Below are 55,350 nucleotides of genomic sequence, written 5' to 3' on the forward strand. Positions count from 1 at the left end.
AGGGAAATTGTGCCAAGGGAGATAGTTCAGACCGGCCACAGCCGGTAAGACCCGTCGTCCTCAGACGAAGCGCCAGACCGTCGTCTTCTTGACCTCTGCATCCTCCAAGGCGCGCGTGACCGGCACCTGGTAGACGGCAAGCTTCTCGAGCCTTTCGCCGGGCAGATAGGAGCGGCCGGGATCTCCGACCAGCACCGTGGCGCCGCGCCGGCCAAGCGCCTCGAACCAGGGCACGAGACGACCAGCGAAAGCCTGGTCGTAAAAGACATCGCCGGCGAGCACGACGTCCCAGCCGAAGTCGCGGCCGACGAGATCCTCCGCAGTGAAGGCGACGGCGACACCGTTGGCTGCCGCGTTCAGGCGAACAGCCTCAGCGCAAAACGGGTCGATGTCGGCGCAGAGCACGCCGGCTGCGCCGGCCATTGCCGCGGCTATGCCGACGAGGCCCGACCCGGTGGCGAAATCGAGCACGTCGCGGCCGCGCACCATCCCGGCATTGTCGACAACGTAGCGCGCCAGCCCTTGTCCGCCGGCCCAGGCGAAGGCCCAGAAAGGCGGCGGCAGGCCGATCTCGGCAAGCTCCTCCTCGGTCTTCAACCAGAGCTCATGCGCCTCGTCGGCGAGATGCAGCCGTGTCTCCGGGACGTGCGGCGGCGCCGAGAGCGCCGTGTTCTCGAGGATGAAGCGTCCGAAATGGTCGGGCTGGAGCGACATTCACGGCACGGGTTCGACGCCGCCCATGCGGCAGACTTCCTTCCATTCTTCCGGCGTCACCGGCTGCACCGAGAGACGGCCGAGCCTCACCAGAGCCATGTCGGCGAGCTTGGGATTGGCCTTGACCTGCTCCAGCGTGGGCGGATTGGGCACGTCGCGCACCGCGCGGATGTCGACGCATTCCCAGCGCGGGTCGTCGGTGGTGGAATCTGGATGGGCCAGCGCGCAGACCTCGGCGATGCCGACGATGTTGAGGCCCTCATTCGAGTGGTAGAAGAAGCCGAGATCGCCGATCTGCATGGCCCGCATATTGTTGCGCGCCGCGTAGTTCCGTACCCCGTCCCATTCGGCGCCGGCCTTGCCCTTCGCCTTCAGCGCCTCGAAGGAGAAAACGGACGGCTCGGATTTGAACAGCCAATAGTTCATGTCGGATCACCCTCGCTGGTTGCGCGCCAGAAGACCACTATGCCGATGCGGGATTGTTGAAAACCCAGTTCCAGGCGCGGATCTCGACGCTCTCGAACAGGCCGGCCCTGGCATAGGGATCGGCTTCCGCGAGTGCCTTCGCGCCGGCCATGTCGGCCGCCTCGACCACCACCAGGCTGCCGTCCGGCTTGCCGTCGCCGTCGAGGAATGGCCCTGCGAATTTGAGCGTGCCCTTCTCGTTGAGGCCATTGAGATAGGCGACATGGTCCGGCCGCGTATCGAGCCGAAGCTGGAGTTTGCCGGGCTCGTCCTTGCAGATCAGAGCGAAAAGCATGTCTGGCTCCCTTGGTTCCGTCTATTCGTCCTCGGCCCGCAGAGGCCTCGTCATCAGGTTCGAAACGGCCTGACGTATGGTGATGGTGCCGCGAAGAAGCTCGTCGACCGCGGCGATGATCGGTGCCGCGATCCCTTTCTCCCTGGCCAGTTGCGCTGTTATTGCCGCGGTCGGCACGCCTTCGGCCAGCGGCAGCCCCTCGATCTTCTCGCCGCGGCCGAGCGCCAGGCCGTAGGCGAAATTGCGCGATTGGGCCGATCCGCAGGTCAGCACGAGGTCGCCGAGGCCCGACAGACCCATGATCGTCTCCGGCCGGGCGCCGAAGCTGGCGGCGATGCGGCGCAGTTCGACGAAGCCGCGCGTCACCATGGCGGCCTGGGCGCTGGCGCCCAGCTCCGCGCCCGCAACCATGCCCGCGGCGATGGCGAGAACGTTCTTGAGCGCGCCGCCGATCTCGACCCCGACGAGGTCGTCGGTGGAGTAGCAGCGGAAGTTGGGCGTCGACATCAAGGCCGCGAGTGTTGCGGCGCGCTCGGCATCCGGCGAGGCGACCACGACCGCGGTCGGCAGGCCCCGCGCAACGTCGGTAGCGAAACTCGGGCCGGAAAGCGCGGCGATCGGATTGTGCGGCAGCACCTCGGCGACCACGTTCGACAGCAGCGCGCCGGTGTCGCGCTCGATCCCCTTGGCGCAGAGCACGACGGTGGCTGCCGGCGGTACGGACGCGGCAATCGCACCAAGCACGCCGCGCAGCGTCTGCGCCGGCACCACGGCGAGCACATGGTCGGCCCCGGCGAGCGCCTCCGCAGCGTCGACCGTCGCCTCGATCGTTCGGTCGAGCCGAATACCCGGCAGGTAGCGCGGGTTCTCGCCGCGGTCGCGCAAGGCTTCGACAGTCGCGGCATCGCGCGCCCACAGCCTTACGGCGTGGCCGGCGCTTTGCGCGATCATGGCCAGCGCCGTCCCCCAGGCGCCACCGCCAACTATGGTCAGGCGGGCGCTCATGCCTTTGCTCCCCGCCGGCCGGAGCCGATCAGCGGCGCGGAAAGCGTGTCCAGAGGCCAACGCGAGCGAGGCGCCAGGGTCAACGGGTCGCCGCTGTCGATGCTGGCCCGCAGACGTTCGATGCCGGCCCAGGCGATCATCGCGCCATTGTCGGTGCAAAGAATATGGGGCGGAGCGACGAAACGAAAGCCGCGGCTCGCGCATGTGGCCTCGAGCGCGCCCCGTATCGTCCTGTTGGCGGCGACACCGCCGGCGACCACCAGAACCGGCCGGGCCATGCCGGGGAAGTCGCGTTTGAAGCGGTCGAGGCTGCGTGACACCCGGTCCTCCAGCGTCTCGGCGATCGCCGCCTGGAAGGAGGCGCAGATGTCGGCGACGTCCTCTTCGGCGAGCGGAGCGATCGCCGTCGCAGCCTGTCGCACGGCAGTCTTGAGGCCGGAGAAGGAGAAGTCCAGCCTGGCTTCTCCCTTGAGCGGCCGCGGGAAGGCGAAACGCGCGGGATTGCCCTCTGCGGCGGCCTTCTCGACATTGGGGCCTCCAGGGTAGGGCAGACCGATCAGCTTGGCGGTCTTGTCGAAGGCCTCGCCGAGCGCATCGTCGATCGTGGTTCCCCAGCGCTCATAGTCGCCGACGCCGCGCACGAGCACGATCTGGGTGTGACCGCCCGAGACCAGCAGCAGCAGATAGGGAAAGCTGAGCCCGTCGGTCAGCCGCCCCGTCAGCGCGTGGCCTTCCAGATGGTTGACCGGGATCAGAGGCTTGCCCGCGGCAGAGGCGACGGCCTTCGCCGTCATGAGACCGACGATCAGCCCGCCGATCAGGCCGGGGCCGGCGGTTGCGGCCACCGCATCGACCTTGTCCAGCGTCATGCCGGCATCGGCCAGCGCTGCCTCGATCACGCCGTCGAGCGCCTCCACATGAGCGCGGGCGGCGATCTCCGGCACGACGCCGCCGAAGGCCGCATGCTCGCCGATCTGGCTCAGCACGACGTTGGACAGGATCTCGCCGGTACCGTCCGGGCCGCAGGAAACCACCGCCGCGGCGGTTTCGTCGCAACTCGTTTCGATGCCGAGGACGCGTATTGTCGCTGCCTTCCGATCCATGATTGCCGGGTCGCTCTTTCCCCGTTAGGAGTTCCGGGCAGAAGCCCGCCGGGGCGCGGGTTAACACGGACCGAGCGATGCAAACAACTCTCTTGAGGATTGGCACCAGGGGCAGCGCGCTTGCCTTGGCGCAAGCCGAGGAGACGCGCGCCCGGCTGATGGAGGCCCACGGCCTGCCGGCAGATGCCTTTTTGATCGTGCCGATCGCGACGACAGGCGACAGAATCCAGGATCGGCCGCTGTCGGAAGCCGGCGGCAAGGGTCTGTTCACCAAGGAACTCGAGGAGGCGCTGCTCGATGGTCGCATCGACATCGCCGTCCATTCCTCCAAGGACATGCCGACGGTTCTGCCCGAAGGCCTGCATCTGTCGGCCTTCCTGCCGCGCGAGGACGTGCGGGACGGATTCATCGGACGCGGCGGCGTGAAGCTCCTAGACCTGCCCGAGGCGGCGACGATCGGCTCGTCGTCCTTGCGGCGCCAGGCACTGATCCGGCGTCTGAGGCCCGACCTCAAGGTCACGACCTTTCGCGGCAACGTGCAGACGCGGCTTCGCAAGCTGGAGGAGGGCATCGTCGACGGGACGCTGCTTGCCAATGCCGGCTTGCGCCGGCTGCACCTCGATAGCGCCATCACCGAGCTCCTGCCGCTCGATCGTTTCCCGCCGGCGCCAGGCCAGGGCGCGATCTGCATCGAAAGCCGTATCGGCGCGACCGACGTCGATGCGATGCTGGCGCCGATCAACCACCAGGCGACGTTCGAGGCCCTTGCCTGCGAGCGGGCCTTCCTCGCCGCGCTCGACGGCTCCTGCCGGACGCCGATCGCCGGGCATGCGACGATCGTTGGCGGCCGGCTGTCCTTCAGAGGCCTGATCCTCCGACCCGACGGGCAGGAGGCGCATGAGGTCGTCGACGAGGGCCCTGCTGCCGAGGCCGCCCGGATCGGCCGTCGCGCGGGCGAAACCGTGCGGAGCCAAGCGGGAGCGGCGTTCTTTGAGGGATGGTCGTGAATGAGCAGCCGCGTTCTGGTGACGCGGCCGCAACCCGGCGCCGGCGCGACCGCGCGCCGGCTCGATGAGCTGGGTTTCGAGGCGGTTGTCCTGCCGCTCACCGAGATCCGTGAGCTGGCCGTCGATCCCCTGCCGGCCGCCTCGCCGATCGATGCCGTCGTCGTGACCAGCGCCAACGCGGTGCGGCACGCTCCCCGCGAGCTTCTTTCGCTCTTTCTGGACCGGCCTTGCTTCGCGGTCGGGGCCGAGACGGCGGCTGCAGCGGGCAAGTCAGGCTTTTCCAGGGTTGCCGCGGGTACCGGCGACGCCGCCGGCCTGGCGCGTCTCGTCACCGACACCTTGCCTCCCGGTGCGCGGATTCTCTACCTGTGCGGCCGCGTGCGGCTCGTCGGCGTTGAAGATCGGCTTCGCCGGAAAGGAATGCATGTCGCCATCGCCGAGACCTACGATGCGCCCGAGGTCGTCTATCCGATCGATGAATTGACCGACCGGCTCGGTTCCGCGCCGCTCGACGCTGCGCTCCTACATTCGGCAAGGGCAGCAAGCGGGCTCGCCGGGCTGGTCTCGCTGCCTGGAATCGAGCCTCTGTTCGCAAAAACCCTTTTCCTTTGCCTCTCCGATCGGGTCGCCGCCGCGCTTCGCGACGTCGGTGAGGGGCGTGTCTTCGCCGCGCCAACACCCGATGAAGCCGCACTTCTCGCGCTGCTTCGGCAGCGCTGCGGCAATGGTGCCTGAACCGGCCTCTTTTCAGCCGGGGTTGATGTGGTAGTGATCGGATGAGGCCCGGTGGGGTCCTGGAACGACAGCGGCAGAAAGCGGAGCCCTCCATGGTGAAGACCCCGAAAACACGCCATTCCAAGCAGCGCCGAGACCCGGTGACGATCGATCTCGGGCCGGGCGACGTGTCGAGGGTGACGGAAGCGAATCCCGCAGGAGAAAGCGAATCGGCTCGGCCGGAGGCAGTTTCCGAAAACCTGTTCGACGCCGCGCCGGCTGCCGAAGACCCCGCAGCAAAGCCTGCCGATGCCGAGGAGACTTCGGCGGAAGCGGCGGTCGGCGACGACCGCAACGTGCTCGATGAGGATGTGCGGGCAAGGACCCATGCAGAGCCGCGCTATGCCGCCGGGTTTGGCCGTTCGCCCCTGGAAAACGATGAGATCAAGGATCCTGAGGAGCCCCAGCCTGGCCCCCAACGCGCCGCGGGACGGGGAGCCGCCATCGCTGCAGGCTTGGCCGGCGGCGTGATCGCCCTCGCGGGGGCGGGTCTGCTGCAGTTCGCAGGGCTGCTCCCTTCGCCCGGCAGCAGCGGCAGTCCCAATGCCGCGGCGGTGCAGATCGAGATCGACGCGTTGAGGCAGGAGCTCGACAGGCTGAAGAATGCGCCGGCCCCGGGCGAGAGGCTCGACGCCCTGACGGCGACGGTCGACCAGTTGAAATCCGACCTCACCGGTCTGCACGGGGCAGTCGCAACGGGCGGCGCCGGCGATGGAGCGGCGGTTCAGGCGCTCGACACGAAACTCAAGGAGGTCGAGGCGACCGTCGCGGCGCTTGGCGCCGCGGACGGCGGCGCGTCGGCGGCTGAACTCGATCACCTGAACCAGAAAATCGCCTCTCTGGAAGACGCGATCGAAGCAGCCTCCAAGGCCGGTACCGCCGTAGACGGGCGCCTCGCTGCGCTCGAACAGACTGTCGCCGGGCTTTCCCAGAAGGTCGAGGCGCAGGCCGACCAGCCGCGCATCGCGCTGGCGATCGCCGCGTCGGGCCTCAAGGCAGCGGTCGAGCGCGGCGGCGCTTTCGCGGCCGAGCTCGAAACGCTGGCGGCGGTCGCACCGAATGCGCCGGAGCTGGCCGAGTTGCGGACGCTGGCCGAAAAGGGCGTGCCTTCCAGGACGGACCTCGTCGCCGCCGCGCCCGCCGCGGCGACGGCGATGATCGACGCTTCGACCGTCGTCGACGAAAACGCCGGCTTCCTCGACCGGTTGATGACGAGCGCGGAGTCCCTCGTAAAGGTGCGGCCGGTCGGCGTCGTGGAAGGGGAAGGCGTTCCTGAAAAGACCGCCCGCATGGAGGCAGCATTGAAGGATGGCGATCTGGCCAGGGCGCTTGCCGAATACGACACGCTGCCGGAGCCGTCCAAGGACGCCGGCGCTGCCTTTGCCGACGCCGTGCGCAGCCGCCTCAAGGCCGAGCAACTGGTCGACAAGGCGCTGGCCGGCGCCTTGAATGCCGGGTGAGGGGAAGCCGATGGTCCGCGTCCTGTTCTTCCTGCTTGTCGTTTTCGGCCTCGGCCTGGGCTTCGCCTGGCTCGCCGACCGCCCGGGCGAGATGGTCGTCACCTTCCAGGGCTATCAGTACCAGGTGTCGCTGATGGTGGCGGCGGTCGCCGTCACGGCCATCGTGGCGGCGGTCATGATCCTGTGGTGGCTCGTCCGGTCGATCTGGAACAGCCCCTATATGATCTCTCGCTATTTCAGGGTGCGGCGCCGCGACCGGGGCTATCAGGCCCTGTCTACGGGGATGATCGCGGCCGGGGCCGGTGACGCGGCGCTGGCGCGCAAGAAGAACAGGGAGGCGGCGAAGCTGATCAGTTCGGATCAGGAGCCGCTGATCCAGTTGCTGGACGCGCATGCCTCGCTGCTCGAAGGAGACCATGACGGTGCGCGCAAGAGGTTCGAGGCCATGCTCGACGATCCCGAGCTGCGGCTGCTCGGGCTGCGTGGGCTCTATCTCGAGGCGGAACGTCTCGGCGAACGCGAGGCGGCCCGGCACTACGCGGGCCGTGCGGCAGCGATCGCCCCGCAGCTCGGCTGGGCATCCGACGTCACGCTCGGAGAGAAGACCGAACAGGGCGACTGGGACGACGCGCTGCGGCTGGTCGAGATGCAGAAGGCCGGGCATCAGATCGACCGCGAAACCGTCAACCGCAGGCGTGCGGTGCTCTTGACCGCAAAGTCGATGGCCGCCCTCGACGTCGATCCGCTCGCCGCCAAGAATGCGGGGACGGAAGCCAACCGGCTGGCGCCCGCCCTGGTGCCCGCCGCGCTCGCCGCCGCACGCGCGCTGTTCCGGCAGAACGATCTGCGCAGGGGCACGAAGGTCCTCGAGGCGATCTGGAAGGTCGAGCCGCATCCCGAGGTCGCCGATCTCTACGTCCATGCGCGTCCGGGCGATGCGACCCATGACAGGCTGGCGCGCGCCCGGCGGCTCCAGTCGCTCAAGCAGAACCATCCGCAATCCTCGCTCGCCGTGGCGCGCGCCGCCCTCGACGCCGGCGAATATCGCGCCGCGCGGGAGGAGGCCGAGGCGGCCATCCGCATGCAGCCGGGCGAGGCCGCCTATCTGCTGCTGGCCGATATCGAAGAGGCCGAAACGGGCGACCAGGGCCGCATCCGCCAATACCTGTCGAGAGCGTTGCGCGCGCCGCGCGATCCCGCCTGGGTGGCCGACGGCTATGTTTCCGACCGCTGGGCTCCGTGCTCGCCGGTAACGGGCAAGCTCGACGCCTTCGAATGGCGTGTGCCCGTCGAACGGCTCGGCCAGATGATCGAGCAGGAGGACGAGATCCCGCTTCCGGCCCTGCCGGCCAAGACCGAGCCTGCGGTCGGAGCTGCGCCGGCCGTCGAGCCCGAAACGGCGCCGGCCGCGCTCTCGGCCGTCAACCAGAACACGGTCGAGCATGACGCCGAACCGGCAGCGCGGGTGGCGCCGGCAGGCGACGGACGGCTGCCCGAGAACGGGGAGCCGATGCGCCGTCCCGACGATCCCGGCGTCGATCCCGAGGAAACCGACGAGGCGTCGAAACGTTTTCGTCTGTTCTGATTGTCTTTGTTTCGATTGTCATGGGCATGGCGTCCGGATAACGGTCTCCTGCCTCTCTTCCCGGATGTCCCCGCCATGATCGAACGTCTTCTGTCCTTCCTCAAAGAACTGCCCGGCGCGCAATCCGGCGCGCTCGCCGGCAAGGACGACCCCAAGGTTGCGGCCGCCGCTCTGATGATCCACGTGATGGACGCCGACGGCGTGCGCCAGGCCTCGGAAGTGACCCGGCTCAAGCAGATGCTCTCCGAGCACTACGGCGTGAAGGGCGAGACGCTGGAGGCGCTGTTCCGCGCCGGCGAGCGGGCCGACCAGGAGGCCATCGACCTCTATGCCTTCACCAGCGTCCTGAAACGCCACCTCGACGAAGAGGCCAAGGCGGAATTCATCGGCATCATGTGGGAGGTCGTCTTTGCCGACGGCGAACTGCATGAGCTCGAGGACAATACGGTGTGGCGCGTGGCCGAACTGATCGGCGTCGACCGGCACGAGCGCATCGCCGCGCGCCAGCGCGCCCAGCGCCAGGCCCCCGACAAGGCAAATTGACGCTGATGCCGGTCGGGTCTCATGCCCGACCAATCAGAGCGTCACGACGATCTTCCCGAACTGATCGTTCGATTCCAGGAAGCGGTGCGCCTCGACGATCTCATCGAAGGCGAAAGTCCTGGCGATCACAGGCTTCAGGGCCCCGGAACCCAGACCATCAAGGATGAAGGCCTTGGCGGCTTCCAGCCGGGAGCGGTCGCGGACCACCTCATGTACGAGATAGCCGCGTAGCGTCAGGCTCTTGCTCAGGACCGCGAGGAGCGGGAAGGGTGTCTGCTCGCGGCTGAGCGCGCCATAGGCGATGAGAATGCCGCCCGGCGACATGGCCGCCGCCAGCGCCTCGATCGCCGGGCCGCCGACCGGGTCGAACACGACGCGCACGCCCTCGGCGCCCCCGATATCCCGCAATCTCGCCGCCAGATCCTCCTCGGCCGAGGCGACGACATGCGTGGCGCCGACGTCGAACAGAGCCTGCTTCTTGGCCGAGGTCCGCGTGACGGCGACCACTGTGGCGCCGATCGTCCTGGCCAGTTGGATCGCGGCGATGCCGACGCTGCTCGATGCCGCAGTGACGACGACGACGTCATCCTGCCGCAGGCCCGCTATGTCGACCAGCGCGCCGTAGGCGGTGAGATACTGCATCCAGGCCGCCGCGGCCTCTTCCCATCCGAGCGATGACGGGTGCCTGACCATGAGTTCGGCGGGAAATGTGGCGATCTCGCCATAAGCGGGCCAGCGGACCATCGACAAAGGCGGCACGACGCTGACGGCATCGCCGGGTACGACGCCGACCACTCCGTCGCCGACCGCCTCGACGATGCCCGATGCTTCGAGGCCGAGGCCGGAGGGCAGCTTCGCCTCTTCGATATAGGAACCCGAGCGCAGAAGCGCCTCGGCCCTGTTGAGACCCAGCGCCTTGACGCGAATGCGCACTTCGCCCCGGCCCGGCGCGGGGACGGTGACATCTTCGATGCGCAGAACCTCGGGACCGCCAAGCTCGTGGAAACGAACGACACGCGTCATCGGTCATAACTCCAAATCAATCGAACTGAATGAGCTATGACAGGATGCCAAAGGCCGATAAATGAGCGAATAGGCAGAGCAATGGAAACCACAGGTTCGAAATGGATCGCCTCTTGAGCATGGCGGTATTCGTCAAGGCCGTCGATCTGGGTTCATTCTCGGCGGCGGCTGCGGCCCTCGACATGTCGGGACCCATGGTCGGCAAGCATGTCCGGTTCCTGGAACAGCGCCTCGGCGTGCGTCTCATCAACCGGACCACGCGCCGCCAGGTTCTGACCGAGTTCGGACGGGCCTACTACGACCGGTGCCGGGTCGTGCTCGCGGAGGCGGATGCGGCGGATGCGCTCGCGGCCGACCAGTTGGGCGTGCCGCGTGGAAAGCTGCGTGTCGCCATGTCGGTGCATTTCGGTCGGCGCTGCGTTGCTCCCATCCTGCTCGACCTGGCGCGGCAACATCCCGGCCTGGAACTCGACCTGTCGTTCGGCGACGCGATCGTCGACCTCGCGGAAGACGGATACGACATCGCAATACGGACCGGCGATCCGCAAGACAAGGCAGGGCTCATCGCACGCCGCGTCGCGCGTCAGCGCATGGTGGTCTGCGCCGCTCCTTCCTATCTCGGTGCGCATGGCCGGCCACGGCGGATCGAGGAACTCGGCGAATATCAGGCCGTCATCTACCGCCGTTCGGGACGAATCCGCCCTTGGCTCTTCCCCGGCAAGGATCAGCCGATCATGGAGTTCATGCCGTCAGGGCGCCTGCGGCTCGACGATCTCGAGGCGATCGCCGATGCCGCGGAAGCGGGTATGGGGCTTGCCTGGCTGCCCTACTGGCTGGTGCGCGAGCGAATTTTGGCAGGCGGGCTTGTCCGGCTCCTGCCGGACCAGCCGGAATTTCTCTACGATTGCTATGCGTTGTGGCTGCAGACCCCGCATCTGTCATTGAAGGTGCGGCTCGCCGTCGATGCCCTCGCGGCGCGGCTGCCCGGACTGATGTCGTGAAATGCCGTCGGACCATTCGATTCCGGCATTTCCAACCACCGCGATGCCGGTCCAGGCAGGCTTGCGTGGCTTCGCCCGCGCTTCATCTGCCTGGCCACTTCTTTTGCCGCAGGTCTTTTGTCGGAAAACCGTGGGACACTTTTGCGAAACCTGCTTAGACTGAGCCGGCGTCGAGATCGGGGCGAATCGTGCCGTGGTGTTCGACTGCACCTAAGAAGCATGCAAACCGATCCGATTCTGACAGCCGCCATGCCGTCCACGCGACGTCCGCAAATCCTCGTCATTCTGCATCAGGAAGCTTCCAGCCCGGGCAGGGTGGGGCATCTCCTCATCGAAAACGGCTTCGACCTCGACATTCGCCGCCCGCCCCTCGGTGACCCGCTGCCTGAAACGCTTGCCGGCCATGCCGGCGCCGTCGTCTTCGGCGGGCCGATGAGCGCCAACGACAAGGAGGAGTTCGTCCGGCGCGAGACCGAGTGGCTCGCCGTGCCGCTGCGGGAGAACCGGCCGTTTCTCGGGATCTGCCTCGGCGCGCAGATGCTGGTGAATCATCTCGGCGGTCGCGTCGCCGGCCATCATGAGGGGCTGGTCGAGATCGGGTGGTATCCGCTGAAGCCGACCGAAGAAGGCAAGGCGATGATGCACTGGCCGGAAATGGTCTACCAGTTCCATCGCGAAGGGTTCTCGCTGCCATCAGGCGCGAAGCTGCTCGCCACGGCCGATTCCTATCCCAACCAGGCGTTCCGCTACGGTGATAATGCCTGGGGCATCCAGTTCCATGCCGAACTGACGCGGGTGATGATGCAGCGCTGGGTCGTGCGCGGAGCGCATCGGTTCGAGCTTCCGGGTGCGCAGCCGGGCCGCGACCACCTGGGCGGTCGCATGATCTGGGACATGCATCTGAAGCGCTGGCTGGACGAATTTCTGCAGCTCATCTTTGGCGGCAAGTCCAAGCGCTGAAGCAACTTCAGTAAGAGTGCGCGCGGTTTTGCATTCGGAACTGCGCAAAATGATCCGGGTCAGGTCCGCCCGTCGAGGCGGCGCACCTTTCTCAGTTCCGGGAAGATGACTGCCCAGAGGCCGGCGACGGCGACGGCGCCGATGCCGCCGAACACCACGGCGGGTACTGTGCCGATCAGCGCGGCCATGGTGCCAGCCCGGAACTCGCCGAGTTCGTTCGAGGCGCCGACAAACACCATGTTGACCGCGTTGACGCGGCCGCGCACCCGATCCGGCGTCCATAGCTGGATGAGGGTCTCGCGTATGTAGACGCTGACCATGTCGGTGGCGCCGAGCATCACGAGACAGCCGATCGACAGCCAGGGCATGGCGGAGATACCGAACACGGCGGTGAAGGCGCCGAAGAAGGCGACAAAGGCCAGCATTACGATGCCGGCATGATCGCGGATCGGGTGGCCGGCAAGCCAGACGGCGACGCCAAGCGCGCCTATGCCGGGTGCGGCGCGCAGCAATCCCAACCCCCAGGGCCCCAGATCGAGAATGTCGCGGGCATAGACGGGCAGCAGCGCCACCGCGCCTGATAGAAGCACGGCGAAGAGGTCGAGCGAGACGGCTCCGAGCACGATCTTCTCGCTCCAGATGTAGCGGAAACCGGCGAAGAGCGTCTCGAGCGTCGGTTTGTCGGTTTCGCTGCGCTGTCGGGGTCTGGGTATCGAATGGACGAGGCCGGCTGCGGCCAGCATCAGCATCGCAGCGACGGCATAGGCCGCTTCGGCGGACAGGCCGTAGAGCAGCCCGCCCGCGACCGGGCCGACGATGTTCGCGGTCTGCCAGGCCGACGAATTCCAGGCGACCGCATTGGCAAAGTCCTCCGGCGGCACCAGATTGGCGACCAGCGAGGCCGAGGCCGGGGCGAAGAAAGCGCGCGCGATACCGAAGGCGCCGAGCACGGCAAAGACGGGGCTGGGCCCGGCGAGGCCATGCCAGCTGAGCAGGAGCAAAGCCAGCGCGCAAACCGCCTCCAGCGCTGCCGCCAGGGCCATGATCAGCCGTCGTCCGAACCGGTCGGCGACGACCCCGGTGACCAGGACCAGCAGCAGCGAGGGTGCGAACTGGATGACGCCGACCAGTCCGAGATCGAACGGATCGCGCGTCAGGTCATAGATCTGCCACCCGACCGCGACGGAGACGACCTGCGTGGAGAAAGTGGCGAGGAATCGCGCCAACCAGTAGCGGAGGAAGGGGCCATGGCGGAACGCCGTGAAGCGTTCCGCGGCGGTACTGTCGGCTGTCATGTCGACCCATGCGGCGATGTCGTTGCAGCGCGTGTAGCGCAAATCGCCATGGAGGGCGCGGATTTTTTCGAGCGCTCAGCCCCAGGCTGTGCTGGCGACCTGCCGGGTGGCGGCATTGAGGCGGTTCCACACATTGATCACCGATATCGACACGAGAAGAGCGGCCAGCGCCTGCTCGTCATAGTGACGGGCGGCATCCGCCCAGATATCGTCCGGCACCGGGTCGGAACGGTCGCTGAGGCGCGTGACCGCTTCGGCGAGCGCCAAAGCGGCGCGTTCGGCGTCGGTGAAGTAAGGCGTGTCCCGCCATGCCGCCACGGCAAACAGTCGCTGATCCGTCTCGCCGTCCTTCCTGGCCATCCGTGGGTGCATATCCACGCAGACGCCGCAGCCATTGATCTGGCTGACCCTCAGATGCAGCAGATGGATGGTGCGTGCCGGGACAATACCGTTCTCCGTCACGGCATTCAGCGCCTGCAGGGCGTGCATGGCTCCGGGGAGGATCATCGCCGGGTGTTTCATTCTTGCTTGCATGAGTGGTCTCCTTGAGAGGTATCTGGCAGGGGTATCCGGGTTCCTTGCTGACGGTTCCGCCACCCGGCCGGTCGTTCCAACCGTTCTGTCACATCCGCCGGGTCTCGCACGTCATGGGCTTGACGGAAGCCGACGGAGAAATGTGACCGATGGACGAGAAAAAAGTTCTGGCGGATCGATTCGAGGCCAATCGCGGCCATTTGCTGGGAGTCGCCTATCGCATGCTGGGCTCGCGGAGCGAGGCGGAGGACGCAGTCCAGGAAGCCTGGGTGCGTCTCAACCGCACCGACACGGGAGACGTGGACAATCTCGGCGGATGGCTGACGACGGTCACGGCGCGTGTGTGCCTGGACATGCTGCGCTCGCGCAAGTCGCGGCGCGAGGAGCCGCTGGAAGCGCGAACGCCGGAGCCTGCAGCCGATGCCGGCCGGAGCTACGAACCGGAGCAGGAAACGCTGCTCGCCGACTCCGTAGGTCTCGCCCTGCTCGTGGTGTTGCAGACGCTGGCGCCGGCGGAGCGTGTCGCCTTCGTGCTGCACGATATCTTCGACTTGCCGTTCGAGGAGATTGCGCCCGTGGTCGGACGCTCGGCCACGGCGGCGCGCCAGCTCGCCAGCCGCGCCCGGCGCAGGGTGCGTGGCACGCAGGCGGCGCCCGATCCGGACCGGAGCCGGCAGCGGGAAGTGGTCGAGGCTTTCCTCGCCGCTTCGCGCGGCGGTGATTTCGACGCCCTGTTGGCCGTGCTTGATCCCGACGTCGTGTTTCGGGCCGACAGGACGGCCGCGCAACTGGGGGCGGCGGCGGAGATCCGCGGCGCGGCCGCAGTGGCCGCTACCTTCAGGGGGCGCGCGCAAGGAGCGCTGGTCGCCCTCGTCGATGGGGCTGTCGGCCTGCTGGTAGCCCCCGGCGGGCAACTGCGCGTCGTCGTGCGTCTCACGATCGCTGACGGCAAGATCGTCGCGATCGATGCGGTGGCGGACCCCGAAAGCCTCGGCCGCCTGGACCTGGCCGTGCTCGACTGGAAGACCGGAGCGTAGAAATCATGCCGGGACCCGGATCGGCTTGCCGCTTCGCCCCAAGTTGCCCTTGACAGGTGTTGTGGGTGACGCTATTCATTAGTTCGTCAACTTGCCGAACTAAATGGCAAGCCGACCCAAGCAGAGAGGCAAGCACGCTTGAACGCCGCACGGTCACCTCTGATCAGGCAATATTCCCGACGCCTTGTCGCGGAGATCCTCCTGAAGGGCGAGCCCATCTCGCGCGCCGATCTCGCCAGGACGACCGGCCTTTCCAAGCAGACGATGTCCGAAGTGATCGGCGAGCTCGAAGCGGGCGGCTGGGTGAGGCCGGTGGGCACCACGAGCGGCGGTCTCGGGCGTTCGGCCGTCACCTTCGAGATCGCTGCGGACGCCGCCTACTCGCTCGGCGTCGATCTCGGCGGAACGAAGATCTCGGCGGCGCTGGCCGATCTCGTCGGCGGGATCGTGGCGGAGGCCACCGAGCCCACCGACCCGCGCGGCGGCCGGCATGTGCTGATGCAGATCCGCCAGCTTGCGCTCCGGCTCGCCGCTGGCAAGGGCATCGACGCCGGGCGGATCGGAAGCGTCGTGGTGGGCACGCCAGGCGTGCTCGACCAGGAGAGCGGCGCCATCACGCTCCTGCCCAACATAGCCGGCCTCTCCGAGATCGACGTGCCCGCCATCCTTGCCGAGTTGTTCGGCCGGGCCGTGGCCATCGAGAACGACGTCAATCTCGCCATGCTGGGCGAAGCCTGGCAGGGCTGCGCCCAGGGCTGTGAGAACGCTGCCTTCCTGTCGCTCGGCACCGGAACCGGCCTCGGCCTGATCGTCAACGGCAAGCTCGCGCGCGGCGCCAATGGCGCCGCCGGCGAGATCTCCTATCTGCCGATCGGCGCCGACCTCTATTCGCCCGAGGCGCTTGCCGTCGGCGCCTTCGAGCTTGAAGTCGGCTCGCATGCGATCGTGCGGCGCTATCTCTCCGCGCGGGGAAGCGGGGCCGAGAGCGTCCGCGATGTCTTTGCCAGACTGGAAGCTGGCGACCTCGTTGCGGCATCCGTTCTCGACGACGTCGCGCGCAGCCTGGCCCTGGCGGTCGCCGCGCTTTGCTCGATCCTCGATCCCGAGATCATCGTGATGGGCGGAAGCATCGGAATGCGCCCCGAATTGCTCGAACGGGTCCAGGCGGCCTTGCCCGCAGCGTTCGCCCGGCCCGTCGTCGTGGTGCAGAGCCTGCTCGGCAACCGGGCCGGCCTGGTCGGGGCGCTGTCATCGGCCGTCAACAGCCTACACAACGCGTTGTTCGGCATAGCGGGGCTGCCAGGCGACCTCGCATTGCCTGCCATAGCGAGGGCCGCGGAATGAAGCTCGACGCCGCACTGATCTCCCGCCTGCGCGCGGCGCTCGACACTGATGCCGCCGTCGATCTGTTGCGCCGCGCGGTCGGCACGCCGAGCGTCACAGGGACGGAAGCGGCCTTCGCACGGCTGCTCGCCGGTGAGCTCAAAGCGCTCGGTGCCGATGAGATCGTCCTCGACGACTTCGCACCGGGTCGGCCGAATGTGCGCGGCCTGCTGCGCGGGGCGGGCGAGGGGCCATGCCTGCTCCTCGCCGGTCATACCGACACGGTCCATGTGCGTGGTTGGGCCGAACGCTGGGCCGGCACGGAGCGCGAAGACCCGTTCGGCGGGGCGATCGTCGACGGCGCCATCTGGGGACGCGGCACGGGAGACCTGAAGGCAGGCATCTGCACCACCCTTGCCGCAGTCCGCCTGCTCTCAGCGGCCGGCATCGTGCCTGCCGGCGATCTCCAGTTCGCCTTCATCGGCGACGAAGAGAGCGGCGAACCGGACACTGGCGTCAGCGCCGGCATCAAGGCCTTCGTCGCCGAGATCGAGGCAGGTGTCGTGCCGAGGCCCGATTTCGCGATCTATGTCGAGCCTACCCGGCTCAACATCTATCCGGCCCAGATGGGCTTCCTGATCTGCGACATCACCATCACCGGCCGTTCGGCCTATTTCGGCGTGCCCGAGCTCGGTATCGACGCGCTTAAGGCCGCGCATCAAGTCCTCTCGGCGATCTGGGCGCATTCGGCCGAGCTCGAGGCGCGCGCGCCGCACGATCTCGTCGGCCGGCCATTCGTATTGGTCACAGGGCTCGAAGGCGGCGGCTACATCGCCGTCCCCGGCGAATGCCGCATCAGCCTGATCCTGAAGCTGCTGCCGGGCGAAGGCCTCGACAACGCGGTCGCCGGTCTCGAAAGGGCGGTGCGCGGCGCGGAGCTGGCGGAAGGCATCACGGTCTCCTTCGCCTATCCGGCCGGCCGCGACCACCGCTATGGCGGTATGCCGTCCGAAGTCTCGCCGCAACTGCCTGCGGTTGCCCTTCTCACACAGGCGGTCGAAGCCGTGCGCCCGGATCGCGGCCTGATCGAAGGCGCGCCCTATTGGTCGGAAGCGCCCTTCCTGATCAACCGGCTGGGCGTTCCGGCGGTCTATTGCGCGCCCGGCGACATCCGCAACTGCCACACGCTGGAAGAGCATGTGGTCGTGCAGGAATATCTCGACGGCATCGTGGCCTTCGCCGCCTTCCTCGCGGCCTTCGATCGGTCCGTCATCGAGTAACCGCCCGCAAGGGGCAAGATGGGAGAGCAGAGATGGCATCTAAACAGAGACTGATGGCGGCCGCGCTGGGCGGCCTGATCGCCCTCGGAGCGGCGGGTTATGCCGCCGCCCAGACTGTCGGCCCGAACGGCGAGGCCGCGACGCCGTCGAGCGCGCTGACGCTGAGCGAGGCCGAAGTGGCGAAGCTCAAGGAGGGCAAGCACACGGCAGCCCTTCTTTGGCACACCTCCTCCGACTTCGTCACCGCGGTGACGGCGGGCGCCACCGACGAATTCAAGCGGCTGGGCATCGAAGTGGTGGCCACAACCGATGCCGGCTTCGATTCCGCCAGGCAGCTTTCCGACGTCGAGACCGTCATGGCCAAGTCGCCAAGCGCGATCCTGGCGCTGCCGCTCGACCCTGTCGGCTCGGCCAAGGCCTTCCAGGGGGCCAGGGACAAGGGCGTCAAGCTGGTGTTCCTGTCCAATGTGCCTGATGGCTACAAGCAGGGCTCGGACTATGTGGCGATCGTCACAGACGACCTGTTCCAGATGGGCAAGCAGGCAGCCGACGTTCTGGCCAAGTCGCTGGACAGCAAGGGCAAGGTCGCCTGGATATTCCATGACGCGCAGTACTACGTGACCAACCAGCGCGACAACGCCTTCAAGACGACGATCGAGAAGGATTACAAGGACATGTCCATCGTCGACAGCCAGGGCATCGCCGACCCGGCGCGCGCCGAGGAGATCGCGCAGGCGCTGCTCACCAAGACGCCCGATCTCGACGGCATCTATGTGACCTGGGCGGAGCCGGCGGAAGGGGTGCTGGCCGCCCTGCGTTCGGCCGGAAACAGCAAGACCAAGGTCACGACGCTCGACCTTTCGGAGCCGGTCGCGCTCGACATGACCCGCGGCGGCAATGTCGTCGGCATCGTCGCCGACAAGGCCTACGAACTCGGCCGCGCCATGGCCACCGCCGCTGGCTACGGCCTGCTCGGCAAGGAAGCGCCCGCCTTCGTCGTGGCACCGGCCATCACCGTGACGAAGGAGAATGTCGCCGAGGGCTACAAGGAATCGCTCAACCGCGACGCCCCGCAGTCCGTGCTCGACGCAGCGAAGTGATCAATCGGCGGGGCCGCCGGTGGCCGCCCCGCCGTCACGGAGGAGTATCATGGCTCATCTCATGAAGAACTCGATCGCCGCCTTGCTTCTGCTGGCGACGCCCGCCATCGCGGCCGCGACGACCAAGGGGCCGCATGGTGAGGCGGCGACGCCGGCCGCGAGCGTCACGCTGACGCCGGATCAGGAAGCGAAGGTCAAGGACGGCAAGTTCACGGCAGCCCTGTCCTGGCACACGACATCCGACTGGTCGGCGGCGGTAGGCAACGGCGCCAAGGATGAATTCGCGCGGCTCGGCATCGAGGTCGTCGCCGAAACCGACGCCGGCTTCGACGCAGCCAGGCAGAAAAGCGACATCGAGACCATCCTCGCCAAGAAACCCAGCGTGATCGTTTCGCTGCCGGTCGATCCCGAGACCGCTCCAGAGGCCTACCGGCCCGCGCTTGCGGCCGGCGCCAAGCTGATGTTCGTGGACAATGCGCCGAAGGGCTTCGTCCACGGTAAGGACTACATCGCCATCTCCTCCGCTGACCTGGTCCAGATGGGGACCAAGGCGGGCGAGGCCCTGGCCGGGAAGCTCTCCGGGAAGGGCAAGGTCGGCTACATCTTCCACGATGCCGACTTCTACGTCACCAACCAGCGCGACCGTGCCTTCAAGGCCACGATCGAGAGCTTCCCCGACATGAAGATCGTCGCCGAGCAGGGGCTCGCCGACCCGGCGCGCGCCGAGGATATCGGCAATGCCTTCGTGGCGCAGAACCCCGATCTCGACGCGATCTACGTGACCTGGGCGGAGCCGGCGGAACTGGTTCTCGCGGCCTTGCGCAACGCCGGCAACAAGCACACCAGCATCGTGACGCTCGACCTCTCGGAACCGCTGGCGCTCGACATGGTGCGCGGCGGCAACGTAGCCGCGATCGTCGCCGACGAGGCCTATGCGATCGGCACGACGGCGGCGCGCGCCGCTGCTCTCGGTCTCATCGGCGAGACTGTGCCTCCCTTCCTCGCGGTCGATGCCATCGCCGTCACCGGCGACAGCGTGAAGGAAGGCTGGAACAAATCGTTGCATCGCGATCCGCCTGCTTCGCTCGGAGGCAATTGATGTCGGTCCAGTCGTCCCTCCGCCGTGTTCCGCTGCTCGGTCGGCTCGATCCCAGTGCCTATGTCGTCTATGTCGGCTTCCTGCTGATCTTCGCCGTCTTCGCGGTGGTGCTGAGGGACGACGGCTTCCTGACCACGTCCAACCTGCTCAACATCGTCCAGCAGACGGCGCCGGTCACCATCATGGCGATCGGCATGGTCTATGTGCTGACGGCAGGCGAGATCGACCTCTCCGTCGGCTCCGTTGTGGCGATCTCGGCCCTCACGGCTGCGGTGGTGATGCGCGAGCACCATTGGGTGCTCGGCGTCGTCGCCGGGCTGGGGGCGGGCGCCGTCATCGGGCTCGTGAACGGCACGCTCGTCGCCTATGTCAGGCTGCCGTCCTTCCTGGTCACGCTCGCCACCATGGGACTTCTGGCCGGCGTCGCCCGCTGGATGACCAATCTGCAATCCGTGCCGGTGACCGACGCCACTTTCACCGGCCTGTTCGGCTCCGGCTCGCTGTTCGGCATCCCGTCGCTGGTCATCTGGACGGCGGTGGCGGTCGCGATCGGCCACTATGTCTATCGCGAGACCCGCTTCGGGGCACATGTGCTGGCGACCGGCGACAATCCGCGCGCGGCGCGGGCCGCGGGCATCAAGGTCGACCGGCTGCGGCTCAAGGTGCTGGTGCTGGGCTCGATGTGCGCTGCCCTTGCCGGTCTGCTCTATCTCGGCCGCATCCAGGGCGCGCGCTATACGCTGGGTGAAACCGATCTGCTGACCGTGATCGCTGCCGTCATCGTCGGCGGCACCCGTCTCACCGGCGGAACCGGAACCGTGGTCGGTGCGCTGGTGGGCTCGCTGCTGATGGGCATGCTCAACAACGGGCTCATCCTGATGGGCCTTGCCGTCTCCGAACAGATGATCGTACGGGGCCTGATCATCCTGGCCGCCGTCGCGCTGACGCTGCGGGAACCGCAGCGCTGACCTCTGGAGGATCAATATGTTTCTGGACGTTCTCCGCCGCCGCAATTCCGGCCTGATCGAGGCGGCGATCCACCTCCACCAGGAGAAGAAGCTGCCGGCCAACAGCTACGTGATCGACACCGACACGGTCGAGCGCAACGCCCGCACCCTCCGCGAGACCGCCGACCGGCACGGGTTGAAGATCTTCGCCATGACCAAGCAGATGGGCCGCAACGGCGATTTCTGCGCGGCCGTCAGGCGCGGCGGGATCACCGAATCCGTCGCCGTCGACATGGAATGCGCGCGCGCCACCCACCGGGCCGGCCTCACGCTCGGCCATCTCGGCCATCTCGTGCAGGTGCCGCGCGCCGAGGCGGCAGCCGCCGCGCGGATGAAGCCGCGCTACTGGACCGTGTTCAACGACGAGAAGGCCGGGGAGGCTGTCGAGGCTCTACGGGCAGCGGACCATGACGGGCAGCTTCTCGCCCGCATCCAGGCCGAAGGCGACACCTTCTACCGGGGGCACGAAGGCGGCTTCCCGGCGGCCGACATCGTCGCGGTGGCAGAGCGTATCGAACGGCTCGGCAAGGGACGTTTCGCCGGCATCACGACGTTTCCGGCACAGCTTTTCGATGCCGCGACGCGGGCGATCAAGCCGACGCACAATACCGAGACCCTTCGTCGCGCGGCCGACGCGCTGGCCGCCGCCGGCCGCAAGGACATCGAGATCAACGCGCCCGGCACCACCTCGTCGGTAATGATCCCGGCGCTCGCCGATGTCGGCGCGACGCAATGCGAACCCGGCCACGGGCTGACCGGCACGACGCCGCTGCATGCGCTGGAGGACCTGCCGGAGGCGCCCGCCGTGGTCTATCTGAGCGAGGTGTCGCATCTCCATGGCGGCCGCGCCTATTGCTTCGGCGGCGGGCTCTATATCGACCCGGTCTTCCCGGACTACGACGTGAAGGCGGTCGTCTCCCGCGAGCCGACAACGGCGCAAACGGCGCAACGCAGCGTCGAGATCCCGCCGCCTGCGGCGATCGACTATTACGGGATGATCGACGCTTCGGGCCCGGCCGCGCCACGTGTCGGCGACAGCGTCGTCTTCGGCTTCCGGGCGCAGGCATTCGTCACCCGGGCCTATGTCGTCGGCATCTCCGGCCTCGCTTCGGGTTCTCCGGAAGTGCAGACGATCCACGACGCCTATGGCCGGCCGATCGACTGGCCGGAATGGTGAGTGCCATGACCCCGGCTCTCAGCCTGCGCAACGTCCACAAATCCTTCGACGGCATCGTCGCCATCGAGGACTTCAGCCTCGAGATCGAGCGCGGCGAGGTGGTCGCGCTGGTCGGCGACAACGGCGCCGGCAAGTCGACGCTCGTGAAGATCATTTCAGGCATGTATCAGCCGACATCGGGCGAGATCCGCCTCGGCGGCGAGCCGGTGCATTTTACCGATGCCAGCCAGTCACAGGCCAAGGGCGTGCAGGTCGTCTATCAGGACTTGGCGCTTGCCGACAGCCAGACGGTCTACATGAACCTCTTTCTCGGCCGCGAGAAGACGAAGGGGCCGTTCGGCAAGCTCGATCGCGCCGCGATGATCGCTGAGACGGAGACGCTCGTGCGAGAACTCGACGTGCGCATCCCCTCGGCGAAGTCGATCATCCGCGACCTGTCGGGCGGCCAGCGCCAGGGCGTGGCCATCGCGCGCGCCACGCATTGGGCGACCAATCTGGTGCTGATGGACGAGCCGACGGCCGCGCTCGGCGTTGCCGAGACCGCCAAGGTCGAGGACATCATCCGCGGCCTCAAGGCACGCAACCTGCCGATCCTGATCATCAGCCACAGCCTCGACCAGGTGTTCCGGCTTTCGGACCGCATCTGCGTGCTGCGGCGCGGCCGCCAGATCGGCGTGCGCAAAACCGCCGAGACCGACAAGAACGAGATCGTCTCGATGATCACCGGCCTCAAGGCCGCCGGCGGGGCCTGAGCGGCTTCCAGGAATGCGAAAACAAAGTCACGCGTGTCGGGAACGGCCGGCATGCGCGAGATCGTGCTTGCCTCGATCGTAGTGTTCGTGCTGATGGCGATCATTCGCGGCGATGGCGGGCCGCGCCTGCCGGATCCTCGGAGGAAGACATGATCCTGTTGTCGAGATCGATCGTGCATCCCTGGCTGTGCGACATGATGGGGCACCTGACGACGCGCCACTACATGGCGATGTTCGACGATGCGAGCTACGTGCTCCTGTCGGAGGCGACGGGCTGGAGCCCGAACGACCCGGAATGGGCCGGCCTCGGCTGGGCCGACGTGCACCAGGAGATCGACTACAAGGACGAGCTGTCCGCGGGCACGATCGTCGAAATATCGGGCGGGGTGAAGCGCATCGGTTCGAGCTCGATCGAGATCCGCCTCGAGATGCGCAGGATGAACGGAAAGTCGCTCTGTGCCGTCATGGCCGCCAAGACCGTGTTCTTCGACCTCTCCCTGAGGAAGGCAAGGCCCTTCACCGAAAGCATGCGGGCCCGCGCCGAAACGCTGCTCGTCGAGGCGGGCAAGGCCTGATACCGGCCGGGCCTGGCCTTTCCAGGCAGCCGGCCGCTCAACCGAGCAGCGTATCCATGACGAGCGCCTTCACCCTGGCCGCATCGATCGCCACGCAGACCTCCTGGTCGGGCGCGCCGTCCCATGCGTTCGGCGGGTAGGGCAGGCTGTTGTCGCGCTGGATGGTCTGGCCCGCCGCGATGCCGTCCGTGACCACTCGAACAGGGCCGGCGCGCATGCCGAAAAGCGACCGGTCGATGGCGAGCGCCGCCGCGGACGCGTCGTGCAGATAGAAGCCGCCGGCGCCGAAGCGGTCGTAGAAGCGCATGTAGCCCTCCGATATGTCGGCGAGCAGGCGCCCCGTCTCGCCGCCCTCGCGCGCGAGCAGTTCCAGATCCTGCGTCGTAACGAGCACTTGGCGGGTGACATCGAGCCCCACCGCCACGACCGGCCAGCGGGCGTTGAACACGATGTCCGCGGCATGCGGGTCGCCGATGATGTTGGCCTCGGCGACAGGGGTGACGTTGCCGTTGTGGCCCGACACGGCGAAGGCGCCGCCCATGATGACCACTTCGCGGACGAGATCGACGATATCTGGCGCTTCCGCGAGCGCCAGCGCCAGATTGGTCATCCGGCCGACCGCGACGATGGTGATCTCGCCGGGATTCTGCCGTAACATGTCGATGATGAACTGCCAGGCCGGCCGCGGGTCGGTCGCGATCGCTTCCATGTCCGGCACGGAGACGTCGCCGAGCCCGTTCTCGCCATGCACCATCACGGGCGCGGGTCCAGGCTGGCGCACGAGTGGCGCCGCAGCACCCCTGGCCACGGGCGCCGTCACGCCGAAACGCTCCTTCAGATAGAGGGCGTTGCGCGTGACGCGGTCGATATCGCTGTTGCCGAACACGGTGGTGATACCCACCAGTTCGATGTCGGGATGCTTCTGCAGGAACAGCAAGGCTGCGGCGTCATCAACGCCCGGGTCGGTGTCGAAGAGGATCTTCTTTCGCATGGACGTCTTGCTATCGCTGGGCCGACCGCGCGGCAAGGGCTGGAAGATGACGATGGGGAAGGCATTTTTCAGCGCATTTCCGCTTCTTGCTCGCGCAACAAAGTCGAAGTGCCTCGCAGGCAGCTTGCCGAAGCCTTTATGAATCGGACGTCGCAAGTTCCCCGCGTAGCGCAATTCCGGAATGGCCCGATGGCGGTGCGCTGACCAAAGATGCAAGGAGAGAGTTTGCATGCTTCTCGAAAGGATTGCCGCCTTTCTGACCGGCGAGCAGGTCGAAGCGGAGAAGGAACAACTCGTCGTCCCGGTTCGGTCGGTCGTCTTGAAAGAGGAGCGGCAGGCCCTGTATGTCTGACGGATCGACCCGCTGCGCTGCAGCCTCGGGCGGCCGGAACACAGCAAGCAAGAAAACCATGCCCCAAGAGCTACCCTACCTCAACGCCATCGAAGCCCGCATTCTCGGTTGCCTTATCGAGAAGCAGTTGCTGACGCCGGATGTCTACCCGCTGACGCTCAACGCGCTTCAGGCGGCAGCCAACCAGAAAACGTCGCGCGAACCAGTCATGGCGCTGGAACCGGCGGACATACACCGCACGCTCAAATCGCTCGAGGAAAAGGGGCTGGCGCGGCGCCAGATGGCTTCTCGCGTTGAACGCTACGAACAACTCGCCAGCCGGCATTTCAGCCTGACCAAGCCGCAATCGGCGCTGGTGGGGATGCTTCTCTTGCGCGGGCCGCAGACGCTGAACGAGCTTCAGACGCGCACCGACCGTATGGCGAATTTTGGTTCCGCCGACGCCGTGCGTGAAGAACTCGATATGCTCATCGGCAAGCATCCGCCGCTGGTCAAGGAAATCGGCCGCACACCGGGCCAACGCGAGGATCGCTTCGCGCACCTGCTCTGCGGCGATGTCGACGTCTCATCGCTGCCGGTGCCGGCACCACGGGCGGCCGCGCCGGCCATCTCGGCTGTCGCCGAACTGGAAGAGCGCATGCGTATCCTGGAAGAGGAAGTCGCCGCGCTCAAAGCACGGCTCGATGCGGTGGGAGCGTAACGTTGCCGGCTTGACGGCCGCGGTCGCCTATACCACTTCAGCCGCCGACGCGATAAAAGAGCTGCGGCTTCTCGCCAGGGATTTTGGAGACCGCGTAGACCTCGTAGCGCGCTGCCGGGTCGCCACCCATGCCGAGCGAACCTTGCGGCATGCCCGGGACGGCGATGCCGGCGATGTCGGGGCGTTCGCTCATCAGTTTGGCGATTGCCTTGAGCGGAACATGACCCTCGACGAAGTAGTCGCCGATCCTGGCCGTATGGCAGGCTTCGAGATCGGCGGGCACGCCTGCCGTCTTCTTGATATCAGACAGATCTTCCATGTCGTGCCGCTCGACCGTGTAGCCGGCTCCCTGCAGCGCTTCCGACCAGCTCTCGCAGCAGCCGCAAAACGGGCTCTTGTAGACGGTCACCAGTTCACCGGCGATCGCGCCGCCCGCCACGGCGAGCTGAAAAGCGATCATCAGGCCCAGTCTGCGCATGGTCGTCTCTCCTATGCTTGCCGGACCGGCGGGAGTGCCGGCCCGGCCGGTACTTTCCTGCTACTTGATTTCGGTGACGGTGAGGCGGCCGTTCACGCGGTCGGCGACGAATTCGATCGCCTGGCCTTCCTTGACCTTGCCGATCATCTCCGGGTCGCCGGCGACGAACACCATGGTCATGGCCGACATGCCGAGGTCCTTCAGTTCCTCATGCTTGATGGTGAGCTTGTTCTGCTTCGTATCGATCTTGGTCACCACGCCTTTCGTGTATTCGGCCGCGAAGGCGGCGGTGGTGGCGAGCGCGATCAAGGCCGCGGCTGAGAGCCTGAAGATGGATTTCATGTCGATCTCCTGTGGTTGAGTTGAAGGTTGTCTGCGCGGGAGCCTGCCCCCCACTGTCCTGCCTGAGATCTCTCCCCGCGGGCGGGGAGAGTGAGCCTTGTCGGTTCGGCTTTCGCCAATCTCGTCGACGACAGGCGGCACTCGTACCGAGTCGTCGACTCCGATCACGGGGCGACGGTGATGCCGCCCTTCATCCCGGCCTCGAAATGGCCGGGGATCAGGCAGGCGAAGGTGAAGTCGCCGGTGTTGGCGAAGGTCCAGATGATCTCGCCGGACTTACCCGGCGCCAGCCGCAGCGAGTTGGCGTCGGCATGCTCCATCTCCGGGAACTTCTCCATCTGGACCTTGTGCTCCATCACCGCCTCGTTGGTGTCCATGACGAACTCGTGGTCGGTCTCACCCTTGTTGGTGAACTTCAGGCGGACCGTCTCGCCGGCCTTGACCTTCAGCACTGCCGGTTCGAACACCATGCTGCCGTCGTCCTTCTCGGCCATGGTGATCTTCACAGTGCGCTTGGCCTCGCCCTTTTCGCCGGGCTTGCCGATGGCCATCATCTCGCCATGGCCGCCGCTGTGGTTGCCAGTGGCGAAGGCCGCAGCGGGGAAAAGTATGGCCAGCGCGGCCAGGGCAATCGTCGTCTTCATTCCATTTCTCCTCGGTTGATATCTGAAAGTGCTTCTGACGTTATTTTCAGCCGTGGCCACCATGTTTGGGGGCCACCGTCTTCGCGTCGCCTGACTTCACGGGAGCGGGTACGTCGCCCGTCCATTCCCAGGCGACAGTTCCTTCCGGATGCTTGTACCATCCGGGGTCGGCATAGTCGGAGGAGGACAGGCCCTCGCGGACCTTCACCACCGAGAACATCGAGCCCATCTCGATCGCGCCGAACTGGCCCCAGCCGTCCATCATCTTGATGGTGTTGTCGGGCAGCGGCATCTCCATCTCGCCCATGTCGGCCATGCCGCGATTGCCCATCGGCATGTAGTCGGGCTGGACCTTGCGGATCATCTCGGCCACCTTGGTCTTGTCGGCGCCGATGAAGGTCGGCACGTCGTGGCCCATGGCGTTCATGGTGTGGTGCGACTTGTGGCAATGGATCGCCCAGTCGCCCTCGTATTTCGCGTCGAACTCATAGGCGCGCATGGCGCCGACCGGGATGTCGATCGTGACCTCCGGCCAGCGCGCCTCGGGTCGCACCCAGCCGCCGTCGGTGCAGGTCACCTCGAAGTCGTAGCCGTGCATGTGGATCGGATGGTTGGTCATGGTGAGGTTGCCGACGCGCACGCGCACGCGATCGTTCTTCGACACCACCAGGGGGCTGATGCCCGGAAAGACCCGGCTGTTCCAGGCCCAGAGGTTGAAGTCGGTCATCTCCATGACTCTCGGGACGTAGGAGCCGGGCTCGATATCGTAGGCGTTGAGCAGGAAGACGAAGTCGCGGTCGACCCGCATGAATTTCGGGTCCTTGGGATGGATGACGAAGAAGCCCATCATCCCCATCGCCATCTGCACCATCTCGTCGGCATGCGGGTGGTACATGAAGGTGCCGCTCTTCACGAGGTCGAACTCGTAGACGAAGGTCTTGCCGGGCGGGATCTGCGGCTGGGTCAGCCCGCCGACGCCGTCCATGCCGTTGGGCAGGATCATGCCGTGCCAATGGATGGTGGTGTGCTCCGGCAGCCTGTTGGTGACGAAGATGCGCACCCGGTCGCCTTCGACCGCCTCGATGGTCGGGCCCGGCGACTGGCCGTTGTAACCCCAGAGATAGGCGGTCGTGCCGGGAGCCAGCTCGCGCTCTACCGGCTCGGCGACGAGGTGGAACTCCTTGACCCCGCTGTTGACCCGATGCGGCAGTGTCCAGCCGTTGAGCGTGACGACCGGCTGGTAGTCCGGGCCGCTGGTCGGGAAGATCGGCGGCTGCATGTCCGGCGACTCCATCGTCAGAGCATCCGGCAAGCCCATCGCCGATGTCTTCGTCCAGGCGACCGTTCCGGCGAGGAGCGCGCCGCCGCCGAGAATCTGACGTCTTGTGATCATCTTGTTTCTCCTTGGTTCAGTGCTCTCTGGGGTTCAGTGCTCGCCGGCGCCTTCGTCGGCTGCGGCCGCGACCGGTTCGCCGCCGCCCGACGAAGCGCCACCGCCGCCATGGATGGCTGTGGCGAGATTGACGTCGGCCAGCCAGAATTCACGCTTGGCGTCGAGGGAAAGCATGATCGAATCGATCTTCGCGCGCGTGTCGGCAAGAAGCTCGAAGGTGTTGGTGATCATGCCGTTGTAGGTGAGGAGCGATTCCTCCTCGATCTTGGTGCGCAAGGGAACGACATTGTTCCGATAGTGCCGGGCGATGTCGTAGGTCGAACGGTAGCCATCATAGGCCGAGCGCGCCTCGGAGCGGATGTTCACGGCCTTTTCCGCGAGCAGATTGGCCGCCTGCATATAGGCAAGCTCGGCCTTGCGCATGCGCGCCTTGCCGGTGTCGAAGATCGGGATGACGAACTCCAGATCGACATTGCCGGCGGCGGAGGTTCTCGTCGTCCCGTCGTCCTCCTTCTCCTGCTCGACTTCGACGCCCGAAAGCAGCTCGAGATCCGTCACGTAGCGCGTCGCTTCCGTCAGCCCGTAGGACCTGGCGAGCGCTTCGAGCTCGAGCTTCGCGACGTCGAGATCGACGCGGTTCTTCAACGCTTCGGCCTCGATCGCCCGTTTCGCCTTCGCTCCCTTCGGCAAGTTCGGCAATGCGTTCGGCACCTGGTAGTCGATGTCGGAACCCCACAGGCCCATGAGGCGCGTCAGCTCTTCCTTCGCCATCCGCGCCGCCATCCTGGCCTTCGCCGTCTGTCCCGAGAGCTCGGCATAGAAGACGTGCTCGCGCGCCTGTCCCGCCTTGGTGAAGGCGCCGGTCTCGCCGAGTTTCTTGGCGAGCTCGGACGCCGCATCGGCGGCGGCCTGGGCCCGGTTCAGGTAGGAAACGGTCTCCCAGGCAGCCACCGCCTTGATCCAGGCGCGCCGTGTGTCGGCGGCGAGCCGCAGCGTTTCCTCTGCTGCACGAAGCTGCGCTTGCCGGAAGCGTGCGTCGGCGATCGCCACGCGGCGCTCCCGGGTGGCCAGCGCCAATATGTTGCTCACGATGGCTGTCTCGACCGTGCGGGTGAAGCCGCCGATGCCGGTCGCGCCGATCGACATGCGCGGATTGACCAGCAGCGTTTCCTGCCAGACATCGGCGGACGACAGGCCGACCTCGGCATAGGCTGCTTGCAGCCCCTTGTTGTTGAGCAGAGCGACCTGGACCGCGATGTCGGGGCCAATCGTCTTTTTCCGGACGAGGCTCTTGACCTGTTCGGTCACGGCTCGGGCCTCCTCGCTCGATTGAATCCAGACGGGCCTGCTGCCGGTAACGGCTTCGCTGCGCATGGACACGGTCGTAAAGCCGGCCATGGGATCGGAAATCCCGTTGAGGGCGTCGGTGGTAGTGCATCCGACCGCGGTCAGCGAAATCGCGGCGATGGCAGCGATGGTCGGCAACCGGCGGCTCATGAGTCAGCTCCCGGATTGGCGGGGGAGAGTTGTTCGTTCTGTCTTCGCCAGTCCTGCGGATCGACAGGCTCGCGCCTGACATAATCGACGACAGGGTGATAATGCGTGTCCCGTATACCCATGGCGGGGTCCGCCGGATTGTATGCCGGCAGCACATCCGGAGGGGTGGTTGCCGCGCAGCCGGCAACCGTCAGCGATGCGAAAAGCATCGCAAGGCTTGCGATTTTCATGTCCTACCTGAATCTTGATCTGTGCATTCGGCCATGCCGGTGGCATTCCGGACGTCGCGCGCGATCCGCCCTTGCGGGCTTCGGTCAGATCAGCCTTCGAGGGGGCTGGATGAACTCGGCATACTCGCCGAGCGGAAGGGGCGACGCCATTGCGGGCGCGAAGCAGCGCGCGGACGGTTCGCCCAGCACGGGGCAATCGACAGGAACGGCGAGCACCGGCGCGCAGTGGGTCTCGCAGCTCTTGTTCTTGGCGCCTTCGGAATGGTGATGCTTCTGCGCCTGCTGGTCATGATCTGCCGCGACAGTCCCGTGCTCCGCGTGGTCGACGTCACCGGCATGGGTGTGCGGCTGTTCTACCGACATCCTGATGCCGCCGTCGGCATGGAAGCCGGTCGCGTTGGCGGCAGCGAACAGGCCGGGCTGGAGCGACGACAGCACAAGGAACAGCGCTGCGAACAGCAACTTTCCCGTCGTCGAATATGCCAAAATCCTGCCCATGCCGTTCAACGATCTGATTTGGCCGTTCGAGTCAATTGCCGAAGCGGCATATTTCAGGCCTCGCGCCGATTTGTGATTGCGATTTTCGCTCTCTTGCGGACGCTGCAAAGCAGAGGACAAGTCCACGCAAGGTGCTGACACTGCGCCGCAGGTGATCATCGAAGCGTTTCCCGGTTTGCGATGGCAGCGATAGGGGTTCCACCTGCTGGAAGCTCAAGTGCTTTTGTCGTCGTGGCCGTCACGCCTTTGCCGCCGCGGTTCACGGCCCCGCCGCCTCGTGCTAGACTTCCACAATGAACGAAGGACGCAAAGCCGTCGAAAGTCAGGTCAAGGCCCGCGCCGCCGTCCGACGGGTGCTGGAAAGGCACAGGATTCACGTGGCCAGCCGACGCTATTCGCAAGGCCGCATGTGGGCGCGCGTCCTCATCGACGGAGAGTATTACGACGTCGATGCCGGGGAACTGGCTCTGCTGCAGGCGGGAAGGGACCCCAAGGCGGATCTCGGTCTGGAGCCGGTGGCCGAGGAGTGATGCCAATCAGGGGATTCGGCGACGCTGGAGCTGGGCCCTGTCATGAGAGTAGCGCCGAAAACCGTTTTGCTTCAATAGGATAAGAGATGTGGCGACACCGCCAAGTGCCCCTCATCCGGCTGCCGCCACCTTCTCCCCGCATCGCGGGGAGAAGACCGATGTCGCCACCGGTTTCGCCAATCGTCAGCGTTGCAGGGCAAGCGCCGTCATCGCGGCCAGCGGTCTTCTCCCCGCAATGCGGGGAGAAGGTGGCGGCAGCCGGATGAGGGGCCTTGGCTCGGCCTCGCCGAAACCGTTGTCCCGATCCCACTGAAGTAAACGGCTTTCAGCAGCAGATTCATGAACGTGGCATTTCGCGACGGTCAAGAACCAGGACCGACGACATGAGCCGCCGGCTCAGAGCTTTTCCCTGAAGAAATCGAGGACAGCGCGGCGCATCGACGGCGTCTCGCTGTGACCGATGCCGTGCTCCGTGACCAGCGACAGGGCTGATGCGGCCGCCAGCCTGTCATAGGCAGCGGCGGTCACGGCGAAGGCACGGCGGACGGCGACGGGCGGCGTCAGCGGATCCTCCGTGCCGACGCAGATCAGCTGCGGTCGCGGCGCGACCATGCCGGCGATCTCGCCGGTGGAGGATTCCTTCAGGAAACCGGGGATGGTGAGATAGTGCCCGTGGCGGTCGTGAGCGCCCGTTTCGACGAGCGTCGCGAAATCGGCGTAGCAGCACAGATGCGCGATCGCGGCGATGCGCTTGTCGATCGCGGCAAGGAAATAGGTCAGCGTGGCGCCCATCGAGATGCCCGTCATCCCGATGCGCCTGGGATCGACGTCGCTGCGCTGAGCAAGCCACGTCAAAGCGGCCGACTGCTCATCCAGCATCTGACCGAACAGGGTTCGGCCTTGCCAAAGGGCCGCCTTGCTCGCCGCGCTTTCGCTCGTCCCTGCACGCTCGCCGAAAACAGGCATGTCGATCGACAGTGCCACGAACCCCTCACGGGCATAGGCGGGGCCGGGCGGATCGAGCAACGCCGGCCGCCCGTCGACCAGTTCGCGGGCGCCGATATCGTATCGGTCGCCATGGGCGTGAGCATAGAGGATCGCCGGCAACGGCCGGCTTGTAGCGGCCGGTCGTGTCAGGATTCCACGTATGGGCGCGCCGTCGCCCGATCGGAAATGCAGCCGCTCGACGACATGGGTACCGTGATTGTCGAGTTCGCATGTCTCCAGCGTCAGGCCGGCTTTCCGGATGCCGAGGAGTTTTCGAAGGCGTTCGACCGAAATGGACACGGCCTATCGCACGAGCCAGCCGCCGTCGACCGGCAGGACGGTACCGGTGACATAACCGGATGCCGGCGCGGCGAAGAAGAGGAGAGCGGTGGCAAGGTCGTCAGGTGTTCCCCAGCGTCCCATCGGGATGCGCGCCGAGATCTGTGCATTGCGCTCGGCATCGTTACGAAGCGCCTCGGTATTGTCGGTGATCATGTAGCCCGGCGCAATCGCGTTGACCGTTATCCCCCGGGGCGCGAGCTCGTTGGCCATCGCCTTGGTGAGGCCGGCTATGCCATGCTTCGAGGCGGCATAGGCAGGCACGCGTATGCCGCCCTGGAAGGTCAGGACCGAGGCGACGTTGATGATGCGGCCCGCGCGTCCGGTGACTGCCATGTGGCGCGCGACGGCCTGCGAAAGGAGAAAGGCGCCCTTCAGATTGACGTCGATGACGGCGTCCCAATCCTCTTCGGAATAGTCGAGAATGTCGGCGCGGCGGATGATGCCGGCATTGTTGACGAGGGTATCGATGCCGCCAAGAACCCCAGTCACCTCCTCGACGACGGCGGCGGCGTCGAAGGGTTTCGACAGGTCGACCGTCAGGGCATGAAACCGGCGGCCCGCCTCGCCGACCAGCTTCGCCGTCTCAGGCATGGGCGAGGAGCCGAGCGCGGCGATGTCGGCGCCGGCCCGCGCGAGCGCCAGGGCCATTCCCTGGCCGAGACCGGTGCGGGCACCGGTGACGAGAGCGGTTTTGCCGGTGAGGTCAAACAGCGTGTTCAAGGCGTAGCCCTTTCTCGTCGAAGAGATGTATCGGTGCGGTGTCGAGCGACAGTGCGACATCGGAGCCCGGCTCCAGATCGTGTTGGCCCGGCGCGACCACCAGCACTTTCTGGCCGGCGACATCTGTGTGCAAGACTGTTTCGGACCCGAGCGCTTCCACGAGCCTGATCCTGGCCGGAATGCTGTATTCGCCGGCGCCGAGCGTAATGTGCTGGGGCCTGACACCGAAAGTGACGCGCGACCCCGTTTCGACCGCGGCGCCATTGACCGGCAGGCTCACCCTGTGTCCGCCGGCGAGAGTTGCCGTCGCCTTTCGCGGACCCGCCGTATCGATCGTCCCTTCGAGGAAGTTCATGTGCGGGGAGCCGATGAAGCCGGCGACGAAACGGTTTGCCGGGCGATTGTAGAGTTCCAGCGGCGTGCCGACCTGCTCGATGCGGCCGGCGCGCAGCACGACGATCCGGTCGGCGAGCGTCATGGCTTCCACCTGGTCGTGGGTCACATAGATCATGGTCGCCGACAGGCGCGCATGAAGTGCCGCGAGCTCGGCGCGGGTCGAGCCGCGCAGCTCGGCATCCAGATTGGAGAGCGGCTCGTCGAGCAGGAAGGCGACCGGGCGCCGCACGATGGCGCGGCCGATGGCGACGCGCTGGCGCTGGCCGCCCGAAAGCTGCCCGGGCCGGCGGTCGAGATAGGGGTCGATCTCGAGCATGCGCGCCGCCTCGGCGATGCGTTCCGCGATCTCTGGCTTCGGCATCCGGGTGTTTTCGAGACCGAAGGCGAGATTCTGGCGCACGCTCATATGCGGATAGAGCGCATAGGACTGGAACACCATGGCGAGGCCGCGATCGGCTGCAGGCACGGTGTTGACCACCTTGCCGTCGATCGCCAACTCCCCGCCCGTCGGTTTTTCGAGCCCGGCGATGACGCGCAGCAAGGTCGACTTGCCGCAGCCGGACGGGCCGACGAAGACGACGAACTCGCCGTCCTCGATCTCGAGATTGATGTCGTGAAGTACGTCGACGCTGCCGAACGACTTGGTCACGTTGGTGAGCTTGATGTGGCCCATGGCGCGCTCCTTACTTCAAGCCGGTTCCGGCGATGCCGGTGGTGATGAAACGCTGCAGGAAGATGAAGACCAGGACGACGGGGATCATGGTCACGACGGTCATGGCGAGGATGAAATGCCATTGCACGTTCAACTCGCCCGAATAGATGCTGAGCCCCACCTGCAGCGTATAGAGCTCCTTGCGCGACAGCACGATCAGCGGCCACAGGAAGTCGTTCCAGCGCCAGACAACGGAGAAGATCGCAAGCACGGCCAGGGCCGGGGCCGTCAGCGGCAGGACGATGCGCCAGTAGATCTGCCACTCCGACGCCTTGTCCATGCGCGCTGCGTCGATCAGCTCGTCGGGTATCGTCAGCATATATTGGCGCAGGATGAAGACGCCGGTCGGCGTGGCCACGGTCGGCAGGATGACGCCCCAGAGATTGTTGAAGAGCCCGAGCGCCGAGACGATCGAATAGAGCGGCACCATGATGACCGAAAGCGGCACCATCAGCGTCGCCAGGATCAGCAGTATCGCGAAGGTCCGCCCGCGGAATTCGTATTTGCTGAGCGCGAAGGCGGCCATCGAGTTGACGACCAAGGTGATTAGCGTGGCGGTCACGGTGACGAAGACCGAGTTCCAGAGATAACGTACGAAGTCGAAATGCGTGAAGGGTTCGGTGTAGTTCGTCGCGGCGAAGGACATGGTCCGCACCGGGCTGCGCTGGGCGATGTTGACCTTGACGATCTCTCCGGGAGCCTTCGGATCCACCATCTGCGCGACGACGCCGATACGGCGTACCTCCGCCAGCACAGCGTTGTTGCCGTCGGGCAGGGTGACCTCGTAGAGATCAAGCGGCTTGTCGTAACCCTCGACGGTCGCCTTCTGCGTGACATAGGGCAGGATCGTCGGCGGGAATTCGGCCAGTGCGGCCGGCGACTTGAAGGAGGAACCGACCAGCCAGACGGCGGGGCCGAACATCAGGAAGAGCCCCCCGACCAGCCACAGCCAGGTGACGATGTCGGTCCAGTGCCAGCGGTCACGGCCCTTGCGCCGGAAGACGAATGCAGCGACCCGGCTCATTTGCGGCTCCCCTTCTTCTCGCTGGAACGGCTGAGGCCGAGCTGGAACAAGGTGAGCACGATCAATACAGCGCCCATCAGGATCGATGCGGCGGCGGCAAGGCCGGGGTTGCGCAACTGCGTGGCGAAGCCCGTCTCGTAGATATATTGGGTGAGGTAGAGCGTGCTCGTGCCCGGACCGCCGCCCGTCAGCACATAGACCTCGTCGAAGATCTGCACCGCACGAATGAGCACGAGCACGAGGACGACCAGCAGATTGGGCATCAGCAGCGGCAAGGTGATGCGCCAGAAGGCGCGCGCCGGGCGCGTGCCGTCCATCTCTGCCGCCTCGTAGAGATCCTTGGGAATGGCCTGCAGGCCGGCGAGCAGGATCAGGGTGTAGAAGCCCATATGCGCCCAGATCGAAACGCCGACGGCGGCCGCGAAGGACCAGTTGCGGTCGTTGAGCCAGGTGTAGGGCTCGAAGCCGAAGCCAAAGAGCGCGAAGTTCAGCAGGCCCTGGCGCTGCAGGATCCACTTCCAGATCAGGCCGACGACAACAGGCGAGAGCAGGACGGGGAAGAAGAACACGGCCCGCCAGAAGCTGCGCGCCCTCAGCTCACGATTGAGGATCAGGGCGGTCACCAGCGAGAACAGGATCATCAGCGTTACCTGGAGGAGTACGAACCAGGCCGTGTTGCTTACCGCCGTCCAGAACGTGTCCTCGGCGCAGCTGTTGGGGTCGAGATAGTTCCGGCAGTCGAACAGCCGCGCATACTGGCCGGCGCCGACGAAGGAGCGGTCCGCCAGGAACAGAGCCGTCCCGCCCGTCATGGAATAGGCGAAATTGATGAAGAACGGCAGAAGCACGAAGATGCCGAAGATGGCCATGTTGGGCAGCAGGAAGAACGCCGCCATGCCGCCGACGCCGAAGCGGCGCTGGACCCAGCGCAGCGGGGCGTCGAGAAGGCCCATGGCGACGCGAACGGGCGCCATGACGACCCCGCCGAGACCGGAACCCATCTGTTTGTTCATCTCGGGCTTCCTCCTCCCGACAAGAGCGGCATGATCGCCGCGTGGCCGCTCGCTGTGCCGGCGGACCTCGATCCTGACTTTTTGGCCTTTGCGCCGACCGATGATCGTTTTTCGACCATGGCATCCGCTCCGGCCGCACTGTGCGGCACGGAGCGACTGGCTGCAATTTGCTTCGGGCCCGGCCGTCGGAGCCCGCCGACAGCCTTACTGCCCGGCTTCCTTCACCTTGGCGGCGATATCCGCATCGATGCGCTTGAACGCCTCGTCGATCGGCATCTCGCCGGCCGAGGCCTGGCTCACACGGGTGACGAGCGCGCCGTAGAACGTATCGGACCAATGCCAGCCCGGCAGCTTTCGGGCGATTTCGGAAAGCGCACCGCTCGCCGTGACGAACTCGTTGAGCGCGGCCTTGGCCTGGGCGTCGTCCGTCTTGAAGTCGAGGCCCTTCGCCAGCACGCCCTTATGGGCGGGCAGGAAAAGCGTGCGTTCGGAAAACTCCTTCACGATGTCCTCGCGGGCCAGGTAGTCCATGACCTTGGCGACCTCGGCCGGGTTCTTGGTGTATTTGACCGCGACGAGCCCGGCGCCGCCGGTCATGCCGGTGCAGTTGGCAGGCCCGCAGGGGCTGCCGGTCGCCACCCAGTCGAAATTCGTGCCGATCTTGGTGGAGAAGTTCGGGATCTGCCACGATCCGGAATAATAGTAGACGAGTTGACCGTTGATGAAGTCGTCGGCGGCGGCGCGATAGGTCGAGCCCGCAGCCGAGACCCAGACGTCCTTGGCCATGGTGCCGTCCTCGATCCAGCCGACGAACTTGGTGAGGAAGCTCTTCGTTCCTTCGTCGAGCGGTGCCGGCTTGCCGTCCGCACCGATATAGTTGCCACCATAAGCGAGGTTGGGCCCGCTCAGACGGTGACCCGAGCGGTCGAGCGCCATGGGGAAGGGCACCTGCTGGCTCTCGGCCACCTGTTTGGCCGCTTTCGCCCAGTCGTCCCATGTCGCGTCATCGCCCGGGATCGCGACGCCGGCCTGTTCGAACAGCGTCTTGTTGGCGAAGCCGCCGGCGATCGTGACCTGCGTCATGAAGCCGGATATCTGGTTGGAGCCGTCGGGCCGCATCCAGTCGGCCTGAGCACCGAAATTCTCGTCCCAATAGGCCGGGTCGGCGACGAGCGGGCGAAGATCGAGCCAATGCTGGCTCTGCGCCTTGAGATTGGTGACGCGCGCGATGTCGGGGCCGTGGCCTGCCTCGAGCTGCACGGGAAGCTGCTCGCGCACGACGCTGTAGGAGACGTTGTCGAGAACGACGTTGATATCAGGATTTTCCTTCATGAAGCGGTCGAGCAGATCCTTCAGGACCTCGCCTTCGACGCCGTCCGAGTACCACATGATGCGCACGTCGCCGGCCAGGGCAGCCGTGGACGTCATGAGCCCCACGGCCAGGGCCGCGAGCATGCTGCTGGTCTTGGTCATTGCCTTTCCTCCTCTTCGAAGGCGAGCTTGCCGCTCGCCGTTGGTATCCGCGCCGGCTACTCCCGACCGGCGCGATATCGTCATGATCCGGAGAGCATGGTGATTTCGCCGGCGACGGAAAAATCCGCCGGCGCGATACTGCGCCCCTCGGCTTCGACCGACCCGTCGCTGCGGAACAGCACGCGGCCATAGTCGGGATCCTCCACCGCCAATCCGCCGTCTTCGGCCTCAACGATCGAAAGCGAGCCGTATCGGGACCTGGCAGCGTCGACGTCGGACGCTTCGCAGACCCTGACGAGCCAGCGGGTCTTGTGCCCCGGTTGACGCAGTTCCGTCCCGGCCGAGGGACCGTCTCCGACGAGATGAAGATCGCCGCTGCCGATGAGGACGACGGCGCCTCGTCCGCTGCGTCCAACTGCGAGATTGCCCTCGATCGCGGTCTCTTCGAACTCGGCGACCGGAAACCAGGCGTGGGTGAAATCTGGCTGTTCCTCGAAGGCCGAGAAATCGACGACGGCCAGTCCCCGATACTGGTGTGCCCGCGGAAGGGTGCCGCACCCGCCCCAGAACGAGGGCCGGCCGTAGCCGAGCTGTATCGTTTCGCCGGGGTGGTTGATCCATACCGCTGCTTCCGGTCGGTCGCCGATCCTCAGATGCAGGATCGTCTCCTGGTAACCCCATTCGCCCCAGCGATAGTGGACGGCCGACCCCATGGCAAAGTTGCGCCCCTTGTAGTGATAGAGCGCGGCAAAGCGGTTTTCGCCCTGGGCGAAGCGCCATTCCTGATGCGTATCCACCTGATGGCGCGCTACCGCCGCCAGGCTTTCCGGCACGACCAGGCCGTGGTCGCGCAGGCAGATGGCGAGTTGGGGCAAGGCGTGCACCCGGCGGCCATACCAGCCCCGCCCCCAGAGCAGCCGCGCTACTCCCGAGAGCTCGAGCGAACGGCCGGCGCAGAGTGTGTGTTCATAAGAGCGCCCTTGGGCGGCAGTGACCATGCCGTGATGGGCCGAGCGGGCGATGATCTCGCAGAGGCGGACGATGCCCTTGCGCGCGCGCTCGGCGATGTCGGCGTCAGGAGAAAGGGCGGCGAGCGCCGTCAGGCCCTTGAGGTCGATCGGGAAATAGGGGGCCGAGTTGAACTCGGCCATCTCCCAGGCTTCGAAATGATCGAGCCAGGCGCGCACGCGGGAAGCCCCGACCGCGCTCTGCTCCTCGCCCTTCCGGCCTGAGCGCACGAAAGTGGCCTCCGGCAGGAGGTGGCCCGCGAGATAGGCCGCGGTGTGGAACAGCAAGGCGTGGTTCTCGGAGAAGTACCACTGCACGTCGTTGCCCGGCTCGTCCATCCAGTAGCGGAAATTCAGGATGGCTGCGTCGATGCGGGCGCGCGTCTTTTCGCCGATGTCAGCGCCCCAACTCGTGCGGGACCAGATCAGCGGGACGAGCGAAAAATCGGCGCAGTCGTGGCAGTCCTCGATCGATGGCAGGATCTCCTCGATCATCGCATCGGTGTCGGCCCCGGAGCGTCCGCTGGCGAGGCGCGCAAAGGCCCGCACCGTGTCGCGCTCGGAGAACTCCGAAATTTCATCAAGCGTTTCGGCGATGCGCGCGGCAAGCGAAACCGGCGCCTCGCCCTGGCGGGCTGCGTGACAGATCTCGACGCCGATCGACCGCGAGGCGACGAAGCCTCCGGCGTCGATCGTGATGCGGAAGTGGCGAAAGTCCGCCGGCGCCTTCTCGGATGGGCCGATGACGAGCCGGCTCTCGCCGCTCCCCAGTGCGAAGTCGTGATCGAAGCGCTCGGTCGACATGAAATCGCCTTCGACGGCGACATTAGCGTCGACTTCTATCGCCAGCGGCTTCGGGAACAGCAGACTTATGTCGCCCTCCAAATAGGCCGGGCGATCGAAATGCATGCCGTCGAGCAGGGCTTCGATCGCCGCCGCATCCTCGCCCGGGCAAGGAACCGGCACCGCCACATTCGCCTTGGGGCCCGACAGATAGTCGAGCTGGATGAAATAGCGCGCGTCGCGCTCCGCCAGATCGTCGAAGAACAGGACGATTTCGTTCAGCCCCGCCTCGAGCGAAAGCTCGAACTCGGACTTGGCCTCGAGATTTCGGCTGTAAGGCGCCATCCAGCCGACTTCGGCGCCGTTCAGCCACAGGACCGCGCCGCCGCAGGTGCCGAGACGGACCCTCGCCGTTCCCTTGGCATCGGCCTCGATGAAGGTCCTCGCCCATGTGGCGAGCCTGGTCGGGCGGAACCAGAAGCCCGAGAGGTCGAGCCGGGGCGAGCCGAAGGGCAGCCACCAGCGCGAAGCTTCGAAGGCGCCGCGGACTTCAGGCCGATTGCCGCGATAGCGGCCGGCAAAGATCGTGCGGCAGGGATATTCGTGCGGGATGAAATTCTTGTGCTTGGTCAGGAAGAAGAAGGGGTCCATCTCCCCCTTCATCGGTTGGTCCGGGACGTCGAAACGTTCCTCGGCGATGGCGCCGAGCTGCCAGTAGCGGATCGCGTCGCCTGCCTGCAGCGGCCGCCTGAGGTGCTCCTGCCGGTCGCTCATTTCAGGTCCGCCACAGCAACGGGATTGACGTCGTTATATTCCTGGTTCTCGCCGGTCATGCCCCAGACGAAGGCATAGGGTCCGGTGCCCGCACCCATATGGATGGACCAGGCGGGCGACAGCACGACGTCACCGTCGGCGACGATCAGATGCCGCGTGGCGTCGGGGCGCCCCATGAGGTGGACGATACGATCCTCCGGCGCCAGGTCGAAGTAGCAATAGGCCTCCATGCGGCGTTCGTGCAGGTGCGGCGGCATGGTGTTCCAGGCGCTGCCCTCGGCGAGATCCGTGATGCCCATCAGGAGCAGGCAGGAATGCGAGACTTCGGGATGGATGTACATCGCCAGCCGCCGCTTGTTGGAGCGCCTGGCTTCGCCGAGTTCCAGCGGCTTCGCTTCGGCCTTGGTGATCAGCCGATGCGGTAGGTCGGCGCCCGCCGGTACCGAATTCATGTAGAAACGGGCCGGCGTTTCCGGGGAACGACTGGCGAGCTTGATCTCCCTGGCGCCCCGGCCAACATAGAGAACGTCGCGATTTTCGAGCGCGAACCGCCTGCCGTCGACCTCGATGGTGCCGGAACCGCCGAGATTGGCGATGCCCATTTCGCGCGCCGACAGAAGATAGGGCGTGCCGATCTCGGCGCCCGATCCGAAGGATAGTCCTTCGCTGACCGGCATTGCGCCGCCGATCAGCATGCGGTCGACATGGGTATAGGTGAAGCGCAGGGCATCCGGCGTAAGGAGACCGGTGACCAGGAACTCGTCCCGGAGGCGGTCCGTGTCGTAGCCCTTGATGTCCTCGGGGCCGGTTCCGTACAAAACCTTCATCGTCATGCTGCTCGTCCTTCTGCACCGACATGCTGCAGGGCTTCGGAGAGACACAGGATCGCGAGCGCCTGTCCGTAGCCGGTCGGCTGGATTGGAATGTCCCTGTAGAACTGGAGGTCGTGGCCCATGCGGGTGCCGTAAGAGACGTTGAGCACGGTGCCGTCTTCCGCGATATTGTTCATGACGGCCTCGAGGGCGCGCAGGCCGGCCATCCGCCAGGCAGCGTTGCCCAGGCCGAGGCGGTGGCCCTTGAGCAGGCCGTAGCCGATGCCGGCCGTGGCCGAGATCTCCTCATAGGACGTGGCGTCGTCGAGCAGGGTCCGCCAGGCGCCCGAAGAGGTCTGCAGCGGCAGGAGCGCCTCGACCTGCGACACGAGAACGCCTTCGAGAAAGACCCTGACCGGTGGTGCAAGCTCAGCGAGGTCGAAGAGGTCGAGGATGCCCGCGGTGATCCAGGCATTGCCGCGCGCCCAGCGGGCCCGAGCGAAATTGTGCCGGCCTTGGAATGTCCAGCCATGGAACCAGAGGCCCGTATGGGTGTCGGCGAGATAGCGGGTGTGGACGAGGAATTGCCGGGAGGCCTCGTGGATGAGCTCGGACCGGTCGGCAGCCTGGCCGTAGGAGGCGAGAAACAGGGCGACCATATAGAGAGTATCGTCCCACAATTCGTTGTCATTGACCTTGTCGGACACGTGGTGCTCGAAGCCGCCTTCGGGGGTGCGTCCGAGCTCACGGATCACGCGGTTCGCCCAGTCATCGAGAGGTCCTTTCCAGCGAGGGTCGCGCGTTTTCGACCACAGCACCGAGAGGCCGAGCATCGGCGCCGTGGTGTTCACATTGAGCTCGGGCAGGCCGGCTTCGAGCCGCGCCTGGTACCAGTCTTCGACCAGCGATCTCAGGTCGTCCCGGCCGGTGAAGAGCCATAGCCTGATCAGCCCGTAGAGGCCTACGCCCTGAGGCCATTCCCAACTGTCGAAGCTGATGTAGTCGCCGGCAGTCCCGTCGAGATTCGGCTCGTGGAAACGACCGTCATGGCGAAGGCCGGTCATGCCGCCGACGAGACGATCGAGTCCAATGCGAATGTCGTGGGCGTTCGGGCCCATCGCGCTCCTCCATGTATGACCGCCTCGGCGGCTCCTCGATCCGGATTGAGACATGAGAGTTTCACTTGCGCAATCTGAAAATTTCTTTCATGCTGATGAGAAGGAAACGAGCATGACGATGGCGAAGCCTCTCCCAGGCAAACGTGGCAAGAAAAGCAGGCGAGTGCGGCTCGAGGATATCGCTCAGGCATGTGGTGTCTCGTTGAGCACCGCTTCGCGTGCTTTGGCAGGCGAAAAGGGCGTTCGTCCCGAGATCCGCCGGCAGGTGCTGGAAGCGGCCAAGAACGCCAATTACGTCATCCCGACGGCGGTCGCCGGTCAGAAGGTCATCCTCGCCGCCTCGAGCGCGGCGATGATCGACTATGTGCGCAACCAGTTCACGCTCTACGTGCTCGAAGGGCTGAAGGAGCGCGCGCAGACGCTGGGGCTTGAGATCGTCACCCGGCCGATCGCCAACCAGGCCGAGGAACTGGCGGTTCTGAAGGAAGCCCGGGAGGACGATGGCGTCGCCGGGTTGCTCTTCCTCACCATCGATGACGAGGGAATGCTGGCGGCCACCCGTGGCTTCGACAAGCCCGTCGTCCTGCTCAACAGCGACGATCCGTTCATGCGGCTCTCCAGCGTGACGCCTTGCAACCGATCGAGCGCGCATCTGGCGACCGACTATCTCATCCGTCTCGGACATCGGCGCATCCTCTTCCTGATGCGGCCGGGACGCCGGACGATCGAGCGGCGCTACGAGGGCTGGCGCGATGCCATGCTGGCGCACGGGCTGCCCGTCACCGACGACCTCGTCGTGCCCGTGGACGACTGGCTGCCGGAACTGGCCACGCAGGTGATCGCCAGGCGGATCGCCGCGAACGGGCTCGATTTCACCGCTTTGCTCGCCGCCGGCGACAGCCTTGCGGTCGGCGCGATGGTCGGCGTCCAGCAGATGGGCTTCTCGGTGCCTGGTGACGTGTCCGTCATGGGCATGGATGACCTTCCCCAGGCGGCTTTCCTCAATCCGCCGATGACGTCGATGCATATTCCGATGCGGGAGATCGGCTCGGTCGCGCTCGACCTGTTGCGGGACGATCTTGCAGGCCTGCCCGTGCCCTCGCGCCGCGTGGAACTCGCCTGCCACCTCGTCGAACGGGCATCGACGGCCAAGGTGCGCGAGAGGGTAGCGACGGCGACAGGCTGAGTACTTGCGGAGTGGCCGGTAGGCGTCCGAAAAGCGCGATCCATTTTTCGGGACCGATGCTGTAAAGCTGTCACCCTCTTTCGAAATCTCTGGATCAGCCACATGACCGATACCGTCCTCGACCGCTTCCTTCGCTATGTCGTGATCGACACTCAGTCCGATGCCGCGTCATCGACGCAGCCCTCGACGGAGAAACAGAAGAACCTCGGACGTCTGCTGGTGGACGAGCTTCTCGCGATGGGGCTCACGGATGCGCATCTGGACGAGCACGGCTACGTCTATGCCACCCTCGCCTCGAATGTGGACAAGCAGGTGCCCGTCATCTGCTTCTGCTCGCATATGGACACGGCCCCGGACTTCACCGGGAAAAACGTCAAGCCGCAGGTCGTGCGCGGCTACCCCGGCGGCGACATCACCCTGCCGGGCGATCCGCTCCAGGTGATACGCGTCGCCGAGAATCCGGCGCTGCGCGATCAGATCGGCAACGACATCGTCACCACCGACGGCACGACGCTGCTCGGCGCCGACGACAAGGCGGGCATCGCCGAGATCATGACGGCGGCACAGTTCCTGATCGACAATCCCGACATCAGGCACGGCACGATCAAGATCCTGTTCACGCCCGACGAGGAGATCGGGCGCGGCGTCGACAAGGTGGATCTCGACAAGCTCGGCGCACAATTCGCCTACACGCTCGACGGCGAGACGGCGGGGCATATCGAGGACGAGACCTTTTCGGCCGACGGGGTGGAGGTCACCATCCAGGGCGTGGCCATCCATCCGGGCTTCGCCAAGGGCAGAATGGAGAACGCGATCAAGATCGCCGGCGCGATCGTTGATCGGCTGCCCCGCGAGATCGCCCCGGAAACGACGTCGGACCGGGAAGGCTTCATTCATCCGATCGCGATCAGCGGAGCCATGGAGAAGGCGACGCTCGGCTTCATCGTCCGTGACTTCCGCGAGGAGGGGCTGAAGGTCAAGGAGGTCCTGCTCGAAGAGCTGATCAAGGATGTGATGAAGGCCTATCCAGGCTCGAGTTACAGCTTCGAGGTCAAGGAGCAGTACCGCAACATGAAGGTCGTCCTCGACCGCCATCCCGAAATCGTCGAGAACGCGATCGAAGCCATCCGTCGCGCCGGCATGACGCCCGTGCGCGGCAGCATAAGGGGCGGCACGGACGGCTCTCGGCTTTCCTTCATGGGGCTGCCATGTCCGAACCTCTTCGCCGGCGGGCATGCCTTCCACTCCCCGCTCGAATGGGTGAGCCGCCAGGACATGGAGAAGGCCGTCGCAACGATCGTGGAACTGGCCAAGGTCTGGGAGGAGCGGATCTGAACCGCTCATGAGCGACCGGCGCGTCCCTCGATCAATTCTCACTGACCCCCCCGGCGTCGCCAATTGACGACGACGCCGGAATCGACGATTTCTTGACCTGTCGTTTCACTGTCGGAGTTTTGCGACCTGAATGATTCTGCGACGCTGAAAAGTGCGAGGTCGAAAAACAGGCCCGTCCTGTAAACCCCCAGTATTTTACAGGACCGCGCCCTTTTGGGAGGCCTTGGCGCCGCCCCTCATCTGCCTGCCGGCCTCCCGGCAAAGACTATAGGATGCACCCACCGCGAAAGTACCCCTCATCCGACCTCGCCCTGTCGGGCGAGGCCACCTTCTCCCACAAGGGGCTAGCGTGTGCACACAAGTGGTTCGTTGTGCTGTCAAGAGGGATTTGTGGTGATCGTGGCTTGAAGCCGTTGAATCGTTTGTGATTCTGTATCTGCCGTTGTTGATTCGGGAGACATCGACTGTGGCACTGTTGCGTCTTGGACACTTCAGCGACCTGCGCCTGCAAAAAAGGGGGACATGGTGCTGGAGCGCGTATGCACGCGGATCAGCACGAGCCTGCGTCAGTTGGCCGACACACGCGCCGAAAAGATCGCGTTCACGCGCTTCTTTGGCAATCCGCGCGTGAGCCCGCTGGAGATCCTGCGCACCGCGGCGGCCCGAGCCGGCGAAGCGGCGGCCGGGCGTCACGTGCTGATCATCGAGGATACCAGCGAGATCAACTATCAGGCCAAGGCCTTGCGCAAGCGCGGCCTTGGCCGGGTCGGCAACGGCACCGATGTCGGCCTGTTCGTGCATCCGGCGCTGGCTGTGGATGCCGCCGACGGCAGCGTGCTGGGCCTTGCCGGTGCCACGATCTGGCGGCGCACCAAGCCCAAGCAGGCGAACTATCAGGCGCTGCCGATCGAGGACAAGGAAAGCCACAAATGGCTCGCCACCGCCCAGGCGGCGCGCCGGGCCTTGCCCGAGACGCCGCTTGCCACGGTGATCGCCGACCGCGAGGGCGACATCTACGAAGTGTTCGCCCGGCTGCCCGACGCGCGCACGCATGTGCTGATCCGCGCCACCAAGGATCGGGCGCTTGCCGAGCACGGCCGCCTGTTCGCCGAAATCGCCAAACAGCCCGAAGCCGGCCGTCTCGTCTTCGAACTGGAGGCCCGCCCCGGCCGGCCGGGACGCACCGTCACCCTCGCCGTCCGCTTTGGCCAGGCCAGCATACGCCAGCCCAAGACCGGCGCCGACCGGCGCGATCCGCGCTCGCTCAGCCTCAACATCGTGGAGGTGCGCGAGATCGATCCGCCATCGCCCAAGGAGGCGGTGATCTGGCGGCTGCTGACCACCCACAGCGTCACCACGCTGGCCGATGCCGCCCGCATCGTCGACCTCTACCGCCGGCGCTGGACCATCGAACAGCTGTTTCGAACCCTGAAGTCGCAGGCCATCGATGTTGAGGAAAGCCTGCTTGCCGACGGCGAGGCGCTCGAACGACTGGCTGCAACCACGCTGGTCGCCGCCACAAGGGTCATGCAACTCGTCCATGGCCGCGATGCGGCCGGCGCCGCCTTCGAGGCGGCGCGGCTGTTCGATCCGGCCGAGATCACCGTCCTCGAGGCGCTGATCCGCAGGCTCGAAGGCAGGACCGAAAAGCAGAAGAACCCGCACCCCCGACACAGCCTCGCCTGGGCCGCCTGGGGCATTGCCCGGCTCGGCGGATGGACCGGCTATGCCAGCGAACGGCCCCCGGGCCCCATTACATTCACCCGTGGCCTCCGACGCTTCCACGCCATCGCCGAGGGTTTTGCCTTGGCCAGCAGCCTTCAACCACAGATAGATGTGTGCGCACGCTAGCCCACAAGGGGAGAAGGCCGGAGCCCCGTTTCGCCGGCTCGGCAAATCGTCGACCTATGCGATTGGCCGCGACGTCGCGGGAGCCTTCCCTTCTCCCCGTGTGGGAGAAGGTGGCCTCGCGAAGCGAGGTCGGATGAGGGGTATTTTCGCGACGTCTGCACACGATAGGGTGGCGTCGACGCTTAAGACGAAAAACTACCTCAGCTCAATCCATGCAGGCGCATGGTCGCTGGCGCCTTCGAGCCCACGCACATCCATATCGACGCCGGCGTCCTTCAGCCGCCGCGCGACCTTGCGGCTGAGCAGGAGATGGTCGAGCCGCAGGCCGGCGTTCCGGGCCCAGCGGTTCCGCATATAGTCCCAGAAGGTGTAGACCGTCTCGTCGGGATGGACCTTGCGGATCGCATCGACCCAGCCCTGGTCGAGGAGACGCTTGAACACGGCGCGGCTCTGCGGCTGCACCAGCGCGTTCTTTTCGTAGGACTTGGTGGGATAGATGTCGCGCGGTTCCGGCACGATGTTGAAGTCGCCTGCCAGAACCACTGGCAGGCCGGTCGCGAAGAGCTCGCCGGCGTGGGCGATCAGGCGTTCCGACCAGGCGAGCTTGTAATCGAACTTCGGGCCCGGCTGGGGATTGCCGTTCGGCGCATAAAGCGAGGCGATGACTATGCCGTTCACAGCGGCCTCGATATAGCGGGCCTGGCTGTCGGCGGGGTCGCCGGGCAGGGCGTCGCGGGTGAGCACGGGGTCGGCGTCACGGGCGAGGATCGCCACGCCGTTCCATGCCGACTGGCCCCGCCATACCGCTCCGTAACCCGCCTTTTCGATGGCCACGCGCGGGAACCGGGCGTCGGTGGCCTTGAGTTCCTGCAGGCAAGCGACGTCAGGCTTTGCGACCTCCAGCCAGTGCAGCAGGTTGTCCAGCCGACGGTTGACGTTGTTGATGTTGAAGGTCGCGATCCTCATCGCTGCGGGATCAGCGGGTGATCCGGGCAAACCAGCCTGTGACACCCTCGGCCAGCGTCTTCAGGTGATCGGCGGCTGAGAACCCTGATACGGCCTTGCGCAGCTTCAGATCGTGGTCGCCATCCTCGAGCCAGAGTATCTCGATGCTGTCGGAAAGTGTGTAGCCGGCGACCTCGTCGCGGGCGCCGAAATCGTCGCGGGTGCCCTGGCAGATCAAGGTCGGCGTGCGGAGATCCGCGAGGTGCTTTGTGCGCAACTGTTCCGGCTTGGCGGGCGGATGGAACGGATAGCCGAGGCACAGGAGCCCGGCGATCCGGCCTGCGGCATGCAACTCGTCGGCGACCATGCTGGCGACGCGGCCTCCCATGGACTTGCCGCCGATGATCAGCGGGCCCGCCGCGCTCAACTCGGCCACCGCCGCCTTGTATTCGGGAATGAGCGTCTCGGCACGCGGCGGGGGCTTGCGGGCGCCCTCGCGCCGCGCCGCCATGTAGCCGAATTCGAAGCGGGCGACGCGAAAACGCGCCGCAGCCAGCGCCCTGGCTGTTGCCGTCATCGAGGCCGAATCCATAGGCGCGCCGGCCCCGTGAGCGAGGAGAATGGTGGCGTGCGCGTCGTCCGGGCCGTCTGTGAGGAAGTTGTCGGTCATGCCTGCTTGTCGGTATGGGACCCGCTATTATGCATGTTTGCGACGCTTGGGGCAGCCATTGTATTTGTACAAGTTTTCTGTATAATTCAGAAAATTCGTGCGAGGCCCAATGAGAACCAAGACCGTTTCGACCGCCGAGTTTATCCGGCACTTCGGCCGCTATCACGACGAGGCTCTGCGTGAGCCACTCACCCTGACGAAGCATGGTCGTGCGTCGGTGGTGGTTCTGTCAGCGGAGGCGTTTGAAAGCTTGACTGCTCGCGACGACCCTCGTCGTGCCTACGCGGCTGACGAGGTGCCGGATGAACTTGCCGACATCCTGTTGACCGAGCTCGATCGTCAATCCGCGGAGTATGAGAGCGGGAAGCATGACTGACCGCTTCCCGAGCGGATCGATCATCAGGTATCCCTATCTCTGGCGCTGGCAGAGGAACCAAGGACGGGAGAACGCTGAAAAGGACCGCCCGGTCTGTCTCGCCATCGCTTTGCGGGATCCGGCGCGTTCGATCACCCATCTCGTGATCCTGCCAATCTCGGGCACCTCGCCCCTTCTCGGACAATTAGCGCTCGAAATACCGGCGCTGGAGCTCAGACGCGCAGGCCTATCGATGTTCAAACGCGGTTGGGTTACCGTCGATGAATTCAACTACGATATTGCCGAGCGGTCCTATTATTTCGAGCCAAACCAGAAACCGCGAGGCATGTTCGGGCCAAGCTTCATGGAGGAGATTCGCCGAGCCATTCGCCCTATTCTCGCTGCGGGTCGTGGGCGGGTCGACCGCACCCTTTGATTCACGTCGACAGCGAACTCAGCCGGCCGATTTCCGGGAAAGCTGGAGGTCGGCAAACTGGATGCCGCGGGCGGCCGTCCGCGCCCATTCGGAATCCCGGTCGAGCTCCAGATAGCGGGTCCACCAGCGGCGCGCCTCGGCCAGCCTGCCGTCGTCATATTCGAGCTTGGCCAGATTGAAGACGGCATCGCCATAGGCTGGGTCGATGCCGATCGCCTTTTCGAAGTGCCGGCGTGCCGTATTGGTTTCGCCGCGATCGGCGTGAAGGCCTGCGAGATTGAACCAGGCCTCGACGAAGCCGGGGTCGAGCTTGATGGCCTGGGCGTAGGCATGGGCGGCCTCATCAGGCAGCCCCGCGGCGCGCAGGCAGTTGCCGCGGTTGAAGGCGGCGACGGAATCGCGTGGGTCGATCGCCAGGCATCGTTCGTACTGGGCAGCGGCCTCTGCGGAGAGGCCTTCCGCTTCCAGTGTCTCGGCCAGCGCGAAGAGTTCTTCGGCCTCAGCGTCGTCTGCCGTGTCGAGCGGCAGAAGCATCTGACCGTCGAGCTCGCTGAGGCGGTCACCGCTCAGGGCATAGATCGCCTCCCGGCCCTGCGCGTGGAGTGACAGGGCTGTGAGTGACGCGACCGGGCCGGAGCGGTGTACGGAGCGTGCGATTGCGGCCCATGTGGCACCACCAGCGATCAGCCCGGCATATTTTCGGGCTAGGATCAGGTCGCGGAAGGAGAAGGGCTCCGCATCGTGCTCGAAGGCGTCGAACAGAGCGAGCAGGTCGAATGCGCGGGGCGGCAGCCGCGACTGGTCGAGCAGCGACTGGCGCGTCAGCGCCGAGGGTTCAGGTGACGCCGTCAGCCCGAGCATGCGCAAAAAGCCGTTCTCGCTGAGCACAGCGCGGCCGGCGGCGAGTTCCGTCGTGAAGCGCGTTTCGATGTCTGCTTCGGACATCCGGCCGAGCAGCGTTCTGCCGAAGACGGCATGCGACGTACGTCGGGTCACGGCATGGCGCAACTGGCCGTTCTGCTTCTCGACCTCGCGTGCGGCCAACCTTCGGGGAAAGGCGGCGAGCGCGCCGACGATACCGAAGGTCTTGGCGGCGAGCGGCATCAAGCTTTCTTCTTGGCGGGCCTGGCCTTGGTCGCAGGCTTGGCTGCGGGCTCGGCCGCCGCCTTGCTCTTGCTTTGCGCCGGCGGCTTGGCTTGCGACAGGCTGGCCTTGAGCGCGTCCATGAGGTTGATGACGTTGCCGCGCTCGGGGGCGGCCGCGATGATCGGCTTGTGGCCCTTGAGCTTCTCGCGGATCATCGCCATCAGCGCGATCTCGTAGCGGTCCTCGTATTTCTTCGGGTCGAAGGTCGTCAGCTTCTGCTGGATCAGCGCCTCGGCGAGCTGCAGCATCTCCGGATCGGGATCGCCGACGGGGATATTGCCGAAATACTCGGCGGTGCCCCGCACCTCATTGGGGTTTCGGAGCGTCGAGACGAACATGCCCGTCTCCCGCGCGCCGATGGTGACGACACGTTCGCGGCTCGACAGGACCAGCCGTGCGATCGCCAGCTTGCCTGTCCTGCGCAGCGCCTCGCGAAGCACGACGAAAGTCTCCTCCGCCATGGCGCCGTCAGGCGCCAGATAATAGGGCGCGTCCTGATAGATGACATCGACGGAACCCTCCTCGACGAAGGCCTCGATGTTCATCGTGTGGTTGGATTCGATCCTGACGCTTTCGAGGTCGGATTCGTCGATGATGACATATTGCTTGTCTTCATATTCATAGCCCTTGACCAGGTCGGAACGTTCGACGAGGCCCAGCTCGGGATCGACCGGCTTCATGTTGATGCGGTTGTGCGTCTTCTTGTGAAGCTGGTTGAAGGAGATGCGCTCGCTCGAGCTGGTGGCGGGGTATAGCCGCACCGGGCAGCTCACCAGACTGAGCTTCAGATATCCTTTCCAGCTGGCTCTCGGTGCCATGGATGTCTCCTACGCGACGGCACTAGTTGTTCGATTGCTTTCTGCTCGACGTCTTCGCCTGCGATGCTGCCGGCAATTCACGGGCGAATTCGTTAATCCTGGCCCAGGGATCGCCCGACATGGTTAACAAGCCCGGAAGGGAAGAATAGTTCAAATCCTCAGGGGCGTCGATGGACTCCAAATCGTTCCATGACAACGGAGCCGAGGCGGGCATGTTGGCGCGGGCGCGCAGCGAATAGGGCGCCGCCGCGGTGGCGCTGCGCGCATTGCGGTGGAAGTCTATGAAGATCCGACGCTTGCGGTTGTCCTTGCCCATGATCGCGGTGAAGGTTTCAGGCGCCGATGCGGCGATCCTGCCGGCAATGTCGCTGGTTGCCCGGTGCACTTCCTTCCAGCCGCGCTTCGGCAGGATCGGGACGACCACATGGATGCCCTTGCCGCCTGACGTCTTGACGAAGGGGACGAGACCGAGCGTTTCCATTTCGCCGCGTATGTGGATCGCGGCCTCCACCACCTCGCGCCAGGCGACGCCGTCGCCGGGATCGAGGTCGAAGACGATTCGATCAGGCTTTTCGAGCTGCTGCCGCAAGGCGCCCCAGGCGTGGAACTCGACGACGCCGAACTGCGCCAGAGCGAGATAACCCTTGGCGTCCTCGACGGAAATATAGGTCTTCTCCTCGTCGTCGGAATTGGTGGTGCGGATGGTGGCCACCGTCGGCGGCATGCCGTTGAAGGCGTGGCGCTGGAAGAAGCAGTCCTGCGGCCTGCCGGTCGGGCAGCGGAAAAGCGAGACCGGCCGCCCGATGATGTGCGGCAGCATGAAGTCGCCGACCAGCGCGTAATAGACCGCGATGTCCAGCTTGGTCGGTCCGGACTTTCCGAAGAGGCGGCGGGTGGGGTTGGTGACCCAGATCGAAGCGAGGTCTGCATCGGTAACGAGCCGTATCCGGTCCGTCGGCTCCTCGCGCGACAGTTCGGCCTCCCTCAGTCCCATATAGACGGCGTGACGCAGCATTCCGTCGTTGGTTCTGTTGGCGTAGCGGATGCGCGCCGTCAGCACCGGACGCACGAAGATCGTCTCCTTCGGCGCCCTTGCAAGAGGAACTGCGCCTTCGGTCAGGGGCGCCAATCGCTTTTCGAGGTCGCGCAAAGCGCCGGCATCGAAGCCCGAACCGACCTTGCCGCGGTAGTGGAGCTCGTCATTCTCCCATTCGCCGAGCGCGAGTGCTCCCAATCCGTCCGTCGCCGGAGAAATCGTATAGCCGACGATCACGAAATTGCCCGGCCTAGGAGCCTTGGCCTTGATCCAGCTCTGCGTGCGCCCTTCCTGATAGGGGGCTGAGATGTCCTTCGACACGATGCCTTCCAGGCCCATATCGGAGGCCTGCTCGAAGAGCGCCTCGCCGTCACCCAGCACATGGTCGCTGAGCTGGATCGCCGAACGCGACGTCGTTTGGCCGGCGAGCAATTGGGTGAGCAGTTCCTTGCGTTTCAGCAGCGGCACAGCCCTGAGGTCCCATCCATCGAGGTAGAGCAGGTCGAAGGCGTAGAAGAGCAGCTTGCCGGCGGAGCCTTGTGAGAGCGCGTCCTGCAGTGCGGCAAAGCGGCTGACGCCTTGCTCGTCGAGTGCGACGACCTCGCCATCGATCAGCGCCTCGCGGCATCGCAGAACCGAGAAGGCGCGGCCGAGATCGCCGTAACGCCTTGTCCAGTCCAGGCCGCTGCGCGTGATCAGCCTCGCCTCACCTTCCGAGAGGCGAACCATGGTGCGGTAGCCGTCGAACTTGATCTCGTGGAGCCAGGTCTTGCCTCCGGCCCTGTCCTTCCCCTTCGCCTCGTCCTTGGGTGGAACGGTCGCGGCCGTCGCGAGCTGAGGGCTCAGGCTGTCGGGCATCGGCCCGCGTTTCGCACCTTTAGGCTTGCCCGGTCTCAGCTCGACCTGGACAGGCGTCGGCTTTGGTTGCTCGACCAGTTCCTCGATCCGCCGTCCGCTCTTCACGCTTTCGGGCCGTGCCGCCAATATGTCGAGCGTCTCATCGGCGGCGAGGTCCTTCTCCTTGAACAGCAGCCAGTTCTGCTTGTCTTCGTCTTCATCGGAGCGGCGCTTCAGCCGCGCCAGCATCCAGCCGCCCTTCAATTTGTCGCCGGCGAGGCGGAACTTGAAGGCGCCCGACGTCAGGCTCCTGTCGACATCGTCCATCGGCGCCCAGGTGCCGGTATCCCAGACGATCATCGGGCCGCCGCCATACTCCCCTTCGGGGATCAGGCCCTCGAAATCGAGATATTCGAGCGGATGGTCCTCGGTCTGGACGGCCAGGCGCTTGTCGGCCGGATTGAGCGAAGGGCCCCGGGGCACGGCCCAGCTCTTCAGGACGTCGCCGACCTGGAGCCTGAGATCGTAGTGATCCGAGGTGGCGGAGTGCTTGTGCACCACGAAACGGTTGTCGGAGCCGGCGAGCACGCCGCCGACCGGCTCGCTCGTCTTCGAGAAGTCCCGCTTGTCGCGATAGGCCTTGAGTTTCCGCTGCGGCATGGGCGGGAAGCTAGAACAAGCCGCGCCGTGTTGGCAATGAAGCGAGACAGGCCAACCTGTTCAGGCGCTGGCTTCCTTTTTCCGCGGCGGCTCTTCCCAACCGAAAACGCTGCGGCCGCCCAGCGCATGCGACTGGAACCTTTCCTCGGCGATGAGGGCTTCGACCGAAGGGCCGGAGACACGGCGCTCGAGCAGCCGTGACTGGTCGTCGAGACGCTTCAGCGCGGAAAGCTCCTCCTCACGTCCGAGGCGTGCCTTCTGCACGGCCGATTTCAGCACGCCGATCGTCTGGTCGTAGACATGGATCGGCACGGGGAAGGGATGCCGGTCCTTGCCGCCATGGGCGAAGGAGAAGCGTGCGGGATCGCTGAAACGGCAGGGCGCGCCATGGACGACTTCTGCCACCATGGCGAGCGACTGAACCGTGCGGGCGCCGACGCCGGGCACAAGCAGCAGTTCGGCGAAATCCTCGGGCCCGCGATCGGCGGCTGCAGCGAGGGCGGCGTGCAGGCGCCGCACCTGCACGTCCTTGGCGCGGACGTCGTGATGGGCCGGCATGACGAGATGTGGCAAAGCGAGCTGTACGGGCTCGGCCGGTCGGGCGCCGCCGGCAAGCGCGGCGAGTTCACGGGTGATGCCGTCGGGGCCGAGAGCGGAGAGCAGATCGAGCTGGCCCTGGCGCGAGGCTTCCGCCCTATGGTCGGTCAGATTGACGATTTCGCCCTGGCTCTCGCCGTCGATCGCTGAATGCGGCTCGTCGATGAAGCTCTTCAGCCCTTCGGAGAGCCAATGGTAGCGTCGCGCCGTGCGGCTCCCGTCGTTCATGCCCTGCTGGACCACGACCCAGCGGCCGTCGTCGGCAACAATGAAGCCGTGGAGGTAGAGGTCGAAGCCGTCCTGCACGGCGGCGCTGTCGACCTTGGCGACGAGACGGCTCGCTTTGGCCAGCGCCGTCCCGTCGAAGCCGACCTTGTCGCCGATCGCCACCAGTTCGTGCGGGGTCTGCCTGGAGTGCTTGCCGCGACCGCCGCAGACATGGATGCCCAACTCCCCGGAATGCGGGCCGAGACCACGCTTGAGGGCGCCGATCACGCTGGTCGTGATGCCGGAGGAGTGCCAGTCCATGCCCATCACGGCGCCGAAGGATTGGAACCAGAAGGGATGGGCAAGCCGGCGCAGCAGCTCCTCGCGCCCGTAGTGGTGGACGATCGTCTCGCAGATGACCGCGCCGAGCCGCGTCATCCGATCGGCCAGCCAGGGCGGTACCCTGCCGCCGTGCAGCGGCAGGTCCGCGCTTCCCGCCTTACGCGCCACGTCTCACCCGATGGTTCAGATGCATGGTCGAAAGATAGGCCATTCGGGGTCAGCCTGCCACGGCCCAAAAGACGCAAGCGATTGAATGTCAACCGGGCAGGCCGCTCTGCGCGCCGACTCGAAGAAAGTAGGTGACGATCGTTCACGCGCTATCCTTGGGCGCCCGGAAGCGGGCGGATCAGCGCCATCAGGGCCGGCGACAAAAATGGGGTCCGGCCATTCAGTGCCCGCTGATAGCGGGCATAGTCTTCGATAGCGCCGGCGGTATCCTGCCGCGCGAGGCTATCGGCGATGAGGGATTGATGGATGCGGGCCGAATCCTGACAGGATTCGAGCGCCCTGAGATAGATGGCCCGCGCCCGGTCGGTGCGCCCATCGGCTCCGTGTTCCTTCCCGACCGAGATCGCAAGGCGCTGAGGAGCATTGTGCGTTCATGCGCATGTTGACATAAAGATGTCTTTATGTGATTTTTCGATCTTTGTCGCTCCAAGGATGGAAACTGTCGCAAATGTCGTCATCGCTCGATCGCCTCTTCGGTGCGACAGCGCCCAAGCCCGATGGTTCGGAAGTGCGGGCCGCGCTCGAAGCCGCCGCGCGCGAACGCATCCTGATCCTCGACGGAGCGATGGGCACCCAGATCCAGGGCCTCGGCTTCGGCGAGGATCATTTCCGCGGCGACCGGTTCGGCGGCTGTGCCTGCCACCAGCAAGGCAACAACGACCTGCTGATCCTTAGCCAGCCCGCCGCGATCGAGGAAATCCACTACCGATATGCCATTGCCGGCGCCGACATCATCGAGACGAACACTTTCTCCTCGACCTCGATCGCCCA

Annotated in this window: 56 protein-coding genes (1 of these 56 cut by a window edge); 25 read left to right on the plus strand and 31 right to left on the minus strand. The window is 65.7% G+C overall.

The window, feature by feature from the left end; translation table 11 throughout:
- Positions 1-60 precede the first annotated feature (60 nt).
- The 5 genes from JN302_RS10460 to tsaD are packed head-to-tail and all read right to left on the minus strand — an operon-like array spanning position 61 to position 3,561.
- Complete coding sequence (locus JN302_RS10460; protein WP_202332812.1) at positions 61-714, minus strand: class I SAM-dependent methyltransferase; 654 nt, start codon at positions 712-714, stop codon at positions 61-63.
- A complete protein-coding gene (locus JN302_RS10465) occupies positions 715-1,140 on the minus strand; it encodes an EVE domain-containing protein (RefSeq protein ID WP_202311941.1) in 426 nt (141 codons plus the stop codon). It lies immediately after the preceding gene.
- Between the two features lie 37 nt (positions 1,141-1,177).
- The gene (locus JN302_RS10470; protein WP_202311942.1) at positions 1,178-1,474 is read right to left on the minus strand and encodes a YciI-like protein; all 297 of its coding nucleotides are present in this window, start codon (positions 1,472-1,474) and stop codon (positions 1,178-1,180) included.
- Positions 1,475-1,495: 21 nt separating this feature from the next.
- The gene (locus JN302_RS10475) at positions 1,496-2,479 is read right to left on the minus strand and encodes an NAD(P)H-dependent glycerol-3-phosphate dehydrogenase (RefSeq protein WP_202311943.1); all 984 of its coding nucleotides are present in this window, start codon (positions 2,477-2,479) and stop codon (positions 1,496-1,498) included.
- Positions 2,476-3,561, minus strand: a complete 1,086-nt coding sequence (gene tsaD, locus JN302_RS10480) for a tRNA (adenosine(37)-N6)-threonylcarbamoyltransferase complex transferase subunit TsaD (RefSeq protein ID WP_202334250.1) — start codon at positions 3,559-3,561, stop codon at positions 2,476-2,478. The genes JN302_RS10475 and tsaD overlap by 4 nt, the downstream gene beginning before the upstream one ends.
- Positions 3,562-3,659: 98 nt before the next feature.
- On the opposite strand from tsaD, the gene hemC reads away from it, so the two are divergent.
- From hemC to JN302_RS10505, 5 genes are all read left to right on the plus strand, one after another.
- The gene (gene hemC / locus JN302_RS10485) at positions 3,660-4,589 is read left to right on the plus strand and encodes a hydroxymethylbilane synthase (protein ID WP_202332813.1); all 930 of its coding nucleotides are present in this window, start codon (positions 3,660-3,662) and stop codon (positions 4,587-4,589) included.
- Complete coding sequence (locus JN302_RS10490) at positions 4,590-5,324, plus strand: uroporphyrinogen-III synthase (protein ID WP_202311945.1); 735 nt, start codon at positions 4,590-4,592, stop codon at positions 5,322-5,324. It begins immediately after the preceding gene.
- 92 nt (positions 5,325-5,416) lie between these two features.
- The gene (locus tag JN302_RS10495; protein WP_202332814.1) at positions 5,417-6,823 is read left to right on the plus strand and encodes a COG4223 family protein; all 1,407 of its coding nucleotides are present in this window, start codon (positions 5,417-5,419) and stop codon (positions 6,821-6,823) included.
- A gap of 10 nt (positions 6,824-6,833) precedes the next feature.
- Complete coding sequence (locus tag JN302_RS10500; protein WP_202332815.1) at positions 6,834-8,408, plus strand: heme biosynthesis protein HemY; 1,575 nt, start codon at positions 6,834-6,836, stop codon at positions 8,406-8,408.
- Between the two features lie 75 nt (positions 8,409-8,483).
- A complete protein-coding gene (locus tag JN302_RS10505; RefSeq protein ID WP_202311949.1) occupies positions 8,484-8,951 on the plus strand; it encodes a tellurite resistance TerB family protein in 468 nt (155 codons plus the stop codon).
- 33 nt (positions 8,952-8,984) lie between these two features.
- Here JN302_RS10505 and JN302_RS10510 read toward each other — a convergent pair whose 3' ends face one another.
- Positions 8,985-9,974 carry a zinc-dependent alcohol dehydrogenase family protein gene (locus tag JN302_RS10510; protein ID WP_202311950.1) on the minus strand — a complete coding sequence of 330 codons (990 nt, stop codon included), beginning with the start codon at positions 9,972-9,974 and terminating at the stop codon, positions 8,985-8,987.
- 101 nt (positions 9,975-10,075) lie between these two features.
- Here JN302_RS10510 and JN302_RS10515 point away from each other — a divergent pair, with 101 nt between their 5' ends.
- Both JN302_RS10515 and JN302_RS10520 read left to right on the plus strand, forming a co-directional pair.
- Entirely contained in the window at positions 10,076-10,975 is a 900-nt protein-coding gene (locus JN302_RS10515; protein ID WP_202311951.1) for a LysR family transcriptional regulator, read from the plus strand.
- Between the two features lie 249 nt (positions 10,976-11,224).
- Positions 11,225-11,935: a glutamine amidotransferase gene (locus JN302_RS10520; RefSeq protein ID WP_202311952.1), complete on the plus strand. Its 711-nt coding sequence runs from the start codon at positions 11,225-11,227 to the stop codon at positions 11,933-11,935.
- Positions 11,936-11,994: 59 nt separating this feature from the next.
- On the opposite strand, the gene JN302_RS10525 is transcribed toward JN302_RS10520, so the two are convergent.
- Both JN302_RS10525 and JN302_RS10530 read right to left on the minus strand, forming a co-directional pair.
- Positions 11,995-13,230 carry an MFS transporter gene (locus JN302_RS10525; RefSeq protein WP_202332816.1) on the minus strand — a complete coding sequence of 412 codons (1,236 nt, stop codon included), beginning with the start codon at positions 13,228-13,230 and terminating at the stop codon, positions 11,995-11,997.
- 75 nt (positions 13,231-13,305) lie between these two features.
- Complete coding sequence (locus tag JN302_RS10530) at positions 13,306-13,764, minus strand: carboxymuconolactone decarboxylase family protein (protein WP_202311953.1); 459 nt, start codon at positions 13,762-13,764, stop codon at positions 13,306-13,308.
- 149 nt (positions 13,765-13,913) lie between these two features.
- On the opposite strand from JN302_RS10530, the gene JN302_RS10535 reads away from it, so the two are divergent.
- The 9 genes from JN302_RS10535 (at position 13,914) to JN302_RS10575 (ending at position 23,114) form a co-directional block, all read left to right on the plus strand.
- Positions 13,914-14,801 carry a sigma-70 family RNA polymerase sigma factor gene (locus tag JN302_RS10535; RefSeq protein ID WP_202332817.1) on the plus strand — a complete coding sequence of 296 codons (888 nt, stop codon included), beginning with the start codon at positions 13,914-13,916 and terminating at the stop codon, positions 14,799-14,801.
- A 138-nt stretch (positions 14,802-14,939) separates the two neighbouring features.
- Positions 14,940-16,145, plus strand: coding sequence for an ROK family transcriptional regulator (locus tag JN302_RS10540; RefSeq protein ID WP_244846281.1), 1,206 nt, complete (start codon positions 14,940-14,942; stop codon positions 16,143-16,145).
- On the plus strand, positions 16,142-17,404 hold the full coding sequence (locus JN302_RS10545; protein WP_202332818.1) for a M20 family metallopeptidase: 1,263 nt from the start codon (positions 16,142-16,144) through the stop codon (positions 17,402-17,404). The genes JN302_RS10540 and JN302_RS10545 overlap by 4 nt, the downstream gene beginning before the upstream one ends.
- Positions 17,405-17,436: 32 nt before the next feature.
- Positions 17,437-18,504: a substrate-binding domain-containing protein gene (locus tag JN302_RS10550; protein WP_202332819.1), complete on the plus strand. Its 1,068-nt coding sequence runs from the start codon at positions 17,437-17,439 to the stop codon at positions 18,502-18,504.
- Positions 18,505-18,553: 49 nt separating this feature from the next.
- Positions 18,554-19,603, plus strand: coding sequence for a substrate-binding domain-containing protein (locus JN302_RS10555; RefSeq protein WP_202332820.1), 1,050 nt, complete (start codon positions 18,554-18,556; stop codon positions 19,601-19,603).
- Positions 19,603-20,571 carry an ABC transporter permease gene (locus JN302_RS10560; RefSeq protein WP_202332821.1) on the plus strand — a complete coding sequence of 323 codons (969 nt, stop codon included), beginning with the start codon at positions 19,603-19,605 and terminating at the stop codon, positions 20,569-20,571. Before JN302_RS10555 ends, JN302_RS10560 begins: the two co-directional genes overlap by 1 nt.
- 16 nt (positions 20,572-20,587) lie before the next feature.
- Positions 20,588-21,787 (plus strand): alanine racemase, encoded by a 1,200-nt coding sequence (locus JN302_RS10565; protein WP_202332822.1) that lies wholly within the window; start codon positions 20,588-20,590, stop codon positions 21,785-21,787.
- Positions 21,788-21,792: 5 nt separating this feature from the next.
- Positions 21,793-22,539 carry an ATP-binding cassette domain-containing protein gene (locus tag JN302_RS10570; protein WP_244846282.1) on the plus strand — a complete coding sequence of 249 codons (747 nt, stop codon included), beginning with the start codon at positions 21,793-21,795 and terminating at the stop codon, positions 22,537-22,539.
- A gap of 149 nt (positions 22,540-22,688) precedes the next feature.
- Positions 22,689-23,114, plus strand: a complete 426-nt coding sequence (locus JN302_RS10575; protein WP_202332824.1) for an acyl-CoA thioesterase — start codon at positions 22,689-22,691, stop codon at positions 23,112-23,114.
- Between the two features lie 37 nt (positions 23,115-23,151).
- On the opposite strand, the gene JN302_RS10580 is transcribed toward JN302_RS10575, so the two are convergent.
- Positions 23,152-24,105, minus strand: a complete 954-nt coding sequence (locus JN302_RS10580; RefSeq protein ID WP_202332825.1) for a nucleoside hydrolase — start codon at positions 24,103-24,105, stop codon at positions 23,152-23,154.
- A gap of 229 nt (positions 24,106-24,334) precedes the next feature.
- Between JN302_RS10580 and JN302_RS39610 the strand changes: the two genes are divergently transcribed.
- Positions 24,335-24,457 (plus strand): hypothetical protein, encoded by a 123-nt coding sequence (locus tag JN302_RS39610; protein ID WP_274609261.1) that lies wholly within the window; start codon positions 24,335-24,337, stop codon positions 24,455-24,457.
- Between the two features lie 58 nt (positions 24,458-24,515).
- Positions 24,516-25,157 (plus strand): YceH family protein, encoded by a 642-nt coding sequence (locus tag JN302_RS10585; protein WP_202334251.1) that lies wholly within the window; start codon positions 24,516-24,518, stop codon positions 25,155-25,157.
- Positions 25,158-25,194: 37 nt separating this feature from the next.
- Here the strand turns inward: JN302_RS10585 and JN302_RS10590 are convergent, their stop codons facing one another.
- From JN302_RS10590 to JN302_RS10620, 7 genes are all read right to left on the minus strand, one after another.
- Positions 25,195-25,635 (minus strand): DUF411 domain-containing protein, encoded by a 441-nt coding sequence (locus tag JN302_RS10590; RefSeq protein WP_202332826.1) that lies wholly within the window; start codon positions 25,633-25,635, stop codon positions 25,195-25,197.
- A 60-nt stretch (positions 25,636-25,695) separates the two neighbouring features.
- Complete coding sequence (locus tag JN302_RS10595; RefSeq protein WP_202311971.1) at positions 25,696-25,977, minus strand: copper-binding protein; 282 nt, start codon at positions 25,975-25,977, stop codon at positions 25,696-25,698.
- Between the two features lie 164 nt (positions 25,978-26,141).
- Complete coding sequence (locus tag JN302_RS10600) at positions 26,142-26,621, minus strand: cupredoxin domain-containing protein (protein ID WP_202332827.1); 480 nt, start codon at positions 26,619-26,621, stop codon at positions 26,142-26,144.
- Positions 26,622-26,667: 46 nt separating this feature from the next.
- Entirely contained in the window at positions 26,668-28,014 is a 1,347-nt protein-coding gene (locus JN302_RS10605; RefSeq protein WP_202332828.1) for a multicopper oxidase family protein, read from the minus strand.
- 33 nt (positions 28,015-28,047) lie between these two features.
- Entirely contained in the window at positions 28,048-29,511 is a 1,464-nt protein-coding gene (locus JN302_RS10610) for a TolC family protein (protein WP_202332829.1), read from the minus strand.
- Entirely contained in the window at positions 29,508-29,741 is a 234-nt protein-coding gene (locus JN302_RS10615) for a hypothetical protein (RefSeq protein WP_202311975.1), read from the minus strand. Before JN302_RS10615 ends, JN302_RS10610 begins: the two co-directional genes overlap by 4 nt.
- An 84-nt stretch (positions 29,742-29,825) precedes the next feature.
- Positions 29,826-30,398: a hypothetical protein gene (locus JN302_RS10620; protein ID WP_202332830.1), complete on the minus strand. Its 573-nt coding sequence runs from the start codon at positions 30,396-30,398 to the stop codon at positions 29,826-29,828.
- Positions 30,399-30,532: 134 nt separating this feature from the next.
- Here JN302_RS10620 and JN302_RS10625 point away from each other — a divergent pair, with 134 nt between their 5' ends.
- Positions 30,533-30,769 carry a hypothetical protein gene (locus tag JN302_RS10625; RefSeq protein ID WP_202332831.1) on the plus strand — a complete coding sequence of 79 codons (237 nt, stop codon included), beginning with the start codon at positions 30,533-30,535 and terminating at the stop codon, positions 30,767-30,769.
- 396 nt (positions 30,770-31,165) lie between these two features.
- On the opposite strand, the gene JN302_RS10630 is transcribed toward JN302_RS10625, so the two are convergent.
- The 9 genes from JN302_RS10630 to bglB form a co-directional block, all read right to left on the minus strand.
- On the minus strand, positions 31,166-32,056 hold the full coding sequence (locus JN302_RS10630; protein WP_202311979.1) for an alpha/beta hydrolase family protein: 891 nt from the start codon (positions 32,054-32,056) through the stop codon (positions 31,166-31,168).
- A 3-nt stretch (positions 32,057-32,059) separates the two neighbouring features.
- Positions 32,060-32,818, minus strand: coding sequence for a 2-dehydro-3-deoxy-D-gluconate 5-dehydrogenase KduD (gene kduD / locus JN302_RS10635; protein ID WP_202311981.1), 759 nt, complete (start codon positions 32,816-32,818; stop codon positions 32,060-32,062).
- Positions 32,802-33,887 carry an ABC transporter ATP-binding protein gene (locus JN302_RS10640; protein WP_202332832.1) on the minus strand — a complete coding sequence of 362 codons (1,086 nt, stop codon included), beginning with the start codon at positions 33,885-33,887 and terminating at the stop codon, positions 32,802-32,804. Before JN302_RS10640 ends, kduD begins: the two co-directional genes overlap by 17 nt.
- Before the next feature lie 10 nt (positions 33,888-33,897).
- Positions 33,898-34,950, minus strand: a complete 1,053-nt coding sequence (locus JN302_RS10645) for a carbohydrate ABC transporter permease (protein ID WP_202311983.1) — start codon at positions 34,948-34,950, stop codon at positions 33,898-33,900.
- The gene (locus JN302_RS10650; protein ID WP_244743185.1) at positions 34,947-35,963 is read right to left on the minus strand and encodes a carbohydrate ABC transporter permease; all 1,017 of its coding nucleotides are present in this window, start codon (positions 35,961-35,963) and stop codon (positions 34,947-34,949) included. The genes JN302_RS10645 and JN302_RS10650 overlap by 4 nt, the downstream gene beginning before the upstream one ends.
- Before the next feature lie 204 nt (positions 35,964-36,167).
- Entirely contained in the window at positions 36,168-37,436 is a 1,269-nt protein-coding gene (locus JN302_RS10655) for an ABC transporter substrate-binding protein (RefSeq protein ID WP_202332833.1), read from the minus strand.
- 80 nt (positions 37,437-37,516) lie between these two features.
- Positions 37,517-40,000, minus strand: coding sequence for a hypothetical protein (locus tag JN302_RS10660; protein ID WP_202332834.1), 2,484 nt, complete (start codon positions 39,998-40,000; stop codon positions 37,517-37,519).
- Complete coding sequence (gene kduI / locus JN302_RS10665) at positions 39,997-40,833, minus strand: 5-dehydro-4-deoxy-D-glucuronate isomerase (RefSeq protein WP_202332835.1); 837 nt, start codon at positions 40,831-40,833, stop codon at positions 39,997-39,999. Before kduI ends, JN302_RS10660 begins: the two co-directional genes overlap by 4 nt.
- Positions 40,830-41,930: a beta-galactosidase BglB gene (bglB, locus tag JN302_RS10670; RefSeq protein ID WP_202332836.1), complete on the minus strand. Its 1,101-nt coding sequence runs from the start codon at positions 41,928-41,930 to the stop codon at positions 40,830-40,832. The genes kduI and bglB overlap by 4 nt, the downstream gene beginning before the upstream one ends.
- A gap of 118 nt (positions 41,931-42,048) precedes the next feature.
- Here bglB and JN302_RS10675 point away from each other — a divergent pair, with 118 nt between their 5' ends.
- From JN302_RS10675 to JN302_RS10685, 3 genes are all read left to right on the plus strand, one after another.
- The gene (locus JN302_RS10675; RefSeq protein ID WP_446720748.1) at positions 42,049-43,116 is read left to right on the plus strand and encodes a LacI family DNA-binding transcriptional regulator; all 1,068 of its coding nucleotides are present in this window, start codon (positions 42,049-42,051) and stop codon (positions 43,114-43,116) included.
- A 102-nt stretch (positions 43,117-43,218) separates the two neighbouring features.
- The gene (pepT, locus tag JN302_RS10680; RefSeq protein WP_202332838.1) at positions 43,219-44,451 is read left to right on the plus strand and encodes a peptidase T; all 1,233 of its coding nucleotides are present in this window, start codon (positions 43,219-43,221) and stop codon (positions 44,449-44,451) included.
- 522 nt (positions 44,452-44,973) lie between these two features.
- On the plus strand, positions 44,974-46,302 hold the full coding sequence (locus JN302_RS10685; protein ID WP_202332839.1) for an IS4 family transposase: 1,329 nt from the start codon (positions 44,974-44,976) through the stop codon (positions 46,300-46,302).
- Positions 46,303-46,497: 195 nt separating this feature from the next.
- On the opposite strand, the gene xth is transcribed toward JN302_RS10685, so the two are convergent.
- Both xth and JN302_RS10695 read right to left on the minus strand, forming a co-directional pair.
- Complete coding sequence (gene xth / locus JN302_RS10690; protein WP_202332840.1) at positions 46,498-47,268, minus strand: exodeoxyribonuclease III; 771 nt, start codon at positions 47,266-47,268, stop codon at positions 46,498-46,500.
- Between the two features lie 10 nt (positions 47,269-47,278).
- The gene (locus JN302_RS10695) at positions 47,279-47,917 is read right to left on the minus strand and encodes an alpha/beta hydrolase family protein (RefSeq protein ID WP_202332841.1); all 639 of its coding nucleotides are present in this window, start codon (positions 47,915-47,917) and stop codon (positions 47,279-47,281) included.
- Positions 47,918-48,026: 109 nt separating this feature from the next.
- On the opposite strand from JN302_RS10695, the gene JN302_RS10700 reads away from it, so the two are divergent.
- Both JN302_RS10700 and JN302_RS10705 read left to right on the plus strand, forming a co-directional pair.
- On the plus strand, positions 48,027-48,293 hold the full coding sequence (locus JN302_RS10700) for a type II toxin-antitoxin system Phd/YefM family antitoxin (RefSeq protein WP_202311993.1): 267 nt from the start codon (positions 48,027-48,029) through the stop codon (positions 48,291-48,293).
- Complete coding sequence (locus JN302_RS10705; protein WP_202311994.1) at positions 48,286-48,708, plus strand: hypothetical protein; 423 nt, start codon at positions 48,286-48,288, stop codon at positions 48,706-48,708. The genes JN302_RS10700 and JN302_RS10705 overlap by 8 nt, the downstream gene beginning before the upstream one ends.
- A gap of 18 nt (positions 48,709-48,726) precedes the next feature.
- On the opposite strand, the gene JN302_RS10710 is transcribed toward JN302_RS10705, so the two are convergent.
- From JN302_RS10710 to JN302_RS10725, 4 genes are read right to left on the minus strand one after another with little or no spacing between them, the layout of a single operon-like run.
- On the minus strand, positions 48,727-49,812 hold the full coding sequence (locus JN302_RS10710; protein ID WP_202332842.1) for a tetratricopeptide repeat protein: 1,086 nt from the start codon (positions 49,810-49,812) through the stop codon (positions 48,727-48,729).
- Positions 49,812-50,672: a non-homologous end joining protein Ku gene (gene ku / locus JN302_RS10715; protein WP_202311996.1), complete on the minus strand. Its 861-nt coding sequence runs from the start codon at positions 50,670-50,672 to the stop codon at positions 49,812-49,814. The genes JN302_RS10710 and ku overlap by 1 nt, the downstream gene beginning before the upstream one ends.
- Positions 50,673-50,694: 22 nt before the next feature.
- Positions 50,695-53,205 (minus strand): DNA ligase D, encoded by a 2,511-nt coding sequence (gene ligD, locus JN302_RS10720; RefSeq protein WP_202332843.1) that lies wholly within the window; start codon positions 53,203-53,205, stop codon positions 50,695-50,697.
- 60 nt (positions 53,206-53,265) lie between these two features.
- Complete coding sequence (locus JN302_RS10725; RefSeq protein ID WP_202332844.1) at positions 53,266-54,519, minus strand: DUF763 domain-containing protein; 1,254 nt, start codon at positions 54,517-54,519, stop codon at positions 53,266-53,268.
- A 508-nt stretch (positions 54,520-55,027) separates the two neighbouring features.
- Between JN302_RS10725 and metH the strand changes: the two genes are divergently transcribed.
- A protein-coding gene (metH, locus tag JN302_RS10730) for a methionine synthase (RefSeq protein WP_202332845.1) crosses the window boundary here: on the plus strand, positions 55,028-55,350 show its start. 3,463 nt of this gene lie beyond the right edge of the window; 323 of the gene's 3,786 nt are visible here — the first part of the coding sequence; its start codon is at positions 55,028-55,030; its stop codon lies beyond the right edge, outside the window.

It is taken from the genome of Mesorhizobium sp. L-8-3, assembly GCF_016756615.1.
Lineage (GTDB): Bacteria > Pseudomonadota > Alphaproteobacteria > Rhizobiales > Rhizobiaceae.

Excerpts from the sequence above, each read along its gene's own strand:
- JN302_RS10460 (WP_202332812.1), bottom strand. The coding sequence starts at position 714 with ATGTCGCTCCAGCCCGACCATTTCGGACGCTTCATCCTCGAGAACACG.
- JN302_RS10465 (WP_202311941.1), bottom strand. The coding sequence starts at position 1,140 with ATGAACTATTGGCTGTTCAAATCCGAGCCGTCCGTTTTCTCCTTCGAG.
- JN302_RS10470 (WP_202311942.1), bottom strand. The coding sequence starts at position 1,474 with ATGCTTTTCGCTCTGATCTGCAAGGACGAGCCCGGCAAACTCCAGCTT.
- JN302_RS10475 (WP_202311943.1), bottom strand. The coding sequence starts at position 2,479 with ATGAGCGCCCGCCTGACCATAGTTGGCGGTGGCGCCTGGGGGACGGCG.
- hemC (WP_202332813.1), top strand. The coding sequence starts at position 3,660 with ATGCAAACAACTCTCTTGAGGATTGGCACCAGGGGCAGCGCGCTTGCC.
- JN302_RS10490 (WP_202311945.1), top strand. The coding sequence starts at position 4,590 with ATGAGCAGCCGCGTTCTGGTGACGCGGCCGCAACCCGGCGCCGGCGCG.
- JN302_RS10495 (WP_202332814.1), top strand. The coding sequence starts at position 5,417 with ATGGTGAAGACCCCGAAAACACGCCATTCCAAGCAGCGCCGAGACCCG.
- JN302_RS10500 (WP_202332815.1), top strand. The coding sequence starts at position 6,834 with ATGGTCCGCGTCCTGTTCTTCCTGCTTGTCGTTTTCGGCCTCGGCCTG.
- JN302_RS10505 (WP_202311949.1), top strand. The coding sequence starts at position 8,484 with ATGATCGAACGTCTTCTGTCCTTCCTCAAAGAACTGCCCGGCGCGCAA.
- JN302_RS10510 (WP_202311950.1), bottom strand. The coding sequence starts at position 9,974 with ATGACGCGTGTCGTTCGTTTCCACGAGCTTGGCGGTCCCGAGGTTCTG.
- JN302_RS10515 (WP_202311951.1), top strand. The coding sequence starts at position 10,076 with ATGGATCGCCTCTTGAGCATGGCGGTATTCGTCAAGGCCGTCGATCTG.
- JN302_RS10520 (WP_202311952.1), top strand. The coding sequence starts at position 11,225 with ATGCCGTCCACGCGACGTCCGCAAATCCTCGTCATTCTGCATCAGGAA.
- JN302_RS10525 (WP_202332816.1), bottom strand. The coding sequence starts at position 13,230 with ATGACAGCCGACAGTACCGCCGCGGAACGCTTCACGGCGTTCCGCCAT.
- JN302_RS10530 (WP_202311953.1), bottom strand. The coding sequence starts at position 13,764 with ATGCAAGCAAGAATGAAACACCCGGCGATGATCCTCCCCGGAGCCATG.
- JN302_RS10535 (WP_202332817.1), top strand. The coding sequence starts at position 13,914 with ATGGACGAGAAAAAAGTTCTGGCGGATCGATTCGAGGCCAATCGCGGC.
- JN302_RS10545 (WP_202332818.1), top strand. The coding sequence starts at position 16,142 with ATGAAGCTCGACGCCGCACTGATCTCCCGCCTGCGCGCGGCGCTCGAC.
- JN302_RS10550 (WP_202332819.1), top strand. The coding sequence starts at position 17,437 with ATGGCATCTAAACAGAGACTGATGGCGGCCGCGCTGGGCGGCCTGATC.
- JN302_RS10555 (WP_202332820.1), top strand. The coding sequence starts at position 18,554 with ATGGCTCATCTCATGAAGAACTCGATCGCCGCCTTGCTTCTGCTGGCG.
- JN302_RS10560 (WP_202332821.1), top strand. The coding sequence starts at position 19,603 with ATGTCGGTCCAGTCGTCCCTCCGCCGTGTTCCGCTGCTCGGTCGGCTC.
- JN302_RS10565 (WP_202332822.1), top strand. The coding sequence starts at position 20,588 with ATGTTTCTGGACGTTCTCCGCCGCCGCAATTCCGGCCTGATCGAGGCG.
- JN302_RS10570 (WP_244846282.1), top strand. The coding sequence starts at position 21,793 with ATGACCCCGGCTCTCAGCCTGCGCAACGTCCACAAATCCTTCGACGGC.
- JN302_RS10575 (WP_202332824.1), top strand. The coding sequence starts at position 22,689 with ATGATCCTGTTGTCGAGATCGATCGTGCATCCCTGGCTGTGCGACATG.
- JN302_RS10580 (WP_202332825.1), bottom strand. The coding sequence starts at position 24,105 with ATGCGAAAGAAGATCCTCTTCGACACCGACCCGGGCGTTGATGACGCC.
- JN302_RS39610 (WP_274609261.1), top strand. The coding sequence starts at position 24,335 with ATGCTTCTCGAAAGGATTGCCGCCTTTCTGACCGGCGAGCAGGTCGAA.
- JN302_RS10585 (WP_202334251.1), top strand. The coding sequence starts at position 24,516 with ATGCCCCAAGAGCTACCCTACCTCAACGCCATCGAAGCCCGCATTCTC.
- JN302_RS10590 (WP_202332826.1), bottom strand. The coding sequence starts at position 25,635 with ATGCGCAGACTGGGCCTGATGATCGCTTTTCAGCTCGCCGTGGCGGGC.
- JN302_RS10595 (WP_202311971.1), bottom strand. The coding sequence starts at position 25,977 with ATGAAATCCATCTTCAGGCTCTCAGCCGCGGCCTTGATCGCGCTCGCC.
- JN302_RS10600 (WP_202332827.1), bottom strand. The coding sequence starts at position 26,621 with ATGAAGACGACGATTGCCCTGGCCGCGCTGGCCATACTTTTCCCCGCT.
- JN302_RS10605 (WP_202332828.1), bottom strand. The coding sequence starts at position 28,014 with ATGATCACAAGACGTCAGATTCTCGGCGGCGGCGCGCTCCTCGCCGGA.
- JN302_RS10610 (WP_202332829.1), bottom strand. The coding sequence starts at position 29,511 with ATGAGCCGCCGGTTGCCGACCATCGCTGCCATCGCCGCGATTTCGCTG.
- JN302_RS10615 (WP_202311975.1), bottom strand. The coding sequence starts at position 29,741 with ATGAAAATCGCAAGCCTTGCGATGCTTTTCGCATCGCTGACGGTTGCC.
- JN302_RS10620 (WP_202332830.1), bottom strand. The coding sequence starts at position 30,398 with ATGATCACCTGCGGCGCAGTGTCAGCACCTTGCGTGGACTTGTCCTCT.
- JN302_RS10625 (WP_202332831.1), top strand. The coding sequence starts at position 30,533 with ATGAACGAAGGACGCAAAGCCGTCGAAAGTCAGGTCAAGGCCCGCGCC.
- JN302_RS10640 (WP_202332832.1), bottom strand. The coding sequence starts at position 33,887 with ATGGGCCACATCAAGCTCACCAACGTGACCAAGTCGTTCGGCAGCGTC.
- JN302_RS10645 (WP_202311983.1), bottom strand. The coding sequence starts at position 34,950 with ATGAGCCGGGTCGCTGCATTCGTCTTCCGGCGCAAGGGCCGTGACCGC.
- JN302_RS10650 (WP_244743185.1), bottom strand. The coding sequence starts at position 35,963 with ATGAACAAACAGATGGGTTCCGGTCTCGGCGGGGTCGTCATGGCGCCC.
- JN302_RS10655 (WP_202332833.1), bottom strand. The coding sequence starts at position 37,436 with ATGACCAAGACCAGCAGCATGCTCGCGGCCCTGGCCGTGGGGCTCATG.
- JN302_RS10660 (WP_202332834.1), bottom strand. The coding sequence starts at position 40,000 with ATGAGCGACCGGCAGGAGCACCTCAGGCGGCCGCTGCAGGCAGGCGAC.
- kduI (WP_202332835.1), bottom strand. The coding sequence starts at position 40,833 with ATGACGATGAAGGTTTTGTACGGAACCGGCCCCGAGGACATCAAGGGC.
- bglB (WP_202332836.1), bottom strand. The coding sequence starts at position 41,930 with ATGGGCCCGAACGCCCACGACATTCGCATTGGACTCGATCGTCTCGTC.
- JN302_RS10675 (WP_446720748.1), top strand. The coding sequence starts at position 42,049 with ATGGCGAAGCCTCTCCCAGGCAAACGTGGCAAGAAAAGCAGGCGAGTG.
- pepT (WP_202332838.1), top strand. The coding sequence starts at position 43,219 with ATGACCGATACCGTCCTCGACCGCTTCCTTCGCTATGTCGTGATCGAC.
- JN302_RS10685 (WP_202332839.1), top strand. The coding sequence starts at position 44,974 with ATGGTGCTGGAGCGCGTATGCACGCGGATCAGCACGAGCCTGCGTCAG.
- xth (WP_202332840.1), bottom strand. The coding sequence starts at position 47,268 with ATGAGGATCGCGACCTTCAACATCAACAACGTCAACCGTCGGCTGGAC.
- JN302_RS10695 (WP_202332841.1), bottom strand. The coding sequence starts at position 47,917 with ATGACCGACAACTTCCTCACAGACGGCCCGGACGACGCGCACGCCACC.
- JN302_RS10700 (WP_202311993.1), top strand. The coding sequence starts at position 48,027 with ATGAGAACCAAGACCGTTTCGACCGCCGAGTTTATCCGGCACTTCGGC.
- JN302_RS10705 (WP_202311994.1), top strand. The coding sequence starts at position 48,286 with ATGACTGACCGCTTCCCGAGCGGATCGATCATCAGGTATCCCTATCTC.
- JN302_RS10710 (WP_202332842.1), bottom strand. The coding sequence starts at position 49,812 with ATGCCGCTCGCCGCCAAGACCTTCGGTATCGTCGGCGCGCTCGCCGCC.
- ku (WP_202311996.1), bottom strand. The coding sequence starts at position 50,672 with ATGGCACCGAGAGCCAGCTGGAAAGGATATCTGAAGCTCAGTCTGGTG.
- ligD (WP_202332843.1), bottom strand. The coding sequence starts at position 53,205 with ATGCCGCAGCGGAAACTCAAGGCCTATCGCGACAAGCGGGACTTCTCG.